This window comes from Cesiribacter andamanensis AMV16, assembly GCF_000348925.1.
GTDB lineage: Bacteria > Bacteroidota > Bacteroidia > Cytophagales > Cyclobacteriaceae > Cesiribacter > Cesiribacter andamanensis.
The window spans coordinates 1-46,398 of record NZ_AODQ01000022.1; the positions used below are offsets into that span (position 1 = coordinate 1).

Here is a 46,398-nt window from a genome sequence, read left to right on the forward strand (position 1 = left end):
GGGTACCCTGCTGGGGGGGATTTTTGCCCTGATCTTTCAGCCACAGATTGTAGCCGAGGTGGCCGGCCTAGCGGATGATCCTTTTCGGGCAGCCTATGTGGCTGTGATGAAAGCCATGTACAGCGATATCAGCATTCCTTCGGACAATGCGGTGGTAAATGACCTGCTGTCGACCGGCGGCATGTCGGGCATGCTCAATACCATCTGGCTGATTGTGTGTGCCATGGTGTTTGGGGGGGTCATGGAAAGTGTGGGTCTGCTGCAGCGCATTACCGAGGGTGTGATCCACTGGGCTACCTCTACCGGTTCGCTTATTGCCTCTACGGCCGCTACCTGTATTTTCTTTAACCTGACGGCCTCCGACCAGTACCTGGCCATAGTGGTGCCCGGCCGCATGTACGCCGATACCTACCGCAAGCGGGGTCTGGCACCCGAAAATCTGAGCCGGACGCTGGAAGACAGCGGAACGGTTACCTCAGTGCTGGTGCCCTGGAATACCTGCGGGGCAACTCAGGCCACGGTGCTGGGGGTGGCAACGCTTACCTATCTGCCCTACTGCTTTTTTAACCTGATCAGTCCGCTAATGACGATCACCTACGGGTATTTGAATATCAAAATCACCCGTATCAAAAACCAAACAGCCGAGAAAACAGATACATTAGTAAATGTTTAAGCAAGAGGTAACCCGAGAGGAGATCAATGAGCTGCCCCTTTTCCGCTATGAGGGAAAGGCCAGGGTAGTAAGCACTGCCGAGGAGCTGAGTGAAGCCCTCCGGGAGCTGCAACAGCATCCGGTCATTGGCTTTGATACCGAAAGCCGCCCTTCCTTCCGCAAAGGGGAGTATTATCCCATATCGCTGGTGCAACTGGCGGTGCCCGGCTGTGTGTACCTGATCCGTACCAATAAAACCGGCTTTACCCCGGGCTTTAAGGCACTTTTTGAAAATCCGGCCATCATCAAGGCGGGTATATCCATTCTGGATGATCTGCGGGAGCTGCAGAAGCTGGCCCATTTTACCCCTACCAATGTAGTAGACCTGAACCAGGTGGCCCAGACGGCCGGTGTTAAGAACATAGGGGTGCGCAGCCTCTCGGCCATTTTCCTGGAGATCCGCATCAGCAAAAGCCAGCAAACCTCTAATTGGGAGCGCGATTCGCTGAGCAGCAGCCAGATTGCCTATGCCGCTACCGATGCCTGGGTATGCCTTCAGCTGTTTGAGAAGCTGGAGCGCTGGGGCTTTTTTGAACCCGAAGAACACCTCTTTCGCATGCCACCGCCGCCCAAGCCCAAGTTCAGGCCCGAAGGCCGGCGCTTTGATTCCTGAAAAGGAGGGAAGCGTGCCAGTTTATTGGGGTGAAAATAATGGGGCTTTAGCCTACTTTCAGCTCTTTTAATTTTTAGCAAAGGATTGGCCTACTCTTTCCCTTCAGGAGCCTGCCCTTGTTTTTGGGTTTATTCCCTTCCTTCCTCCATCACCTGCACACCTCGCAGGTCAGTTGCTTTTTCCAACACTTCGGCATAGCGGCTCTGGCGAATGGCAAGCTGTAGCCGGCAGCGGTCGGTAAATTCCTGCGCCACTACCTGCAACTCATACTCGCTTACCAGCCGCATCACTTCGTTGGTCTGTTCATAGCCAAAGTGTAGCGTAAGGGGGGCTGTTATGAGCTCTTCTACCACCTCACTGGCGGCAAGCGCCTCAGCGGCAGCAGTTTTATAGGCCTGAATAAGGCCGCTTACACCCAGCTTGGTGCCGCCAAAGTAGCGGATCACCACCACCAGCGTATTGGTAAGCTCCAGGGAACGGATCTGGCCCAGGATGGGGTCGCCGGCCGAGTGGTTGGGTTCACCGCCATCATTGGCCCGGTAGCGCTCGGCGCGGGGCCCCAGGATCCAGGCATAGCAGTGGTGGCGGGCATCAAAGTATTCCTTTCGCAGCTCCTCCAGCCGCTGCTTGATGTCTTCTTCGGACCGTACCGGGTAGGCCCGGGCAATAAACTTGCTGCCTTTTTCTTTGTAGAGCCCTTCGCAGGGGCGGGTCAGGGTACGGTAGGTGTCCGGGGCAGGCATTAGCGGAGATGCTTCTTGGCTTCCTGTTTTACGGGATATTCATAGGAGGCCAGCTTGAGGGCCTGCTGCCAGGAGGCTTTGGCCAGCTCTTTCTGCTGGCTGGCTTCATAATAGCGGGCCAGGCCGGCATGGGCCATGCTACGGTAGGTATCGGCCACATAGTTAAGGGGCTCGGCCAGCCGGAGGGCCTGCTGGTAGTGCTGCCGGGCCAGGGGGTAATTGGCCTCCTGTTTTTCCTGCAGCATGCCACTGAAGAGCTCGCCTGCCATGCGGTAGTAGGGATCGGGCTGCTGCAGCAGGTACTGTACATGCGGTGCCGCCTGCTGGTAGCGCCGGGCCGCCACCAGGGTTTCGGCCAGCTGTAGCCGAACAAAGCGGTTGTTGGGATAGGTCTGGTAGAGGTACTGGATGCTCTGCAGGGCTTTTTGGGGCTGATTCTCGTAGTAGAGGTAGATGTGAACCAGAAAGATGGCCGCCTCGGCCCGGGTGAACACATTCTGGCGCACCGATTGCTCCATTTGCTGCAGGCCCAGCTCTTTGTTACCCTCCTGAAACAGCCACATAAAGGGCTTGTAAACCGGGTGCAGCTCCGGATACTTGACCCGGTAATAGTTGTAAACCCCTACAGGGAAATTAAACTCACTGTATTTTTCCCGCAGGCCGAATCCCTGCTTCATATACCCATAGGTAGGCTTGGCTTCGCCAATGGCCGCCATATAATCCCCTTTTTCGGCATGGTAGCGCGTAAGCAGGCTGTGGGCTGTCAGGGTCAGAAAGGTGATGAGTGTATGGTCCTGGCCCCGCTTCAGGTAGCTTTCCGACTGCTGCTTGGTTTGCTGCAGCAGCTGCACAAATTCGCCAAAGCCGGCTGAACCCGTATGCATGGGGGCCTGCTGGTAGTAGATGTTGAGCGCTTTGAGCAGGGGGTATACCGGATGGGTTGCGGGCACCTGCGCTTTGAGGGCCTCCAGCTCCTGTAGGGCCCGGCCATGCTCGGCGCTGTAGATCAAGTGGGTGATCTGCTCTACCCGGTCCAGTGCCGCTTTGTCCTGCAGCAGGCTGTAGGGGGTCTGTGCCTGCACCCAGGGGGGGCAAAGCATCAGCAACACAAGCACCACGGCAGGCAGGTATCTCATACTAAAGCATGCTAAGGATTTCCTGGTAGGAAAGCAAGAATATTGCCAGTACAGCAAGTCCGAGGCCGATTTGATTCACCGGCAGCAATTTTTCTTTATAGAGGAGAATGGCCAGCAGGGCCGAGCCCAGAATAATGCTGATGTTGAGCAGGGGGTAGAAGAAAGCTCCGTTATTATCAAAATCGGCCAGCCCCTTTACAATAAAGTAAATGCTGAAGAAGTTGGGCACCCCCAGGGCAATGCCGCCCAGCAGCTCTTTTTTGCCGGTGGGAATGCGGCGGACCAGTTGCAGGATCAGGCCCAGGAGGGCCGCCACCCCAAAGATCACCAGCGGAAATATAGCTTCCTCCCGCTCGCTCAGGTAGCGGTAACTGGTGTAGTTAATGGTAGTATCGATGATGCCGCTGCACAGAAATACCCCCACAGGCAGCAGAAAGATAAGCCGGTTGCCGGGCAGGGGAGCTTTGCCTTTAAGGCGGGGCTTCCAGGAGCTCATGTAAATGGCCACAAAGGCCAGCCCGATGCCCAGGTAGTTCCACCCATCAAAGGCTTTGCTTTCGATCTGCAGCACAAACAGGCTAAAGATCACCGGCAGGGCCAGCGACATTTTGGCGGCAATGGATGAGACGGTAACGCTCAGGCGCTGGGTGGTGAGCGCCATCATATAGAAAGTACCGATAAACAGCACGCCCAGAAAAAGGGCAAATACCAGCCAGGGGCTATCCAGCGAAACAAGCTGCAGGGCGGCTGTATCCCCCATAAAAACCAGTCCCGTCAGCACACAGACAAAGTAGTTGACCACTATGGCCGGCAAGGTAGCGACCCCAAAGCGCACATAGCCCCTGAAGATCAGGAAAATAGCCACATTAAACAAAATGCCTAAGAGCAGATAGGGCATACAAGGGGAGGGGTTGAAGTAGGGAGCAAAAATAGGGAATTCTACCGTATCTGAATCTGTACAGGTATTATTTCCTATACTCGCTAATAGCGGAGCAATAGACCTCCAGAATCTGCTGGCATACAACCTGACGGGAATACCGCTGTAAGAAATCTTGCCTTATGGTTTCTGATTCATATTCATGAACGGAAGTTAGAAATTGAATTAAAGCCCTTGTCAAGGCTTCACTATCGCCAGCAGGTACTACTATCCCATTATGTTGATGAATGATGCTTTCCGGACCACCGCATGCTGTTGTGATTACCGGTTTGCCACAGGCGATTGCCTCTAATATGACCATAGGTAAATTCTCATGCATGCTGGGCAAGACAAACGCCTGACAAGCGCGCATTTCTTCAGCTACCTGTTCCCTGCTCAAAACGCCAAGCCACTGAATTGTATCTTGAAGTTCGTAGTGTTTAGCAAGTTGTTGATAGGCTTCTTTTTCAGATCCTTCCCCTCCAATTCGAAAGAGCACTTTTATGTTTGCTACTTTCAGACGTCTGATTGCCTCCAGGAGGTAGGGAATGCCCTTTTGAGCTTCTAATCTTCCTAGTGTAAAGAAATGGAAACCGGCAGTTGCCCCTAAATTCTCTACAGGGGTAAAAAAGGACTCATCTGTTAGGTTCGGGATATAGGTTAAATTAGGAATTTTCAGCTGGCTTAGTTTTTCTTTCTGCTGGGGACTTACCATGATATTACAGGAAGAGCAAAGGAGTGGCATTTTAAGCCAAGAATCTATCTTACCTGATTTAGTCAGGTAGCTGGTAAAAGGGAACGGCGACATATGCTCGGTAATCACATAGGGAATGCGATACAGCTTTGATAATTCCATAGCGACCCAACCAGCTGGATGCGAGGTATGAGCATGAATGATTGCGACATCACCATGATTTTTACGAAACGCAAGAAGATGCTCTTTATTAATTTGCACGATACGCTTCATGTTTCCTTTCAGAAATGTGCGGCTCCAAGTAAGGGCGGGCGTATAGTATTCAATGAAATTTGGTGCTAAGGATAACTGTTGAGCGTGGTGTCTATAAAAAGAATAGACCTTTTTTAGATTATGAATATGATCTTTAGCCCATAGAAGAAATTTTTCCTCATTTTGTCCCCAATGGCTAAGCGCAAATGTGTGTTCTGGAAAAATCTTTGCCAAGGCAATGACCTGCTCTTTGGTGAAAATTCCTGCATGAGGATTGCTTTCTGAGGGGTACCAGGAGGGAATGATGAAAATGTTCATGAGTTATGGCCTGTCAGCTATGGCCTGGTTTCAAGGTGCTGTTCTTATTTCTCAATGATAAGCAAATTATGCAGAGCAAAGCGAAGGCTGCTCCAGACAGTTCCTGGTGTCTCTCAATTATTGCTGCTTATAGTTAGGGGTGAAAGAAGACTTGTTAGTATATTTCCAGGGTCATACGACTAGTTTGATCCTATCAATGATTATCTCCCACAAACATAAATTCATCTTTGTTAAAACCCAGAAAACCGCTGGATCTTCCTTGGAAATTGCCCTTTCGGCTATATGTGGTGCGGAAGATGTGCTTACCCCTTTGGATGAGGATGAAGAAAAGGTAAGAAAAGCACTTGGGTACAGGGGGGCGCAAAATTATATCATCCCTTTTTGGCAGTATAAGACCTTGGACTGGGCAAAATTTTTCTATTTCCGTAAAAGGCTTCAATATTACCACCATATGTCGGCCCACCAGATCAAATGGTATCTGGGAGCGGATATCTGGAAAAGCTATTTTACTTTTTGCTTTGAGCGTAATCCCTGGGATAAGGTAATCTCTTATTATTATTGGGAGGAGGGTGACAGGAGAGAAAAAAACATCCAAGACTTTTTGCTAAGCGGGCGGGGGGGGGACATGAGGGGTTTTGATCTATATAGCCAGGGGGGAGTGCCCATTGTAGATAAGGTGTACAAGTATGAGAATATGGAAGATAATCTGAAAGACCTTTCCGATAGGTTAGGACTATGCACAGCTTTACGGCTTCCGGAATATAGAGCGAAGGGCGGGGCTAGGAAGGATAAAAGATCTTACAGGGAAATACTAAGCGCACAGGAAGCAGAACTGATTGCTGCCATTTTTGCTAGGGAGATTAAATATTTTTCATACTATTTTTAGGTTGAGAAGTATGATTCCTGGTGATTGGGCTCTATGTTTTGCGTGTAAAGATCAATTTCAAAAGCCTCCAGTACGTTGAGAATATTTACTATTTGCTGTGGTGTTAACTCTTTTTTCCAGCGGCTTAGCTGACTCATTCTGTCTTTGGCTTTCAGAAAAGCAATAGAAGAAGGACTGGTAGATAGGCTCGGCTTATCAAGAGTAGACAGTAAATTGTCCGGGATTGTTCGCTCTATATAATTAAATAGCTTTTTGAGTTCGACTTCAGGGGATAAGACAAGATTTTCATAACTGATGCTTAGCCATTTTTTTTATTATCGGGATGGTAAATCGTGTTTTTAGTGTTTAGTGCCCAAATAGCAGCCAGGATTTCTTCAGGTTGTTTCAGTTTGCGGAAAATAGCATCATATGCCATAAATACATCATTGTACCTGAACTCAGGTGTATAAAAAATAGGATTATGCATAAACTTTTGCCGGCTAGGATGCTTCATTTGAGATGCAACTACTGCACAGGGGTGACGGGAGAGACAAATTGCCTTAATGTCAAACTTGTCTCTAAGCCAGGGTAAAAGTAAATGGCCGAAATTAAATTTATAAATAAAGGTTTCTGCTTTCCCTAATTGCCTGATATTGGTTTCTCTATAAATATTTAGGTTGGCGATTTCTCTGTTAAAAAGCTTATAGAAGAATTCTTCGGCCTCGGGCCATTCAACATTCTGAGGTATAGGCTGATAATAATAAAAATTTAAAAGTCGAGTCTCTTTAAGTTTTCCATCCTTTGGATCAGGAATACTACCATTGCCCTGAAACAATCCTCTCCAAAGCGGTTCATCTACTAAGGCGGTATTAGGAACGGTTTTTAGAATCTCGGCTAGCCAGGTAGAACCTCCACGAGGATGGGTAAAGAGAGAAATTGTGTTTTTTTGATTAAAGCTTTTTTCTCTACTTTGCTGTTTTGCAAAGGGCTCGATATACACATGCAAGTAAAACCTATCCGAAATCTTTTTTTTAAAAGCCTGATCATAGTTGCACTAAAATTGGTTTCTTTTGGTATTTGTGCATGTTGTAAAAGATTGTCCGATAATACAACAGACCAGTTATGAGCATGTGAAAGATGCTGAAAATACCAATAAGTCTTAATGTTAAGAATATATCATTTGTGTAGAAGTCTGTTATTAAAACTGTTCCTAATAGGAATAGCTTTAGAGCCTGAAATGTTAATACAAGTACCTGCTTGCGATGCACGGTTAATGAAATGCCAAAACAAGCTGTAATTCCCTGACAGAAAGTAATTGGTGAGAGAAATGCTGCGATGGTTCCTGCTTCCTCCCAACCCTCGCCAAGAATAAAACCAAGCAATTCATCGCCCCCCATCCATAAAATGGCTGCATAAGGAAATAAGATCAGTCCATAATACTTGCAGACTTTAAAAACAAGTTGGGGCCGACTAGGAACTGGGGTATGCGCTAATCGCTCCGCAAATATCTGGCCTGCACTCATGCTCAAAGCAGTTAAGGGAAGCATTATAATACTATAGGCCATACTATAAGAGCCCGTAAGGTCGGTGCCATAAAAATAACCTATCCAAAAAATAGGCAGGTGTTGGATGAATAAGCCGAGAAGAAGGCTAGGAAGAGAAAAACCGGGAAAATCTTTAAAGTGATAGGCAAATGAACGTAAGCTTTTTAAAGGAATATAAAATGATTGCCGCTGATAAAATAAGGCTATGCAAAACATGCATACACTACCTAACACAAGTCCATATATAAGCCCATTATGATTTAATGGCAGCGTGTAAAATAATAATGCTCCAGAAAGAATTGTAAGCCGCTGGCATATCAGCGCTATGCTAAACTTCTTATAACTGCGAAAGCGGATGAGCCAATTTTGGACAATTTGCCAATAACCACTACAGGCAACCAGTAGAGGTAGTAGCCAAATGTACGTGAGTGAAAAACCGGTATGCGTACTCCATAACTTCAACAAGGGAGATGAAAGCGCTAGTAGAATACAAATTAGACAAACGGTTACTGCAAGTAATACCTGCGATAACTGGAAAAGCCTCTGAGAATGTAGAGGTCTTTTTGTAATTACGATTCCGGCCTCATAACGTCCACTGGAGGCAATTAAGAGTATTGCTAAAATACTATTTAACAGGGCAAATTCGCCAAACTGTTCAGGAGTATATACCCTAGCCAATAGTATTTGGCTTATTAACGCGATAAGCTGCACGGCAACTCTACCAGATAACAAAATAGCTACATGCTGTAGACTTTTACTCCCTGCATAGGATTTTGCTTTAGATAGAATGGCTACTGCAAGCATGCTTTGTGCCTGTATGGGTAGGGTTTGAGCATAAAAATATAGTATTTAAGGTTAATTAGTAGGATATAGTTCAACTTCGTATAAAATGCTCTCGTATCCCCCCGTCTCTATCATCTGCCTCTGCCACAATCATGCTCCCTATGTGCAGGAAGCCTTGCAGAGCGCGTGGGGGCAGGCCTGGCCCAGCCTGGAGCTGATTGTGGTGGATGATGCCAGTACAGATGGGAGTGTGGAGGTGATACGGGAATGGCTGCAGGACAAACCGGAAGTACAGTTTATCCGGCTGGAGCAGAATGTGGGCAACTGCCGGGCGTTTAACCAGGCACTGGCCCGGGCCAGGGGAGCCTATGTCATAGATCTGGCGGCGGATGATGTGCTGCTGCCCGAGCGGGTGCGGGTAGGGGTGGAGGCGCTGGAAGCTGCCGGTCCGCAGTGGGGGGTACACTTTACGGATGCCTGGTATATTAATGCGCAGGGAAAGGTACTAAAGGCGCACTACAAGCGGGATATACACGGTACTTTACGGCAGCCTGTGCCCCAGGGCTGGGTGTACCGCCAGGTGCTGGAGCGCTATTTCATCTGCACCCCCAGCATGATGATGCGCCGCTCGGTGCTGGAGGCCCTGGGAGGCTATGATGAGCAGCTGGCCTATGAGGATTTTGACTTCTGGGTGCGCTCGGCCCGGCAGTGGCAGTACTGCTACACCGATCAGATCCTGGTAAAAAAGCGGGTGCTGCCTCGCTCCTGGGGCGCCCGCCAGTACCAGGCCGAGTCCCGGCAACTGGCCAGTACCCTGGCCGTCTGCCAAAAGGCAAAAACACTGAACCGGACACCGGAAGAAGACTATGCCCTTGGCAGGCGCCTGCGCTATGAGCTGCGACAGGCCATCCGGCATAAGCACCGGGAGCTGGCAAAGGCATTTTTTCAACTCAAACGCGAGGTATGGCCCGAAAGCTGGCGGGATTGGCTCTATGCCCGTCTGCTGCGATGAGAAAAGCTTGCGGAAAGGGGAAAGCCTGCAAGCCTGGTTCAGGGACAGGTCGTCCAGAAAGAGTATTTCAGAGATGAATAACCTACTGCCGTAGGCACAGAGAACCTGTGGGGACTTTTCGCTAAGAGACTGCCTCTACTCTCAAGCGCAAACAGCTAGCGATGCGTCTCATCTTCCTCCAGCATGCCCAGGTAGCTCGTATAGCGGGAAGGCGCAATCTGGCCGGCTTCTACGGCATCCAGCACGGCACAGCCGGGTTCGTGGGTGTGGCTGCAGTTATGGAAGCGGCACTCGCCCAGCAGGCTGCGCATTTCGGGGAAATAATGGTCCAGGGGGTCCTCATCCATATCGGCCAGGCCCAGTTCCTTAATGCCGGGCGTATCGATTACCCAGGTGCCCTCCCTGACCTTAAACATCTCGGCAAAGGTGGTGGTATGGGTGCCTTTGTTGGCAAAGCTGGAGATCTCGGCCGTTTTCTGCCCGGCCTCCGGCGAAATGGCGTTGAGCAGGGTGCTTTTGCCTACCCCACTATGGCCGGATAGCAGGCTTAATTTACCCTCCAGCAGCTGGCCAAAGGCCTGCAGGCCTTCCGTTTCTTTAGCCGAGATCACCAGGCAGGGGTAGCCCAGAGGCTCATAAATGTCCATGAGTTCCTGCACATAGCCCTTGCCCTTTTCCTTCAGCAGGTCTTTTTTGTTGAACACAATGCAGGCGGGAATGCGGTAGGCCTCGGCCGATACCAGAAAGCGGTCGATAAAGCCCAGCGAGGTGCGGGGCTGGGCAAGGGTGGCAATCAGGACCGCCTGGTCCAGGTTAGCGGCCAGAATATGGGATTTGTACTTGTTGTGAATGCTGCGGCGGATCAGATAGTTCTGCCGGGGCTCGATTTCGGTGATAACGGCCTGCTCCTCACCCCCCGCTTCGGCCAGGGGTTCCAGCTGCACCCAGTCGCCCACGGCCAGGGGGTTGGTGACCTTCAGTTCCTTTACCTTGAACTTGCCCCGCAGCCGGGCCGTCCAGCGCCGGCCGCCTTCATCCTCTACCTCATACCATAGGCCGGTTGATTTGATTACTCTTCCGCGCAGCTGTTCGCTCATAGTAGCTTGTTTAGGTAATGCATGATGTGGGCCGTGGCGCCGGCCTGCTGGCGTACGTAGTCTGCCGAAAGGGCGCCGGCGGCTTTTCGCTTTTCTTCGTCCTCAAACAAAACGCCAAAGCTTGCCAAGAGTTCGGCACTGTTGGCTACGGCAAAGGCGCCCCCCCGGCGAATCAGGTCCCGGGCTTCGGCAAATTTCTGGTAGTTTCGATTGCCAAAAAAGACGGGTATTCCCCAGACTGCCGCTTCCAGTGTATTGTGCAGGCCCTTGCCAAAGCTACCCCCTACGTAGGCCCAGTGCCCCAGGGCATAGAGGGAAGAAAGCAGGCCAATAGTATCGACCAGCAGCACATCGGCGGCGGCAGCCGTGGCCTCGGTAGCGGTGCTATAGCGCAGGCTGTTTACGCCCAGCGTATCTTCGGTATGGCGCAGGCCGCTTTCGCCCAGCTCATGGGGGGCAATGATTACCTTGATGCGTCCCTGGTAGCGCTGCACAAGCGGGGCCAGCACAGTAATATCGGCCGGCCAGCTGCTGCCGACCACCAGTACAGGTTTGTCCTGTGCAAAGGCGCGGGCCAGGGGAATTTCTTTCGTCTGCCGGCTGATACTCAGCACCCGGTCAAAACGGGTATCGCCTGCTACCTGCACATGGGTTACGCCTATGCTACTAAGCAGCTGCTGCGATTCCTCTCCCTGCACAAAGATCTGGCTGAAATAGCCTAACATCTGCCGGTAAAAAGCGCCATGGGACTTAAAGAAAAGCTGATTGTGACGAAAAATAGCGGAGATCAACAGCGTAGGGATCTGGCGCCGGTGCAGCTCCTGCAGGTAGTAGTGCCAGAACTCATACTTGACAAAAACGGCCAGCCGGGGCTGCACAGCATCCAGAAACTGCCGGGCATGGGCAGGGGAGTCCAGCGGCAGGTAAAAGACCCAGTCGGCGCCGGCATACCCCTGGCGCACCTCGTAGCCCGAGGGCGAAAAAAAGGTGAGGAAGATCTTGTGGTCCGGATGCGCCTCCCGTAGCGCTTCTATCAGGGGGCGGCCCTGCTCAAACTCACCCAGCGAGGCGCAGTGAAACCAAACCACCGGGGCAGTATTTCCCTGCAGGCCGGTGCGGATCTGCTCTAACAGGCCCCGGCGCCCGGCTACCATCTGGCGGGCCTTGGGGTGCAGGGGGGCTGCCAGCCGCAGGGCAGCTGCATAGCCGCCAAGGCTAAGCGTATATAGCCACTTCTGAAAGCTCATGGGCCAAAAGTAACGAAAAAAGCCGGCGGATAAAGCCGGCTTTTCAAGTATTACAGAGGATATACTTAGTTGTTGGACAGGTAAGCTGCTACGCCCTGACGGGTGGCGTGCATGGCTTCTTTGCCTTCTTCCCAGTTGGCAGGGCACACTTCGCCATGTGACTCTACGTGGCGCAGGGCATCTACCAGGCGGATCATCTCATCAATGTTGCGGCCCAGGGGCAGGTCATTGATGGTAGCATGGCGCACTACCCCTTCTTTGTCAATCAGGAAGCTGCCGCGGTAGGCAACCGGCTTGCCTTCAAACTGCAGGTAGCCTTCCTCGTCATAGTTCCAGTCGCCGGCCAGTACGCCAAAGTTGTGGGCAATGGTTTTGGCAGCATCGGCCACAATGGGATAGGTAACACCCTGGATGCCGCCCTGCTCTTTGGGCACATTCAACCAGGCCAGGTGCGACTCTTCGGTATCGCAGGAGCAGGCCACTACGGCTACATCGCGCTGCTCAAACTGAGCCAGCTTTTCCTGAAAGGCATGGATCTCGGTGGGGCAAACAAAGGTAAAGTCCTTGGGGTAGAAGTAGAAAACCACGTACTTCTTGCCCAGGTACTGGTTTAATGAAAAGTTGTCTTCAATTTCTTCGCCATTGATCACAGCAGGGGCTGTGAATAAAGGCGCTTTTTTTCCTACTAAAGATGCCATAGTATGTAAATGATTGTAAACTAGTAAGGTATAAATGGCTACCAAACAGCGGCAAATAGCAGGCACTGTCCGGTAAGCGGCTGCAAAATTACGCTACCCCCCTGAGCTATACAAGCATCTGTTCACATAAAGACTACGCTAGCTTAACGTGCGTTGCGGTTAGCTGAGATCTACATCCAGCTGGCGGAGCACCTGCTGGCGGAAGTGCTGGCTCTTTTCCGGTTCAAAATTGTTGTGGGCTACTCCCCGGTCTACGCTCTGCTGCAGGTGCTGAAAGCTGATGGCGGCCCATTCCCCCTCTTTGGCAAACTCAATGGTCCAGTGCACAGCCCTCTCGCTGCCATAGACCTGCAGAAATTCCTCTGCCGACATCTCGCTGTAGTTTCGGAAATTGGTCTGGATGGTGCCTGTAACGCGGCAGCCGGGCAGCAGCTCCTGCTGCATAAAATGGATGAATTTCTGGATCAGCTCCAGCTGTACGGCCGTGCGGCTGCGCAGCAGCATTTCGGATTTGTTAACAACTACCATGGCTATTGGGAATAATAGTTCCTGGCACTAAAGTAGGCTTCTGCGCTCAGGGCCGCACTGATGCATATCAGCTGCAGAAATGATCGTTGTTACCCTCAGTAAAGGGGGGGGTAAGCAAATAGGGCAGGGGGGTAAAAAAAGAAAACCTCTCTTAAAACTAAGAGAGGCTTAATGCTTAATAGATGTTAAACAGGTGTATGAATAAGTGTGTTATGTACCCATATATACCAGATGGCCCGCCGGAGGTAACCCTTAGCAGGGAAGATTTTTTGATATTTTTTACAAACGGGCCTTATTCCCTCAGGATCAATCAATTAAAATGCCAACTTTTTTGATGGATAGAAAAGAATAAGACATGCAGAAGATTAAAGTACTTTTTGTCTGCCTTGGCAATATTTGCCGCTCACCCATGGCCGAGGCCATCTTTCAGCATAAAATTGCAGAACTGGGCCTGGCCGGGCAGTTCGAGGCTGATTCGGCCGGCACCGCCAATTACCATGTAGGCAAGGGGGCCGATCGCCGAACCATTTCTACCGTAGAACGCATGGGCATTCGCATCACCCATACCGCCCGGCAGGTAGCCACCCCCGACCTGACCTACTATGATTACATCCTGGCCATGGATGCCGAAAACAGGGATACTCTCAATACCCTGGCCCGGGCCGACCGGGAGCTGGGCGGGCGCATTTACCTGATGCGCGATTTTGAGCCCGGTGCCCAGCCCCACAATACCGCCAATGAAAAGCAGCCCTATACTAATGTAGACCCTCTTACGGATTCTGTCCATGATCCGCTTACCCCCAACCTAAGCGTGCCCGATCCCTACTATGGGGGTGATGAAGGCTTTGAGGAGGTCTACCACATTCTGGACCGCAGCATAGCCCATTTTATCGATTTTGTGTGCCGCAGGCATTCACTTAGGCCGCATGTTTGAGGACCGCATGCCCTTCTTTGAGCAGGTCCTGTTCAAATCCCTGGGCAGGCACCTGACCATAGACGATATGCAGGTGAAGGGGGGCGGCTGCATCAACCAGACGGTGTACCTGAAGGCCGGCACGGGAAAATACTTTCTGAAATGGAACGAGGGGGCCGACGAGGGTCTCTTTGCTGCTGAAGCCAGGGGGCTGGCCCTGCTAAAGGCCGCCGCTGCCCTGCCGGTGCCCGAGGTGCTGGGGCAGGATACAGCCGTGGGCAAGCCCTATCTGCTGCTGGAGTATCTGGATAGCCGCCCACCCCGCACGGATTACTGGTCCGCGCTGGGCAGGGGCCTGGCTGCACTGCATGGCCATAGCCAGGATCTATGGGGGCTGGACCATGCGAATTTTATTGGCCGCCTGCCCCAAAGCAACAACCCCATGGACGCGTGGGTGGACTTTTTCATTGAGCGCCGGCTGGAGCCCCAACTGGGCCTGGCCTTCTACCAGCAGCAGATTGATAGGGCCTTTATGACGCACTTTCGCACGCTTTATCCCCGCCTGCGGGAACTGCTGGTGGCCGACCGGCCCGCCCTGCTGCACGGCGATCTCTGGAGCGGCAATGTGATGCCGGGTCCCGATGGCCGGGCCTGGATCTTTGACCCGGCGGTCTACTACGGCCACCGGGAAGCAGAGCTGGCCTTTACCACCCTCTTTGGCGGTTTTGAAGAAGGCTTCTATGCTGCCTATACAGAAGCCCGGCCTTTGGAGCCGGGCTATCAGGAACGGTACGATCTCTATAACCTTTACCCCCTGCTGGTGCATGTAAACCTGTTTGGTGCCAGCTACCTCAGTGGGGTACAGCGCATCCTGCGGCGCTTTCTGTAAGGCTTACACAGCCTCCAGCGCCTGCTGCAGGTCCCAGATAATATCATCGGCATTTTCCACTCCAACCGACAGGCGCACCATGGCCGGATTAATGCCCAGCCGGGCCTTGTCTTCGGCCGAAACATCAGCATGCGTCATGGTGGCGGGGTGCTGGGCCAGCGATTCGGTGCTGCCCAGACTTACGGCCAGTTTGATCAGCTTCAGGTGGTTGAGCAGGCTAAAGGCTTCCGCCTCGCCCCCCTGCACATCAAATGAAAGCATGGCGCCCGGCGACAGCAGCTGCTTCTTATAAATGGCATATTGCGGGTCCTGCTCCTGCAGCATGCCAAGGTAATACACCCGGGCTACTTTAGGATGCTGGGCCAGGTAGCGGGCTACCTGCTGAGCGTTGGCGGCCTGCTGTTCCATGCGTACCTTCAGGGTTTCCAGGGAGCGCATCAGCAGCCAGGCGGTCCAGGGGCCGGCCATGCTGCCCAAAAAGGTGCGCAGTACTTTTACCCGCCCGATCAGCTCTTTGCTGCCCAGGCAGGCACCTGCAACCACATCGCTATGGCCGCCTATGTATTTAGTGGCACTGTACAGCACCAGGTCGGCGCCGTGCTTGAGGGGGTGTTGCCAGAGGGGGCCCATGTAGGTGTTGTCTACCGCTACATAGGCCTTGTGCTCACCCCGGCTGAAGTGGCGCGCAATGTTGGCGCATACCTCAATGTCAAAAAGGGCGTTGGTGGGGTTGGCAGGGGTCTCCAGATACACCATGGCCAGTTTATCGCCTTTGCCGGTGGCTTCTACCTTGCGGATCACCTCCTGCTCGGATTCATGGGCATAAAAGGGCAGGATCTCTACCCCCATGCGGGTAAGCACATGCTTGATGAAGTGGTCGGAGCCGCCGTAAAGCGGAGCGCTGAAGAGCAGCAGGTTGCCCGGGCGCAAAAACTCCATCAGGGTGGTGCTGATGGCCGACATGCCGCTTTCAAAAACCGCACAGGCTTCGGCCCGGTCCCAGAGGGTCAGGCGGTCTTCCAGAATCTCCAGGTCAGGATTGTTCAGCCGGCTGTAGATCAGGCCGGGTACTTCGCCGGGCAGTTTCTCCCGCTGCCCGTAGGCCAGTTGGAAAAAGGCTTTGCCGTCTTCGGCCTTTTTAAAGACAAAGGTAGAGGTTTGAAAAATGGGGCATTTCAGGGAGCCTTCGGACAGTTCCGGCTTGTAGCCGTATGACATCATGAGGCTTTCAGGTTGTAAGGGGCGGTTTTCCATAGGGCAGAGGATTTAGTACTGCTAGATAGAAAATATTCCAGTAGTGGGGTGAGATTTAGATAAATAATCTATTATTGGAATTTATAACAGAAAATAGATCTGTAAATTCAAGATTCTATTCCCATGGCGCAGAATAATTTACCAAAAGGCCGCCCCCTGGATGAGCTGGATGTGCAGATCCTGCAGTTGCTGCAGCGCAACGCCCGGCTCACCAACCGGGAAATTGCCCTGCAGCTGGGCCTGTCGGTTACCCCTACCTATGAGCGCATACGCCGCCTGGAGCGGCTGGGCTACATACAGGGCTATGTGGCCCTGCTGGACCCGCGGCGCATCGGGCAGGCGCTTACCGTTATGGCCACCATCCGGCTAAAGGAGCACTCCCGGGAATATCTGGAGCAGTTTGTAGAACAGGTGCAGAAGCTGCCCGAGGTGATGGAATGCTACTATGTGGCCGGTGATTTTGATTACATCCTGAAGGTAGCCGTATCCGATATGGATGCCTACCAGCAGTTTCTGGTCAAAAAGCTGGCCGGGCTGGAGAACATTGGGCAGGTGCAAAGCCATTTTATCATGATGGATATCAAAAAATCTACCGCCTACCCCCTTGACGCACTTTTGTGAGGGAAGCCTGCAGCGGCTGCTGCAGGCTGTCAATTTTAGGCCATCCGGAACCTTCCCAGCAAGAATTTACCTCTTATGGTAGTAGGCCTGCCGGCGAACAAGAAGGCTGAAACCGGGTTTTAGTCAACTTTCCCTGTTCCGGCAAGCTTTTTGTTTGTACCATTGGGCCTGTCATTTCGTTCTTACACCTGCAATCAGTACCTTAAAAAAAGCTTCGGCAGCCCGCAGAAGCTTCTATTTGTTTGTTTCGCTATATGACTAAAAAACACCTCTTTTCCCCTGCTGTTGCTTTTGGGGATGCTGCTGTGGGGCCCTGTAGAGGCTCAGCGCGCCAGAAATTTTGTACTGCACGATACCACCAGCCAGGCACCCCATAACTGGTTTAACCTGGATCCGGAAACCGACCGCATTCCCGGTGTAAGTACCGAGCGGGCCTACCGGGAGCTGCTCAGCGGCAAAACACCTACCGAGGTGATTGTGGCGGTGATCGACTCCGGCATTGATGTGGAGCATGAAGACCTGCAGGGTCGCATCTGGGTGAACCCCGGCGAGATAGCCGGCAATGGCCTGGATGATGACGGCAATGGCTATGTGGATGATGTACATGGATGGAACTTCATAGGCGGCCCTAATGGGGAGCATGTGGATTTTGATACCTATGAAGTAACCCGGCTCTACAAAGTGCTGCATGCCAAATACGAGGGCAAGACGGTTGCCCAGGCCGATAACAAGCATGAATTTGCCCTCTACCAGAAAGTAAAGGAAGAATTTGAGGCCGAGCGGGAACAGTGGGAGTCACAGGCGGTTGCTTTCCGCCCCTTCTATGAGCAGTATGCGGCGGCCCGCTCCCAGCTGCAGGCCGCCCTGGGCAAAGAAGAGATCACCCTGCAGGACCTGGAGCAGTTTGATCCCCAGACCGACGAGCTAAAGCTGGCCCGCGGCATTGTGGGCTTCGCCTATACCAATGATCTGGATGATGCGCAGATCGAGGAGTTCCATAGCTACATTACCCGCTTTCTGGACTACAACCTCAATCCCAATTTTGATCCGCGCCACATTGTGGGCGATGACTACAGCAACAAGCAGGAGCGCTTCTATGGCAACGGGCTGGTAGAAGGCCCCGATGCCGAGCATGGCACCCACGTAGCCGGCATCATTGCCGCCCGCCGGGATAATGCCCTGGGCATGGCCGGCATAGCTGCACCTGTAAAGATCATGGTGCTGCGGGCCGTGCCCAATGGCGATGAGCGGGATAAGGATATTGCCAATGCCATCCGCTATGCGGTAGATAATGGTGCGCGCATCATCAACATGAGTTTTGGCAAGGCCTACTCGCCTGATAAGGCCCTGGTGGATGAAGCCGTACGTTATGCCGCTGCAAAAGGGGTGCTGCTGGTACATGCTGCCGGCAACGACAGCAAAAACATAGACCAGGGCGATAACTTCCCCACCAAGCGTTTTCTGGGCAGCAAAAAATCAGCCGAAAACTGGCTGGAGGTAGGGGCCTCAGCCTGGGGCAGCGGTACCACCTTTGTAGGCGATTTCTCCAACTACGGACGTAAAACCGTGGATGTATTTGCTCCTGGGGTAGACCTGTATTCTACCGTACCCGGCTCGGAATACCGCAGCATGAGCGGTACCAGCATGGCGGCTCCGGTGGTAAGTGGGGTAGCTGCCCTGCTTATGGCCTACTATCCCGAGCTCAGCGCCAGCCAGGTAAAGGATATCCTCAAGCAATCGGCTGTGCGCTATACCAAAGGCAGAGTAAACCTGCCCGGCGAAGAGCCCGAAAGCAAAAGAGGACAGACCCGCTTTAAAAAGCTCTCCAACACGGGCGGTGTGGTTAATGCCTACTATGCCCTGCAGCTGGCACAGAAACAAAGTAAAAGACAATAAGAAACTCCCTGTGGAGGATGTCGCAAGGCCAGTGCTCTTCAAGAGCGCTGGCCTTTTTTTTAGGGGGTAGGAGTAGCCAGCAGGCTAGCGGGTGAGGGGGTGTGGCAGGCTGGCGATCAGCTGCTGCAGCTGTTGGGGCGGATGGGCTTATCCAGCAGGCCCAGGATGGGATAGCTGGCAGCTTTCTTGATTTCTTTTTCTCCTATATGCGCACTGATGATCACAAATTGAGCCTGCTGCAGGGATACGTTTCCCTCCTGCTGCCGGGCCAGCAGCTGATCCAGTATGGCAAAGCCCCCAAGGCCGGGCATGTCTAAGTCCAGCAATACCAGATCGGTGCCGGCCTGCTGCACATGCGGAGAGCCTGGCTGGTACCTGCTTTCCAGGGCGGCAAGGCCCAGGTAGCTGTCATGGAAGAGCTGTACATCGGAGGCGATTTCCAGCTGTTCCAGGAGTCGTTTGCTAACCAGGCCTATGATCTGGTCGTCATCAATAAAAAGTATAGTTCTAATGCGTTGGGCCATACAGGAAGCTGGTTAAAGGGTATACGGCAAAGTATGTAGCGGCTCAGAGAGCAGCCGGTTGTGTGGCTACAGCAATGCTGTACTATCTTGATGCTCTGTCTCTAACTGCTTAGCCAGGAGAAAGGTTATTGACTGGCGAAGGTACCCCTATCTTGAAAAGCAGTTTTCGGGCAGCTGAGCGCCTAATGGGGAGGCGCCAGGTGGCTGGGCGTAGGGGCTGCAGCGTCCCTGCCCCTGCTTTTGGGATTGGCAGCGGGCAGGCGATCGGGAGCGGCAGCTAAGGGGGGCTGAGCATGCAGGGTTATGCTTTTCAGCACTTCCTGTACTTTGGTACGGGTAAGGGGCTTAACCAGGTAGCCGAGCACCTTTTTTTCATTGGCCCTGCGCAGGTCTGGCAGGTGCATGGAGCTGGTGAGTAAAATGGTGCGTTCGCTGGCAATCCGCTCGCAGCCGCTCAGGTTTGTAGCTTCTTCCAGTAGCTCAAACCCATTCAGGTCGGGCAGGTTCAGGTCCAGAAAAATGAGGTCGGGTAGGGAAGGGGGTTCCCCTTCAGCGGAGGCCTTTCGCAGATAGTGAAGCGCTTCTTCACCGCTGGTACAGCAAATGATCTGCTTAGCTACCTGCATTTCTTCCAGCAGTAGTTTGTTCAGCCAGCTGCAAATCTGATCATCATCTATCAGTAGAATACGTCTCTTTTGTGTCATGCCCCACCTTTTTTGTCATCCCTGCTTTGCTTGCACCGCACCAGCCCTGTGGTTGGGGCGGGTGTTCATTTTTTGTACGGGAGATTGGCTAAAAAGTCAACAATCCCATGCCGCTTTTACGGGGCTTGAGCAGAAAAAACCGCGGGTGATCAACGCTAAGGGTGGGGCTGGCTCAGATAAAACAGGGCGATTGCAGAATTTCCAGCAGTTCTTCTTCCAGCAGGGGCTTGGTCAGATAGCCGGCCAGCACATGGCGGGTAGCTTCGTCCTGGTCTTTCTGGCTGGTGGAACTGGAGAGTATGGCTACTCCCAGCTTTTCTTTGTTGATGGCCTGCAAGACGCGCAGCTCCTGCAAAAACTCAAAACCATTCATCTCCGGCATATTAATGTCCAGCAGGATAAGCGTAGAGCGGGTCTTGTTTTCGGGAGATCGGGTCTTGCGCAGATAGTCCAGTGCCGCCTCGCCGCTGCAGAGCTCTACAATGGCCCCCTCATACCCCATGCCCTCTATTAGTTTGGCATTGAGGTAACAGGTGATGGGGTCATCGTCTACCAGAATGATCGTATCTACTTTTTCAAATGCCATGACGACAGATTTGCCCGATGTGGCCGGAGAGTTGGCACAGCTGGCAGAAAAATTGTTTCCTTCCGCTAGTAAAACGCCTGCGGACGACCGCTAGTTTGTACGCTTTGCAAATTAATATGTGGCCCTGAAAAAATGCGGGAATCTGGCTGATTTTTTGGCCGCAGGGCACTGGTATACAGGACTTCTCTGCCTAGTCATCGATCACATCAAAGCGAAATCCTATGGGTGATTGCTCTTTTTTACCGCTTGAAGTGCTGGGGGCAGTGGAGAGAAAACGCTCCAGCTCCTGCTCATAAAAATTCTTGAGCGACGTAAACAGGTAGGAAAAAAACTCAGAGAAATTATAGCCCTCTTCCTTTTCCAGGATGATAAACTCCCGCTCGTTGGGAATGGATAGCAAGAAGTGACTGGGCAGCTTTTTGATGCAGATCTCAAAGCTCATGCTTTCCTTCAGCTGCTCATCGGCCTCGGAACAAACGGTAATGGAAAAGCGGATGTGCCAGAAGGTATCCTTTTGCATGTCCATGGCCTCCAGCATATTGTCGGTGGTTTCCTTGGAGTCTTCCTTAGACCTGAGCTGCAGCCGGTCGGGCGGAATGTTGAATTCCTGCTTTAGCTGCTCCATCAGGTTTATGGCAAAATGGTAGCACAGCTCCTTGTAGGTCTTAAAGTCCGACAGGTTCTTGGCGTAAGCTTTGCAGAGTTCTTCGTACTTGGTCATATCTCTAAACTGGGCACCGGGCCCGGGGCCGGAGGTGCAGATAGTGCTTATCTATATAGTGCAGTAAGCCGGTATTTGTTTCATGATCGCACCACAATCTGGTAGGTGTGGCGGGTTCGCTGCTCCAGCAAAATCTCCTTATCCCGGCTCATCTCGGCTATGGTCTCTTCGGTATAATTCTTGATGGTCAGCAGGCTTAGGCCGGTATTAAAGCGGATATCATACTCGCTGGAGAGGCTGTTGATCAGCGCTTCGTTCTTGCTGGTATTGCCATCAATGCAGATGGAAACAGAAATGGCCGAGTTTTGCATCACATTGATCTTGATGTGCATGAGGTCCAGCAGGTAAAAAATGCTGCTCATGTTGCGCTCGGTAATAAAGGAAAAGTCCCGGATGTTAAAGGTGATCAGGGTCTGGTCCTGCTTAAAGATAATGGCCGGGGCAGGGGGCACCACCTGACTCTGGTGAATGCGAGTGCCGGGCTCATCGGGATGTTTGAAGGAGCGCACCAGCAGGGGAATCTGCTGGTTGGCCAGCGGTTTTATGGTTTTGGGGTGGATCACCGAGGCGCCAAAGTAGGTCATTTCGGCGGCATCATAATAGCTTAGCTCCGGGTACAGCACCGTGCTGGCCAGGCGCTTGGGGTCGGCATTGAGTACGCCGGGCACATCTTTCCAGATGGTGACCGAGGCAGCATTGAGCGAAGCGGCAAAGATGGCGGCCGAAAAATCAGAGCCCTCCCGGCCCAGGGTAGTGGTGTGGCCGTCGGAGCTTTTGCCTATGAAACCCTGGGTGATCACAATTTCCCCCTCCAGGATGGGGGCCAGGTCCCGGTTGATGCGGCTGCTGGTGAGGGGCCAGTTGATCTGCGCCTCGCGGTGCAGGTTGTTGGTGCTGATGTAGCTGCGCGCATCCACCCAGCGGCTGGCGGCCCCCTGCTGGGCCAGGTAGGCCTGCACAATGCCGGACGAGATCAGCTCGCCATGGGCCACTACCTCATCATACACCTGGTTGTACTCCTGGCGGCGGGCTTTCTGCAGGGCGCGGGTAAGAGACTGAAAGCGCTGGGCCAGAAAAAAGTGCACCTCATGGTGAATGTCCTCAAAAAGGCCCTTTACAATCTGCAGGTGGTACTCGTACAGCTCGTTGATCTTCTCGGCATAGGACTGGTGCTCTACACTAAGCTGCAGCAGCACCTCCAGGGCATTGGTGGTTTTGCCCATGGCCGATACCACCACCAGCAGGGGCTCATCACTATGGGATTGTATGATGCGGACTACATTTTTTACCCCTTCGGCATCTTTTACCGAAGCGCCTCCAAACTTAAAAACTTTCATGTGTTGCTGTTCTAAACGCTGCGGAGCGCAATATGCAGGATTCCTTTCGTTTATGGCACCCCTGGCAGGCAGATTTTCTGTTTTAAACTATCGGGCAGCTTGCAAAGTTTATGGGGTATCTTCACCGTAAGGTGGAACTTCCGGCCCAAACGTGCGTATAAAATTTTACGCAATCGATTGCGGAGATTTGCACCATTTGTACGACCTTTACGAAAAATAACGTTAGAGGCATTTTTTCTTGTCCCGAACCCAAAATCTTTAAATTCCTATTTTTTATGACAAAGGAAAATCTTGGCTTACCTGTTGGTACTACATTAGATCGCTTTATTAAGCGCAAACAAGATGATTTTCCCTATGCTACCGGAGAGCTCTCCCAACTACTGCGTGATATAGCCCTTGCCGGAAAAATTATAAACCGGGAGATCACCCGCTGTGGCCTGATCAACCTGGCCGGTGCCTTTGGCGCCACCAATGTACAGGGCGAAGAACAGCAAAAGCTGGATGTGGTTGCCAATATCCGGTTCATCCGGGCGCTGCGCAACGGGGGAGAGGTGTGTGCCATTATCTCAGAAGAAGATGAAGGCATCATCGACCTGGAAAACCCCAACGGCAAGTATGTAGTGGCCATGGACCCCCTGGATGGTTCCTCTAACATTGATGTGAATGTATCCATCGGCACCATCTTCTCCATCTACCGCCGCAAGTCGGCCCCGGGCGGGCCTATCACAGATGAGGATGTGCTGCAGAAGGGCTCCGAGCAGGTGGCAGCGGGCTATCTGCTCTACGGCACCAGCAGCATCCTGGTCTATACCACCGGCTACGGGGTAAACGGCTTTACCTATGAGCCTTCGCTGGGCGAATTCTTCCTGTCGCACCAGAGCCTTAAATCGCCCGAAGATGGCAAGATCTATTCGGTAAATGAAGGCAGCTACAACACCTTTGAGCCGGCCGTAAAGGAGTACATCGAGTATTGCAAAAGCCGGGAGTTCAGCGGCCGCTACATTGGGTCGCTGGTAGCCGATTTTCACCGCAACCTGATGAAGGGCGGTATTTACTTTTATCCGGCCAGTGCCAAGGCGCCCAATGGCAAGCTGCGCCTGGTATACGAATGCAACGCCCTGGCCTTTATAGCCGAGCAGGCCGGCGGAGCGGCTACCGATGGCCACCAGCGCATTCTGGACATTACCCCTACCAAGCTGCACCAGCGTACCCCTTTGTTTATCGGGTCTAAAAAAATGGTAGAGCAGGCCGGACACTTCTTTAAGCAGGCCACCGAGCATCATCAGCCGGCTGCTGCTGTCACTAGTTTGTAGAAGCGTTTTTTGATATTGTTTTAGGTTGTAAATTAGAAAGGCTGCCCCATGCTTGAGGCAGCCTTTTTTTATGCAGTAGAAGCGGTAGCGCTTATTTTTCGTCTTTGGCCTTGGCCTTTGCTTTTGGCTTTTTCTCCGCCTTGGGAGCGGTCTCTTTTTTATCGGCTTTTTCATCAGCGGCAGTTGCCTGCTCACCGGCCTGCTCTTCTGTGGCGGTGGCGCCTTCCTGCAGCACTTCGGGGGCGTGCTGCAGCAGTATGCCGTACCAGCCTACCAGCTTCTTGATGTCCGATACGTATACCCGCTCCCTATCAAAGGTGGGCAGAATGTGCTGCAAAAAGGAGCGCAGCTCTTCCGAAGAAGAATTACCATCCACGCCCGGATCGTCGCCAAATTCTTTATAGATCGCCTGTAGTACATTTTCCAGGGGCTCGGTGCCTTCGGCTGTGGTGGTGTAGATCGATATTTCTTTAAGAACGGATACGCGCTGGTTGGCGCTGATCACCAGGCGGGTATTCTTGCCATCGATCGATTCTACTATTACGCCGCTGCGGGTGGGCTTTACAATGCGGTAGAGGCCGCCTTTTCCGGCAATTGATGCAATTTCTCGTAATTCCATACCTATTCTTTTCCAGTTGATTTTTTAAGCAAGTTTAAAAAGGTGCGCTAATTTATGGCTTATTCCTGTATTCTTGGTTCAGGTTTTGAATAAATTCAAGGATTTCCTCCCGGCCCCGGCCGCTTTCGGAGGAGGTGACAAAATAGGGGGGGAGCTCGGCCCAGTGTTTAAGCATGGTACGCTTATAGGCGGCTACCTGCTGATCGGCCTTGGTGGCCGAGAGTTTATCAGCTTTAGTAAAGACCATCACAAAAGGCAGGCCATTTTTGCCCACCCACTGCATAAACTCCAGGTCAATTTTCTGGGGCTCCAGCCGCACATCCAACAACACAAACAGGCATACCAGATTCTGGCGCTGTTCCAGATAATCTTTTATCATTTTTGTCCAGCTGCTGCGCTGGGTTTTGCTTACCTTCGCAAAACCGTAGCCGGGCAAATCCACCAGGTACCAGCTCTGCTGGATCACAAAATGGTTGATGAGCTGGGTTTTGCCCGGCGTGCCCGAGGTTTTGGCCAGCTTGCGCTGGCCTACCAGCATGTTGATGAGCGACGATTTTCCTACATTGGAGCGGCCTATGAAGGCATACTCCGGAAGATCGGCCGGCGGGCAGCTCTTCACCGTGCTGTTGCTTACTAAAAATTGAGCGTTCAGTGCTTGCATATAGCTGCAAGGTACGATTTCCTGCGCCCAGCGCCAAGCCCCGAGCCCTGCTTTGGGCCTGTACCGATAGGGGGTAATCTAAACTGTTTTGTGCTAAAAATGCAAAAAAGGCCAGGGTCTTACATAGCCTAAAGGACTGCAGAACAAATGGTTTTGGATTATTTAAGGAAAGAGCGCTAACTTACTCTCTCATTTTCTGGACGTATGGAAGGAATATCCCTAATCCAATGATAAAGAATTATATAGGTCGTATGCTGCTGATGGTGCTGTGCCTCGGCAGTGCAGGGGTTGCTCAGGGGCAAATGGCTACCAGCAGGGCAGATAGCATCAGCCAGGCGGCAGAGTACTATGAGCTGGCGCAGGAAATCTTAAAAAGTACCAAAGTAGTTACACAGGCCCGGGAATACTTTGAAATTGCCGCTAACCTGGATCCTGGCCATGTGGAAGCCAACTACATGACGGGACTTACCTACCAGCAGACCATCAACAAAGACCGGTCGGCCAGGTATTTTCTGCGTGTGTACCAGAAAGATCCCAACTACCGCTACGACCTGCTCTACTCCATTGGCCGGGGGTTTCAGTATGGACAGAAGTTTGAAGAAGCCCTGAACTACTACAACCAGTACAAGCAAAAGACCCTCTCGGATGTCAACTACCGCGGCAAAGACAAAATTCAGCTGCGCGATGTAGAACGCCGCATCGAGGAGTGTAAGAACGGTCTGGAATACGCCAAAAACCCCAAGCACTACGCCATTGTAAACGTATCGGCCAAAGTAAACTCCATCTGGCCCGATTACGGTCCGGTACTGAACGAAGATGAAACCATTCTGATCTTTACCTCCCGCCGCCAGGAAGATAACCTCAACGAAAACGTAGACTCGGATAACTTCTATTTTGAAGATATCTTCTATTCCGAAAAAGTGAATGGCGAGTGGACCGCCGCCAAAAACATCAAGGAGCCGGTAAACGACATGTACCACAACAGCAACCTGTCGCTATCGGCCGATGGTAATACGCTGTATGTATACCGGTATGACAACGGAGGGGATATCTTCTACTCCACCAAAGAAAAAGACGGCAGCTGGTCCATGCCCCAGCCCCTAAGCGAGTACATCAACTCCAGCTTTGCCGAAAAATCCGTATCCGTATCCAAAGACGGCAGCCTGATGTTCTACAGCAGTGACCGCCCCGGCGGACTAGGCGGGCTGGACATTTACATGAGCCGCAAAGATGCCAAAGGCAAGTGGAGCCGCTCCGAAAACCTGGGCCCCATCATCAATACCGAATTTGACGACGAGAGCCCTTTTATCCACTATGATGGCAAAACGCTCTACTTTAGTAGCCGGGGCCGCAAGGGCATGGGCGGGTATGATATCTACAAAAGCGTGTATGACAGCACGGCCAAACAGTGGACCGAGCCCATTAACCTGGGCTACCCCATCAACACCCCCGATGAAGACGTATTCTTTGTAGCCACCAAAGACGGCAAGAGAGGCTATTACGCCTCGGTACGCGATGATGGACAGGGCTATACCGATATCTACATGGTGAACTTCTTCCCTGATGGTGAGCCGCAGCCAGAGCCTGTGATTGCCCAAAAAGAGCCGGCAAAAGAAGAACCGAAGAAAGAAGAGCCCCAGCCGGCCAAACCTGAGCCAACGCTGGTAGCTGAGGTAAAGGAAACGCCAACCCCTGTTCCTCCCAAGAAAGAAGAGCCCGTGCTGCAGCCGGTTACCCTGATCATTCGCCTGACGGATGATGAAACCAACCAGCCGCTGGATGCTACGGTAAATCTGCGCCGCCAGTCCGATAACCAGCTGGCCGGCAAATCCAATACCGCTCCGGGTGAGTACCGCTTTACCACCACCCAGAAACAGGCCACTCAGATGATGCTGAGCATCGAAAAAGACGGCTACCTGTTTAAGAACTTCAAGGTAACCCTGCCGGCTGCTACCGCTCAGCCACAGGAAATTGTGCGCACCGTAGAGCTCAACAGGCTGAAGGTGGGCGTATCATCCGTACTGCGCAACATCTACTTTGATTTTGATAAAGCAACCTTTATGAAGGAGTCCTATGACGAGCTCAACAAACTGGAGCGCCTGCTGAACGAAAACCCCGACATGGTAATTGAAATCTCCGGCCATACCGATAATGTTGGGGGTAAGGAGTACAACCGGGTACTATCTCAGCGCCGGGCCCAGGCGGTGGTGGACTATGTGGTGCAAAAAGGCATCAGCAAAGCCCGCATTAGCGCCAAAGGTTATGGAGAGGAGCGCCCCATTGCCTCTAATGATGATGACAAGGAAGGCCGGGCCCTTAACCGCCGTGTAGAGTTTAAAGTGTTGCGCAGGGGTGGGTCGGTTGCCAACCAATAAGATAAGTACAAAGCTTTCTGCAAGAAAAACGGGGAATTAAAGCCCCGTTTTTTATTTTTGAGGGCTGCTGCGGCAGGGGCAGCCCATTCACAACTTATTGCAGCCTGCGGTAGTAGAAGTACCTATGACAGTTTTACCCTATAAAGATCAGAACAAAGGCAAAAAAGAGCAGGTAGCGAATATGTTTGACAACATAAGCCCCCGCTATGACCTGCTCAACCACCTGCTTAGCCTGGGCATTGATGTGCTGTGGCGCAAAAAAGCCATTCGCCTGCTGCGTAAGCGCCAGCCCCGGCCCGATCATATTCTGGATGTAGCCACTGGCACCGGCGATTTTGCCCTGGAAGCCCTCTCGCTGAAGCCCCGCAAAATTACCGGCATTGATATTTCGGCCGGTATGCTGGAGGTAGGCCGGCAGAAAATGCTAAAGCGCGGCCTGGCCGACAAAATAGAGATGAAGCAGGCCGATTCTGAAAACCTGCCCTTTGAAGATAATATGTTTGATGCGGTGATCGTTGCTTTTGGTGTACGCAATTTTGAAGATCTCAAAAAGGGATTGAAGGAGATGAACAGGGTAATGAAGCCCGGCGCCGCCGTGGCCATTCTGGAATTTTCCCGCCCCCGCAGCTTTCCCTTTCAGCAGATCTACAACTTCTATTTTCAGCAGGTGCTGCCCCGGGTAGGGCGCCTGATCTCCAAAGACAGCTCGGCTTATACCTATCTGCCGGAGTCGGTACAGGCCTTTCCGGATGGCAGGGACTTTCTGAAGATACTGGAAGAAACAGGTTATAAAAACACAGCATGGAAACCACTCACCTTTGGCATAAGCGCCATTTATCTGGCCTCAAAATAAGCCTGCTCTCACTGCTGCTGGCACTTGCCTGTTTGCCCGCCCGGGCACAGGTAGAGACCAGGGGCAGCCAGGAAAACCTGGCCGGATACGATGATCGGTTTTTAACCTATGGCTTTACCCTGGGGGGGCACACATCAACCCTGCGGCCAAAGTTTTCTGAGGCATTTGCTGATCCTTCCTTTAGCGATACGCTCAACATCATTCCCGGGGTGCCCTTTGGTTTTTCCATAGGCTTTCTGGCCAACTTTCGGCTGGCCCAATACCTGGATTTTCGGGTGATGCCCAAAGTAGCCTTTTACGACTATACCCTGAAGTTTGAGACCCGCCAGCAGGAAGCCACCACCCGCGATGCCCTGGCCGATTTTACCACCATTGATATTCCGCTTTCGCTCAAGTATAAATCGCAGCGCCGGGGCAACCACCGCATGTTTATAACCGGCGGCATGACCCCCATCATTGACGTAACGGGTAAAAAACAGCGCGAGGAAAATACCGAAGGAGGCCTGCGCCTTACGGGCAACAACCTGACAGCCGATGTAGGCATTGGCGCCGACTTTTATTTTCCGCTCTTTAAATTCTCACCCGAGATCCGCTACTCCTATGGGGTGCGCGATGTGCTGCAAAATAAGGAAAACCAGCTGGGCAGGGCCTTTGACAGGCTGGGCACCCACATCATAGGGGTGTACCTGGTCTTTAACTAAGCTACCACTTGGCAACGCTTTACAGAATCGCTTCCCCCCTGGGAGCGATTTTTTTGTTTTTAGTGCTACCTTCTTTTGCTGAACCTCCTTAGCTTGCCGGTATGAACAATGCAACAACCACTGTACTCATTACCGGAGCCACCTCCGGCATAGGCCAGGCCACTGCCCGTCTGCTGGGCAGCCAGGGCTACCGGCTGGTGCTATGCGGGCGCCGCCAGGAGCGCCTTGCCGAGCTGCAGGAAGAACTATCCCCCCTGTGCCCGGTGCATACCCTGCAGTTTGACGTGCGCGACCGAGCGGCGGTTGAAGCGGCCCTGAATAGCCTGCCCCCGGATTTTGCCACCCTGGATGTACTGATTAACAATGCCGGCAATGCCCATGGCCTGGATACCCTGCAGGAGGGTAATCCTGATGACTGGGATGCCATGCTGGATGGCAATGTGAAAGGGTTGCTGTACGTAAGCAAGGCGGTGCTGCCCCAGATGGTGGCGCGTCGCAGGGGGCATGTGATCAACATTGGCTCCATAGCCGGCAAAGAGGTCTATCCGAAAGGAAATGTTTACTGCGCCTCCAAGCATGCGGTGGATGCCATCAGCAAAGGGATGCTCATGGACCTGAACCCCTATGGGGTAAAGGTAAGTGCCATTAATCCTGGCCTGGTAGAGACTGAATTCTCTCAGGTACGCTTTAAGGGAGATGATGCGCGGGCTGCCCAGGTCTACAGTGGTCTGCACCCCCTAAGGCCGGAAGATGTGGCGGCGGTGATCCTGTTTGTGCTGCAGTGCCCCCCGCATGTAAACATCAGCGACCTGGTACTGCTGCCCACCGATCAGGCAAGTGCAGCGGTGGTGAGAAGGGGGTAAATAAGACCCGCTGTGGGGTTTAGAACGCTAAATATATTTCCGGAGCTACAATGCGTTTATTTGGGTAATATTTAGTATTTTTAAAGGTCTGCGACCAAATGAGCAGCATAGGCACATGAGCATGTTGGTGTACAAAGTGTACGAGCTGTACCAAGCGCTTGAGGATGACGGCCTTAGCCTGTTCTATTTGGGCGATGTGAGCGATAACATCACCGAAAAGCTTATTGCCTTAAACGATCGCAGAATTACCGAGCAGCCTGGCAGCGGCAGATCGGGCCGCAAAATTGCCTTCCTGATCGCCGAGTGTTTTCAGAATGTGATCCGCCATCAGGAGCAGCCTTCCCTGAAGAAGGGGGAGAAGAAGCCGGACTCCAGCATGTTTATGGTGCGCCACCACCGCCAGAGCCAGTATTCCATAGCATCGGTAAACCTGGTGCGCAACCAGCGGGTAGCCCCCCTGCAGGCCAAACTTGGTAACCTCAGCCGCCTGGATGGGGTGGAGCTGCGCAAGATGTACCTGGATCTGCTGCCCGGCGGTGAGTATTCCGATAAGGGAGGTGCAGGCTTGGGGCTAATTGAAATGGCCCGCCGCTCCGGCCAGCAGTTTCAGTATGATTTTGTGTCCCGCACCGATGCCTTTTCCCAGTTCTTTTTTCAGCTGCACATGCAGGAGGAGGGGGCTGGCAGCGCTCAGGTCCTGCCCATCAGCAGCACCCAGAAGTTGTATGAAAGCCTGCAGCAGGAGGGAATCCTCTTATTGTACAAGAGCGATTTTTCGCAAAAAGCGATGATGCCGGTGCTGGAGATGATTGAATTTAATTTGCGGCAGCAACGCTCGGAGCTTTTTCGGCAAAAAGCCATCCTCTACGTGCTGGTTGAGCTGTTTCAGAACATCATGAAACACGGGGCCGAGTGGCACGGACGCCAGGAGGGGGTGCTTTGCATTTGCAAACAAGACGATCATCACTTACTTTGTGCAGGCAATTTCATTGCACAGGATAAAATACCCCAGCTGCGGCAGCATTTGCTGCAGATCAATGCCCTGGATAAGGGGGGGCTGCAGCAACTCTACAAGCAGGAGCTGCGCAATACCAATGCCACCCTTAAAGGGGGTGCCGGCCTGGGCCTGATTGAAACAGGCCGCTATAGTACCGGATCATTCGATTTTAGTTTTGTGACCGTTAACGATCACTATTCGTTTTTCACCCTGAGTACCACCATCTGACCCTACGTACGCTATGCTAAAGCCACTCTACCTGGAGCAGAAATCCGATACGCCCGCCATTAAACTGGAGCCGGGCGGACAGCTCTCCATTACCGGACGTAGCCTGCCCGAAAATGCCGAGCAGTTCTACCGCCCCATTCTGGAATGGATAGAGCGCTACCGGGATCAGGAAGCCAATGCCGAAACCCGGCTGACCATAGAGCTGGAATACTTTAACTCAAGCTCCGTAAAGCAGATTCTTACCCTGCTGCTGGTGCTGGAGGAGCTGCACCGCCAACCCGGCAAGCAGGTGCAGATCGTATGGAGCTATAACCAGGATGATGAGCTGATGGAAATGAAGGGTCGGGAGATGGAAAGCATCGTAGACCTTCCCTTTGTAATGGAGGCCTTTTCATTGTAAGAAGCGAAGCTGGCGACCACTGTGAGCCCTTGCTCAGAAGGCAGAGTACCGCACCTGGTCTAGGGCAGGCGAATGCCCATGAGCAGAATATCATCGGTCTGGCGTATGCTGCCCTGCCAGTTTTTAAAAGTGTATAGGCCTGGTGTTTCTGTTCTTCAGCCGGCAGGTGCTGCAGGCTCAGGATCATATCTTTAAAGCGGCGGGTATTGAATTTCTGATCGGTTTCTTCCCCAAACTGATCCATAAATCCATCGGTAAACAGGTACAGCATGCTGCCCGGGGCATAGGCAATGGCCTTGTTGGTAAAGCTGCGTGTGCGCCCGCTGCGCAGAATTTTCCCCCCTATTGAATTAATATCGGCCTGTAGCACCTGCAGATGTTGCTCCTGTACCAGGTAGGCCGGGTTCATGGCAGCAGCAAACGTAATGCTATGCTTTTCGGGCTCAATGTAGCAGACCGAAATGTCCATGCCATCCTGCAAAATATCCCCTTCTTTTTCTCCCTGCAGCGTCTGCTGAACGGCCTTATTGAGCCGGTCCAGGATCTGGGCAGGGTCTGTAATGCTTTGTTCCGCCACAATCTCCCGCAACAGCCGGTGGCCGATCAGCGACATGAAGGCACCCGGTACCCCATGGCCGGTGCAGTCGGCCACTGCCACCACATAGCCCCTGGCATGGGGGTGGAAGAAGTAAAAATCACCACTGACAATATCCCGCGGTTCAGAGAGCACAAAGGAATCGCAGAGGTAGGTCTTCAGCGTACGTTCTCCTACCAATATGCTTTGCTGAATGCGCTGGGCATAGCTGATGCTGTCGGTGATCTGTTGGTTCTTTTGCTCCAGCAGCAGGCTGGTGCGCTGTTTATTGCGGTAAAAGAAATAGACCAGGATGGAAAAGAGCGTAAGCACCACCAGCAGCAGAATCAGGAGCAGCAGGGAGTTTTGCTGAGCCCGCAGGGTTTCTTCCTGGGTTTTGATCAGGAGGCGGGCATTCTGGATCTCCTGCTCGGCAGCCAGTATCTGGGCTTCCCGCTTTAGGAGTACCAGGCTGTCTTCTTTGGTCTGCTGGCGCAGCTTGTCCATGGCAAGCTGTTCCCGCGCCCGGCTCAGGGCCTCTTCTTTTGTACTCAGGAGGCTGGTATCAGAAATATCGCGTCCAAGGGCTGGCCCCAGGTAGGGGTCACTGGAGAGGGCTGATCGGGGGGAGGGCTGGGGCTCGCGCAGGCTGTCGGCCAGAGGGGTTCTGGCTTGCGGCGGAGTACCTGCACCACGGGCCGTACTGGCTTGCCCCGGACCCGAGGCTGCTTCAGGAGCATAGGCATCTATACGTTCGCTGTTGCGGCTAATGGCCCGCTCCATCAGCTCTATGCCGGCATCGGCCCCATCGGCGCCCTGCTGCACCGGGCCACTGCGGCTATCGATGCGGGCCAGGTTAAACTGGCGTTTGGAGGGGTTATAGTGCAGGCGGCCCAGGGTACGGTTCAGGTCGGGGTCGGCCCCCTTCTTAAAGCTGTTCAGTACAAATTCTGCGCCCAAGAAGCGGTAGCCGCCTTGCTGAATTTCTTTGGGGAAGGCCCTGGTATCCACCAGCAGGGTAATAACGTTGTAGCCCGGCTTGGAAATGGCCAGGGTATAGAGCTGATTAAACTCCAGGCTGAGGGTATAGGTGCCCTTCTCATCGGTAAAGCGCTCTTCCAGCACATCCCCGTTCAACTCCAGGCTCAGGGTTGCGCCCTCCAGGGTACCTTCAAAAAAGGGAGGCTTGCTTTTTTTCAAAAAGCCCCGGCTGGCCTCATACTCATAGCCATGCACCGTGCCCTCCAGCACAAACTGCCTGCTCTGGCTCAGGGCCATAAAGCCCGGCAACAGAAAGAAAAAGAGGAGTGTATAGCGATACATGGTATGCGAATCTATCTAAAAATATCAAGCTAACGAAGGTAGGCCGGTGGCACGTGCTTTTTTTTGCATTATTGCAGTAAGCAGCTGTATGCATCTCTTTCTAACTGCCTGAGTAAGTGAAGGAAGCACCTGATGCCTGTGGCATTTCATCCGGCTTATAGGGAGGCCACCTTTAGCAGGGTAGGGGTGTGCAGGCTGTGGGCTCCCTCAAACTGGTGGTTTTGCAGGGTATCGCCTGTAAGCTGCTGCAGATAGCGGGTTTGTTCGGCCAGTTTTTCCTTGTCCAGATAGGGATCCTGCAGCCCCCATACCTGGTGCAACTGTACCCCCTTTAACGAGGCGCCTGAAAGCTCCATGGGCAGGTCGGGCGGGAACACCCCTGCCCAGAGCACCAGTTTTCTAAAGGCCAGGGGGGTGTGCATGGCCCAGCGGCTGATGGTAGCCACCCCCTGTGAAAAGCCCAGCAGGGTAATCTCGGGAGCCAGGTGTAGCTGGCTGTGGGCCGCTACGGCATCCAGGTACTGCAGGTAGTTTTGGATATCGCTGAGGCGGTCTTCCCTGGTCATCCAGGAGGCGCCTACCCGCCCGCTGCTCTGCTGCAGATAAAAGCGGGAGAGTCCTTCCGGTGCGACTATATGATAGCCCGCATCGGCCAGGGGTTGAAAGTGGCGGATAAAGTAGGAGGCCAGCTGTCCGTAGCCATGGCAGACCAGCCAGGCGGGCTGGCCAGGGGTACCCAGTGAAAAATAGCGGGCCTGGAAAGAAAAGGTAAGGGTGTGCTGCATGCCTGAAAATAAAAAAGGCAGGGAATAAGCCTGCCTCTTAAGGGGTAGTATGGATCCTTGTACCTATCTGCGGAAGCCCAGTACGCTGCCGCCACAGAAGGCATTTGAATCTTTAAAGGTAAAGGTTATGTAATAGATGCCTGTAGAGTTACAGTTGTATACAACTCCTTTAAAAAGCTTGCCATTTGCCTGATTGGTGGTTACCTGACGACGATTAGAGTCATACAGGCTCACAATGATGCCATCGGGTGCTTCACCCGTGGTGCAAATGTTGATGGCATATTCGGTGCCTTTGGCGAATACATAGGAGTATTCGATCTTGTTCTTAGCCCCCTTTTCGCCATCAATGGGAAAGCTTTTCACAAAGTTAAAGCCGTCGCTCATCTGGGTAATGCAGTTATCAGCCATATCGGAGGCACTGCATTGGGCGAAGGCAGTGTTGGCTGCCAACACAAAAATAGCCAGAAAGCCAAACGTTGCGAAAATCCTTTTCATATTCAATTAGTTAATGATTTTGGTACGAATTGCTTGAGTAGTTTCGGTGATCTCTTTGAGGTTTTCAGCGGTGATCTTTACCTCGCTGGTACTATTGTCCTTTACAACAAGCATGCCATTTACTTCCACAAAGGTAGGCTCTGCATAGGTGTGGATAATTTGTACCTTTTCGTAGGCATTGGCCAGCGGCTGAAACGTCTCCATGTAGTGCGCCATGTTGGGATTGCTTTCGCTGTAGAAGCTCAGCAGCAGCATAATGTTGTCCAGGATCATCTTCTGCTCGCCAATACGCTCAATAAGTACGGCATTATCCGGGTTGGCCTTGGCCACTTCTGCGGTAATGTGCAGGGCCTCCAGCCAGCCGCCGGTCAGGATCAGGATGCTAAGGTTGGCCCGGTTCTGGTCCTGCAGATAGCCGTTTATGTTGTTGAAGTTCTTGGTAGTCAGGTACAACAGTGAATCCAGGTTGCTGCTGTTGGTGGCCAGCCGCTTAATGGTGCCAAAATCAAAGAACTGCCCAATGCTCAGCTCATCGGCCAGCTGCTTGATGGAGTTCAGGTAAAAGATGGCATCCTGGTTTTGCTCATAGATGTTGGTATAGCCCAGGTCGGTACCATATACCCCCAGGTTTACCGCCTTCTGATAGCTGGTGTTGTACTGGCTCACCGCTTTGGGATTGTTCAGGATGGCCGGGTTGTAGCGGGTACCTGATTCTTTGAGCAGCACCGAAATCTCCAGCGGAGAAGGGATCTGTTGCAAAATATCGTGAATAACTTCTTTCGATATTTGGGGCTGGGCCAGCTTGGTATCAGCCAGGGCTGCTTCATACGATTCTGCATCGGCATTTTTGCCGCTGCCGCATGACCACAAAGCCAGCAACATCAAGGAAAACAGCGATAATTTTTTCATGATGGACAATGCGAATTGTAACAAATTTATGCTTTCCGATTTTATTATCCAGTAGGATGTACCTTATATGTACAATTTTATGAAAATGGAGGATTACCGGCTGAAAAGGGCCAATAGTCTGCGAATGCCTTCTGCAAAGAGCAGTAGGTACAAACCTGCGCTCATGAGCCAGATTACCACAATATTGAACCAGAAGGTATCATAAAACTGTCCAAAAAAGTGCTTTTGGGGGGCAAAGAAGTGGGCCCGGTAATCCAGTGCATGTTTTGGATTATTCGGTACATGATAGATGGGGTCAATTAGCTGTACCAGCTCTCCGTTCTGCTCCAGGATACGGTCTTCCGTTCCCACATTCCGCACAAGGTCATCCATGGCATCGTTGAAGTACCGGTTCTTGTACCCGTTTACTGTAAACCCTTCTTCCTTTTCCTGACGCAGTAGTACCAGCTTCTCCAGCTTCATTTCGGCCAGCTGGTATTCATCTATGTAATGCAGCCGTATTTCGCTGAAGTATTGCTCCAGCGCTTTGATGTGCTCTGCTGTAAGCGTTGCCGGGCTCAGCTCCTGCAGGGGCAGGCTAGCCAGACTCAGTTTTACAGGCTCTTTGAGTAGCTCGGCCTTTAGTAAGGCAAACTTTTTGCCAACCTCCTGCTGCACGCTGTCGGAGCCGGATTCCCGGTTGGCCTCTACAAAGCGCAGGGCCTCCTTGAGCTTATCTACCCAGTAGTTCGATTTAAAATCGGCCATGCGGGCATCGGCCTCCAGGGGGTAGCTGTAGCGCGAGAAGTCATTGTTCTTAAACTGGTAGGTAGCCATGGCCTCGTAGGCCCAGCGAGAGGCCATCATGTCGGCCACAATGGGTACCTTGCCCCGGTTGCTGATGCTGTTGTTGAGCTTATCAAAGGGAAAGAGCAGGCCGCTCAGGATCATCTGCGGGATCAGCAGCAGCGGGATAAGGATGTAGACTGTAACAGCCGAATTAAAGGCCGAGCTAATGTTAAGGCCCAGCACGTTGGCAAAGCAGCTTACTGAAAAGAGCACCAGCCAGAAGGGGAGCATCATGCCCTCAATGCCCAGCACCAGGTTGCCGATCAGTACAAAGCAAAAGGTCTGGATGGCCGATAGGGTAAAGAGAATGGCCAGCTTGCTCATCAGGTAGCTGTTCCAGCTCAGGTTCAGAAAGCTTTCGCGCTTCAGGATCTTGCGGTCCCGGATAATCTCCTCGGCACTTACGGTAAGGCCCATAAAGAGCGCCACCACAATGGCCATCATCAAAAAGGCCGGGATGTTCTCGTTAAAGCGATACACATAGGCCTCGCCCGTATGGTAGCGGATAATAAAGGAGAGGATAAGCGCCAGCAGGGGGGCCTCCAGCAGGTTGATCAGCAGGTACTGCTTGTTGTTGATCTTGGCCAGGGTGTCCCGGATGGTAAACACCATGGCCTGCATCAGGCGGGAGGGGATACTAAGGGTGCTGTGCGGGGCCTCGGGCACATCGGCCACCTTCTCCAGCTTAAATTTGCTCTGGAACTGCTCGTGCCACTGGGGCGGGCTTACCTTGCGTTTGTTGGTCAGCTGGCCGTATTCGTCTACCACGCGCGCCTCAATGATGTTGAAGATCTGCTCGGGGTTTACGTTGCTGCAGGTAGGGCACTGGCCGCGGTCGCCATCTACCTGGTTGGTGGCTTTTTTAAAGTAGGTAACCGCTGCCACCGGGTTGCCATAGAATACCGGGAAGCCGCCGGTATCCATGATGTACATCTTGTCAAACATCTTGTAGATGTCGGACGAGGGCTGGTGGATCACCACAAAGATGAGCTTGCCCTTGAGCGAAAGCTCTTTTAGCAGGTCAATTACATTCTCTGAATCGCGGGAGGAGAGGCCCGAGGTGGGCTCGTCCACAAAGAGTACGGCCGGCTCCCGGATCAGCTCCAGGGCAATGTTGAGGCGCTTGCGCTGGCCGCCGCTGATGGTCTTGTCCAGCACCGAGCCCACACGCAGGTCTTTGCGCTGCTCCAGGCCCAGGCTTTCCAGCATCTGAATTACCCGCTTGTGCAGCTCTTCCTTGCTCATGCCGGCAAAGCAAAGCTTGGCGTTGTAGTAGAGGTTTTCGTAAACGGTCAGCTCCTCAATCAGCAGGTCGTCCTGCGCCACGTAGCCAATTACCCCCTGCAGCTTGTCTTTTTCGGTGGTCAGGTCCAGGCCGTTGATCAGGATCTGGCCGCCGCTGGGCTTTTCAATGCCGGCCAGCACGTTGAGCAGGGTAGTTTTGCCCGCCCCGCTGGCGCCCATAATGCCAATGAGGTTGCCCGGGCCTTCGCTGATGTTGATGTCCCGCAGACCAATGTCGCCATTGGGAAAGCGGAATTCCAGCTCAATAGCATTAAAGGAAAGCTTGGCCTGCACCGCCTCCAGGTTAAACTGGCTGGTGATGTCGCTGTAGTAAAGCGCCGCCCCCTTGGGGGTTTTGATGGTGCTGCCGTGGGAGTAGAGGTAAACCTGCTCGGGCTTCATGATAAAGCCGTTGAGCACCAGTTCCTCATGGCCCAGGTATTTCACAAAGTACATGTCCACACTCTGCACCTTCATGAAGATCAGCTCTCCGGTCAGTTCTGTGTATACATGTTTTTTCAGGTCAATATCGCCCTCGGCGGTACTAATGCCTGATTCGGCCAGGATTTCTTCCAGCCCGTTGCCCACCACCAGAATGTCTTCAAAGTTGAGCGAGGCGCTGTTGGCCGCCAGCACAAAACTTTCAATCAGCTTGTACTCCTGCCGGTTAAAGCGGAATACGGTGGAAACGGTGTCGATGATCTCCATGCGCTGGGGCGTAAAGTTCTTGTCGGAAGCCACCAGCTCCAGGATCTTGATCAGCACCACCACCCGCTGTTTCTGGGTAAGGGTCTTGTTGATTTTTTTGCAAATGGCCAGGGTCTTTACCGAATCCCGCACCGAGGTAAGCTTGCGAACTTTTTTCTTGCTCTCCTCTTCTTCGCCCGTCCCCTCTTCGGATTCTTCCTCCTGGTTGTAGCCCACGAACTTATCGTAAAGCTCCAGGTATTCCCGCACAGAGTCCTGGTCCAGCTCCTGCTGAAAGAAGCGGATCACAAAGTTCCGTTCTACTTCCGTAGCGCCGCCATCCTGTTTGGTGATGATGGCAAATAATTGGGTAAGGGCCTTTAATATTTCCTCACTCATGTTGCAAAATAATCAGAGGTGTAGGGTTTCACCGGGGTCGGGTAGGACCCCCTATGGGGATCCGGCTGCCTGCCGGACCCCCTAGAGCCTGTCTAAACTTTATCCTTTAGTTTTTTTATGCGCATTTCTTCCTCATTCTGCAGCTATTTCTCTACCCGTACCTTTGGGTATGTGTTTCGAAATGAGCTGCGGACGGCTTGTCTTGACTGAGAAAGAAATGCACTATAAAAAAATCTAAAAACAAAATTTAGACAGGCTCTTAGTAGGTTTTAAATTCGAAGGGCACTTCTACCAGCTCAGAGAATTCCTCGCCGGCTTCCTGCATGTCTTCATCATCCTCGTGGTAGTACCAGTGTACGGTTACCCCCTCGATCTCTTCCAGCTGCGACAGCAGGTCCAGGATCAGTTTAGAGGAAGCCGTGTTAAAGTACTCCAGCTTGAAAACGAAGTCGGTAGAGCTGTTGGCTTCTTCCTTATAGGCCTCCAGCCAGTCCAGCACGGGCTGGTAAAACTCGGCGGAGTCTTCGGGCAGCGAGCGGCCCGATACCTCAAAGATGCCGTTGTTCTTGTCCAGTATGATTTTCGGAGTATCCTCCGTTCCTTCCAGATTTATAATTTGCATGACTGTATCTTGATTAATAAGGGTTGAGGTGACTATTCTTTGGCAATTTTGGTGCGGAGAGAGAAGAACGAGTATTGGTCATCCAAACGCTCAAAATCATATTCCAGCGGGTTGCCCGATTTGCGGGCCATGTCTACAAAGCCAAGACCGGCGCCGCCTTTTTCAGACAGGCTGGTGCTTTTGATGATGTCTTTGTAGAGCTGCTTCAGCCCCTCCTTGTCCAGGCCATTGATCTGGTCCAGCTTGGAGCGCAGATTGTCCACATCCTCATTTTTGATGGGGTTGCCTGAGGTAATGATGTAGGCATTGTCCTGCTTGCCGATCATAAAGATAGCGGTAGGCTTCTGTTCACTTTGTTTGCTGAAGTCGTCGCTGTGCTTTACGATGTTCTGCAGGCACTCTACCATCACATTGAAAACCTTGCGCTTAATGCCGGATTCCTCGCCCATGGAGTCCATGTTCCGCTCGGCCATGGCCAGTACGGACTTGGTGATCTCCTGGGTAAACTCACCCTCGTACACGAGGATCAGATTCCGGGCCAGCATAGTTTTATGCAGTTCATAGATGTATTTCATAGCACTTAACAGGAAATTGTGTTGTACTAACTGCGGGTTTAGGGCAGCAAAATAAAACTGGGTTAATAATTATATTTTTTAAAATCGGATGCCTATCAGCAGCATGTCGTCGGTCTGCTTGTGTTCGCCCTTCCACTGTTCCCAGCGTTCGTCAAACACCATCATCTGCACGCGCATGCTATTGTCTTTTTGCTCATTGATCATGTCGCGCAGGCGCTTGGGACCAAATTTGCGGTTGTCCTCACCCCCGAACTGGTCCGGGAAACCATCGGAGCAGAAATATACTGCATCGCCGGCCGCCAGGCTAAGTTTGGTGTTGGTAAAGTTGGTCTGGTTCTTGAATTTACCGCCGCCAATGGGGAAACGGTCTCCCTTGATCTCCTGCAGCTCGCCCCCCTGCAGGTAGTAGAGCGGGCGGTGGGCGCCGGCATACTCCAGGGTGCGTTTTTTCAGGTTGATCTTACAGAGCGAGATGTCCATGCCGTCTTTGGTTTTGGAATCTTCCTCGTCCTGGCGCAGGGTTTGGGTTACGCCCGCATCCAGTGCGTCCAGGATTTCGCCCGGATCGGTGATCTTGCGGCTGCGTACAATATCATTGAGCAGGAAGTAGCCGATCAGCGAGATCAGCGCGCCCGGTACCCCATGGCCGGTACAGTCTACCGCCGCCAGGAAGATATCGTCGCCCACCTGCATAAACCAGGGGAAGTCGCCGCTTACCACATCGCGCGGTTTGTAGAGAATGAAGGAATCGGGCAGCAGGCGGCGAATCAGCTGGTTGTCCGGCAGAATGGCCCCCTGTATGCGCTGGGCATAGTTGATGGAGTCGTTGATCTTCTTGTTCTTGGCCTGGATCTCCATCTCAATGAGCTTGCGGTCGGTAATATCATGCGATACCACCAGTACCGATTCCAGCTCCTGGTAATCGTTGAATTCCGGGATGGCATTTACCTGCATCACGCGCTCGCCCAGCTGCTGGGTAGGGAACTCCATTTCGGTTGATACCTTGGAGTTGCTCAGGCGCACATCACGCAGAATCTCCACCAGCTGGTTTACGATCTTGTCGTGGAAGCCTACCTCGGTCAGGCTCTTGTTCACCAGCTCTTCGGGATGGTTGCCGGTATAGGCCTGAATAATGGGGTTGATGTAGAAGAACTCGTTCTTGTTGTTGAGGCGCGTAATAAGGTCGGGCGAGTTTTCCGACAGGGCCTGCATCTGGGAGCGCATGCGTTGCTCCTGCTCGGCACGGCGGCGTTCGGTAATGTCGCGGGTGTTGACCAGAATGCCCTGAATGGCCGGGTCGTTCAGCAGGTTGTTGCCGGTAGCTTCCAGCCAGATGCTGTTGCCATCTTTGGCCTTGAACTGGAACTGTACCGTTACATGCTCGTGCGGATTGTCCAGCAGCTGGCGGAACATGCCCTCCACGCTTTCCTGGTTCTCGGCATGCACGTATACAATGTCGCGCTTGCCCATCATCTCGTCCTGGCTGTAGCCCAAAATGCGCTCTACCGAAGGGGAGATGTAGCGTACGGTGCCGTCTTTTTCGTAAATGGTGATTACCTCGGAGGCGTTTTCCAGCAGCAGCTGCATGCGCTTCTGGGTCTTGTTCACCTCATCGATCTGTTCTTCCAGGCGGTGGTTGGTGCGCTTAAGCTCCTCCTGGGTGGCTTCCATCTCCTCGGCATTCTGGCGCAGTACCTCCTGCTGCATCTGCAGCTCCCGGCTCATTTTCTGCGATTCGTCCAGCAGGCGGTGCGTACGCTCGTTTACCTTGATGTTGAAGACCGTACGGGCGGTAATAAGGCTGATCTCCTCCACAAACTTTACATGCTTGGGGGTGAATTTGCCAAAGCCGGCAAACTCCAGTACGCCGTATACCTGCTCGTTGGTGATCAGGGGCACAATCAGCAGGCAGTCGGGGCGCTGCTCGCCCAGAAGGCCTGAGGTGATGCTGAGGTAGTTGTAGGGAATTTCGGTGCGCAGCAGGGTATCCTGCTCAATGGCGGCCTGGCCCACCAGCCCTTCGGCAAAGCGGTAGCGGCCTTTCAGGTATTTCTTTTTATTGTAGGCGTAGCTGGCCTTCAGTTCAATGAAGGGGTTGTGCTGGTCATCATCATTCACTACATAGAACGCGCCCTGTATGGCGCCCACCTTGCGGGTTACATAGGCAATTACGGCATCGCCCAGCTCCTCCAGGTTGTTGTGGATCCGCAGAATTTCGCCAATCTCGGCTACCCCGGTCACAATCCAGTTGCGGTCTTTATCACGGGCCTCGGCCTCCTGAATGCTATCGCGCATGCTGATCAGGGCGGTGCCCAGTGTGTCCTGTTCGCTCAGGGGCTGAAACTCGGCATCAAAGTGGCCTTCACCGATCTTGTGGGCAAAGCTGGCGGTGTTTTTGAGGGATTTGACCACCCCATCAATGGTTACGGCCATTTCGCCGATCTCGTCATTGCTGCGTACGGAAATGCTTTCGGGCAGTACGCCCCGGCCCAGCAGTTGCAGGCTGGCTTTCAGGTTGAGCAGGGGGTTGATCAGAATGCGGGAGAAGATGATGGCGATCATCATGCAGATGAGCAGAATGGCGCCACCGGCCAGCATAAAGTTGGTGAGCAGGCTGTTGGACAGGCTGTTGATCTCGGCAGTGTCGATCTTGGTTACCAGGCCCCAGCCGGTTTCGGCAATATGGCCGCGGATGGCCAGGGTTTCCTGTGCCCGGTAATCGGTATCGATATCGGAGCCCCATTTACCCTTAAAGGCCTCCTGTGTGGCAATTTCGGTATGCTGACCCAGGCTGATGCTGTGCATAAGGGGTAGTAGCTCAGGCTGGTTGCGCAGCGGGCTGGCAAAGACCAGCTGAGTGCCGGCTCCCTGCTGTACCAGCAGGCTCTCACCGCTGTTGCCAAGGCTGGTGGTATCGGCCAGAATGGTGTAAATAGGCGCCATGTTCAGCTGCGCCAGTACAATGGCAACTGCCTGACCACTGGAGTTTTTAAGTGGGAGTGCCGCATGCATAAACCAGGCGTCGCCCACAGGGTATACATTGCTGTAGAAGAGTTCGCTGCCGGCTTTATCCAGCGTGCGTCCGTCGGCATCGCTAAAGGGGGTGCCAATGCTCAGCTGGAACAGCTCGGGCTGGGTGGCATGCAGAATGCGGCCCTCCCGGTCCATGACCAGCAGGTTCCCATAGCCCCACACCTCCTGCAGCGCATCCAGTACCGGGGCCAGCTTTTCGCCGGCCAGGCTGGTGGCATAGTCGGCGGTAGAATCGGCCGCTTCGGTGTAGAGGTCCAGGGCAGTACGTACCTCGGCCTGCTGGCCGATGCTGACCAGGTGCGTGGCTACCCCTTGCAGCTCCTGGCTGATCTTATCGGCCTTGAATTTGTTTACGGCCCCTAAATTCTCCTGGTAGCGGTCCCGCAGCGACACAGTGGTAAAGCGGTAGGTAATAAAGCTGACCGCTACAACGCTCAGCAATACTACTACCAGTACCAGCAGGGTTATTTTATTTCCTATGCTAAATTTCCTGATCATACACCCATTAATTTATTGCGCTTCGTATTGCTTGCTTATCGTTTTACCGGTTCGTTCACCAGGGCAGCTTCTTCATTCACTTTGGCGGCCTGCTGGCTGCTTTCTTCCAGCACCTTGGCCATGATCTCAAAGGATTGTTTCACCAGAGCTTCTTCCCGCTTCTGCAGGGGGGTAAAGGAGGCGATCTCTACTACGGCCGCCACCTTATCGCCCGTCATGATTGGCACCAGCAGCAGGTGCTTGGGCGAGGCGCTGCCCAGGCCGCTGAGTACTTTCAGGTAGCCTTCGGGCACCGAGGCCAGGTTTACCAGCTGGCCTTCTTTAGCCACCTGTCCGGGCAGGCCCTCGCCCCACTCGTAGCGCAGCAGTTCACTATCAGGCTTCATCAGGGCATAACCGGCCCGCAGTTCCAGGCTGCGCTGGTTCTGCTGCACTACAGATACATACACGGCTCCCTGGCTGGCACCCAGCTGGTTGCATACTACACGCAGGGCTTTTTCAAGCTTGGTATCGGCAAACTCCATTCCGGAAGCTGCTTTGCGGATGGCCGCCAGCAGCTCTTCGCTCATGGCACTAACGTCATGCGTTTCGGTATCACTTTCCTCCAGCTTGGCGGTGCTGAGCTGCTTGTCTTCACTTTTCTCCACATACACCACATTTACCTCCCGATTACGAAAGTAGAGCATCAGGCCGATGAGCGAAGAAAGCCCCATGGCCAGGGTAGTGCCTACAATAAGCAAAAGGCCGTTGTGCACAGGCCGGATCTCGCGGATAGCGCCCAGGTCTATGGAAACGGAGGCCGTCATGAGCCTGTCGGGCAGTTCCAGCAGGTACCAGGCACAGACAAATACCCCCAGTACATAGAGAACAGCAGCACTTACGGCGAATAGTTTGGTTAGCTTATTCATGCCTTATATCACTTGTAGTGTTTATCTAATTCATTCAAAAACCGGATGATCTCATCCACCTTCAGCACATGGTCGATCTGGGTTTGCTCCAGCGCGGCCGTGGGCATGGTATCAATCATGCACTCGGCAGGGTCCTGTACAATGGTAAGGCCGCCCCGCTCTTTGATCCGCTTCATGCCCTGGGCGCCATCGCGGTTGGCGCCGGAGAGCAGGATGCCCACCAGCTTGTCTTTATAGACATAGGCGGCCGAATCGAGCGTAATGTCGATGGAGGGCCGCGAGTTGTTCACCATCTCTTCGGTAGAGAGCGAAAAGGAATTGCCCAGCTCCAGGCAGAGGTGGTAGTTGGCTGGCGCCAGGTATACCCCCCCTTTTTTGATCCCTTCTTTATCATACGGCTCTATCACCGGCTTTTTGCTTTTGATCGACAGGGCTTCGGTAAAGCCATTGCGCACATGCTTGAGCCGGTGCAGGCACATGATGATGGGCAGGGTAAAATCTTCCGGAATACTGGACAGTATGCGGGTAATGCCCTGGAAACTTCCGGCAGATCCACCAATGACGATGGCTTTGTATCGGTTATGTAGACTAAATTTCGTCATAACGTACGCGCTGTCCGGAGCACCCTAGTCTTTTATCTTTTTATAGATTTTTTCCTCGTTGTTTACCACAATGAACTTATTGGCAATCTCGCACCAGATCAGCGATTCCTTGGAGCCAATGGCCAGGTAGCCGTATTTGAACAAGCTCTCGTGCAGGCGCTTGAGCACTTCGTTCTGCAGTGTCTGGTTAAAATAGATCATCACATTGCGGCACAGCACCAGGTCAAATTTATTGAAGACCGGCCCGTTTACCAGGTTGTGCTGGCGCCAGGATACATTGGCCACCAGCGACTTATCCATATAGGCTTTGCCGTCGCGTACGGTATAGTAATCGCTTAAGCTGCCATTGCCCTGGTAGCGGATGTAGTTCTTTTCATTCAGCTCCATATTCTTGAGCGAATACACCCCTGACTTGGCCTTCTCCAGAATGGCCGTATCAATATCGGTGGCAATGATCTTGGATTTTTCCAGCAGCCCCATTTCCTTGAGCATCACCGCCATGCTGAACACCTCTTCGCCGCTGCTGCAGCCCGCATGCCAGATGCTGATGGTATCGGCATTGAGCAGGATGTTGGGGATAATATGATCGCGCGCTACCCGCCAGAAGGAGGGATCGCGGAACATCTCGGTCACATTGACGGTGATCTCCGAGACAAAGTCGTGGAAAAAGCTACGGTCATTCTGCAGCCGGGTAATGAGCTCGGCTACGGAATTTAGTTTAAATACATCCAGAACTCGCTGAATACGCCGCTTGAATGACGACATGGCGTAATTCGTAAAGTCGTAGTTGTAGGTATCTTTTACGACCTGGGTAAGGTTTCTTAATTCTGCTATCTCGATATCGCGCATACTTCCTCGCCGTTTCAGTGCGTGTGCCGTAAGTTTTTAGAAGCACTTGCCCTGGATTTTTCAGCCTTTCTTTCTTTTACTATAGGGGATGGCCCTTTTTTAAGTTCTATAGCCAGGCGGCAAAAGCTTTTTTGATGCTCATTACGCCCCACTACGGGTGACGCACCTCTCAAGAGGTGCAATGCCTATCCCGAAAGCGCTTAATTCTTTGATAATATTAACAAATAAATCCCTGTGGCCGGAGGGGCTGTAATAAATAGGGGTAAACTCACCTTTTTCCTGTACTTAACCTATGTAAGATTGAAAGGAGTGAATAAAAAAACCGCTGTAGGCGCTTCATCTACGCGGTTTTAAAAAGGGAAGAAGTGGCCCCAATTGTATTTAGAAAGGGGTGAGCCGGCAGAGACAAGACCC

The 46,398-nt window shown here is 52.7% G+C and carries 43 protein-coding genes and 1 pseudogene; 15 read left to right on the plus strand and 29 right to left on the minus strand.

The window, feature by feature from the left end; all coding sequences use genetic code 11:
• Together ADICEAN_RS05930 and ADICEAN_RS05935 are read left to right on the plus strand one after the other, a co-directional pair.
• Positions 1-673: Na+/H+ antiporter NhaC family protein (locus ADICEAN_RS05930; protein WP_040396364.1), on the plus strand; the 673-nt coding region annotated here is incomplete at its 5' end.
• The gene (locus ADICEAN_RS05935; protein WP_009194647.1) at positions 666-1,325 is read left to right on the plus strand and encodes a 3'-5' exonuclease; all 660 of its coding nucleotides are present in this window, start codon (positions 666-668) and stop codon (positions 1,323-1,325) included. The genes ADICEAN_RS05930 and ADICEAN_RS05935, both read left to right, overlap by 8 nt.
• A 128-nt stretch (positions 1,326-1,453) precedes the next feature.
• On the opposite strand, the gene ADICEAN_RS05940 is transcribed toward ADICEAN_RS05935, so the two are convergent.
• The 4 genes from ADICEAN_RS05940 to ADICEAN_RS05955 all read right to left on the minus strand — a co-directional run bounded on the left by ADICEAN_RS05940 (position 1,454) and on the right by ADICEAN_RS05955 (position 5,384).
• Entirely contained in the window at positions 1,454-2,068 is a 615-nt protein-coding gene (locus ADICEAN_RS05940) for an IMPACT family protein (protein WP_009194648.1), read from the minus strand.
• Entirely contained in the window at positions 2,068-3,204 is a 1,137-nt protein-coding gene (locus ADICEAN_RS05945; RefSeq protein ID WP_009194649.1) for a tetratricopeptide repeat protein, read from the minus strand. Before ADICEAN_RS05945 ends, ADICEAN_RS05940 begins: the two co-directional genes overlap by 1 nt.
• Position 3,205: 1 nt before the next feature.
• On the minus strand, positions 3,206-4,102 hold the full coding sequence (locus ADICEAN_RS05950) for a hypothetical protein (RefSeq protein ID WP_009194650.1): 897 nt from the start codon (positions 4,100-4,102) through the stop codon (positions 3,206-3,208).
• Between the two features lie 67 nt (positions 4,103-4,169).
• A complete protein-coding gene (locus ADICEAN_RS05955) occupies positions 4,170-5,384 on the minus strand; it encodes a glycosyltransferase (RefSeq protein WP_009194651.1) in 1,215 nt (404 codons plus the stop codon).
• Positions 5,385-5,580: 196 nt separating this feature from the next.
• Between ADICEAN_RS05955 and ADICEAN_RS05960 the strand changes: the two genes are divergently transcribed.
• Positions 5,581-6,270 carry a sulfotransferase family protein gene (locus ADICEAN_RS05960; RefSeq protein ID WP_009194652.1) on the plus strand — a complete coding sequence of 230 codons (690 nt, stop codon included), beginning with the start codon at positions 5,581-5,583 and terminating at the stop codon, positions 6,268-6,270.
• 298 nt (positions 6,271-6,568) lie between these two features.
• Here the strand turns inward: ADICEAN_RS05960 and ADICEAN_RS05965 are convergent, their stop codons facing one another.
• Entirely contained in the window at positions 6,569-7,249 is a 681-nt protein-coding gene (locus ADICEAN_RS05965) for a sulfotransferase family protein (RefSeq protein ID WP_009194654.1), read from the minus strand.
• Positions 7,250-7,292: 43 nt separating this feature from the next.
• Positions 7,293-8,597, minus strand: a complete 1,305-nt coding sequence (locus ADICEAN_RS05970) for a lipopolysaccharide biosynthesis protein (protein WP_009194655.1) — start codon at positions 8,595-8,597, stop codon at positions 7,293-7,295.
• A gap of 85 nt (positions 8,598-8,682) precedes the next feature.
• Here ADICEAN_RS05970 and ADICEAN_RS05975 point away from each other — a divergent pair, with 85 nt between their 5' ends.
• The gene (locus tag ADICEAN_RS05975; RefSeq protein ID WP_009194656.1) at positions 8,683-9,588 is read left to right on the plus strand and encodes a glycosyltransferase family 2 protein; all 906 of its coding nucleotides are present in this window, start codon (positions 8,683-8,685) and stop codon (positions 9,586-9,588) included.
• 155 nt (positions 9,589-9,743) lie between these two features.
• On the opposite strand, the gene rsgA is transcribed toward ADICEAN_RS05975, so the two are convergent.
• From rsgA to ADICEAN_RS05995, 4 genes are all read right to left on the minus strand, one after another.
• The gene (rsgA, locus tag ADICEAN_RS05980; RefSeq protein ID WP_009194657.1) at positions 9,744-10,685 is read right to left on the minus strand and encodes a ribosome small subunit-dependent GTPase A; all 942 of its coding nucleotides are present in this window, start codon (positions 10,683-10,685) and stop codon (positions 9,744-9,746) included.
• Complete coding sequence (locus ADICEAN_RS05985) at positions 10,682-11,932, minus strand: 3-deoxy-D-manno-octulosonic acid transferase (RefSeq protein ID WP_009194658.1); 1,251 nt, start codon at positions 11,930-11,932, stop codon at positions 10,682-10,684. The genes rsgA and ADICEAN_RS05985 overlap by 4 nt, the downstream gene beginning before the upstream one ends.
• Before the next feature lie 65 nt (positions 11,933-11,997).
• Positions 11,998-12,630 (minus strand): peroxiredoxin, encoded by a 633-nt coding sequence (locus ADICEAN_RS05990; protein WP_009194659.1) that lies wholly within the window; start codon positions 12,628-12,630, stop codon positions 11,998-12,000.
• A gap of 159 nt (positions 12,631-12,789) precedes the next feature.
• A complete protein-coding gene (locus ADICEAN_RS05995; RefSeq protein WP_009194660.1) occupies positions 12,790-13,158 on the minus strand; it encodes a hypothetical protein in 369 nt (122 codons plus the stop codon).
• A 355-nt stretch (positions 13,159-13,513) separates the two neighbouring features.
• On the opposite strand from ADICEAN_RS05995, the gene ADICEAN_RS06000 reads away from it, so the two are divergent.
• Together ADICEAN_RS06000 and ADICEAN_RS06005 are read left to right on the plus strand one after the other, a co-directional pair.
• On the plus strand, positions 13,514-14,092 hold the full coding sequence (locus ADICEAN_RS06000) for a low molecular weight protein-tyrosine-phosphatase (protein ID WP_009194661.1): 579 nt from the start codon (positions 13,514-13,516) through the stop codon (positions 14,090-14,092).
• Positions 14,085-14,960 carry a fructosamine kinase family protein gene (locus ADICEAN_RS06005; protein ID WP_009194662.1) on the plus strand — a complete coding sequence of 292 codons (876 nt, stop codon included), beginning with the start codon at positions 14,085-14,087 and terminating at the stop codon, positions 14,958-14,960. Before ADICEAN_RS06000 ends, ADICEAN_RS06005 begins: the two co-directional genes overlap by 8 nt.
• Before the next feature lie 3 nt (positions 14,961-14,963).
• Here ADICEAN_RS06005 and ADICEAN_RS06010 read toward each other — a convergent pair whose 3' ends face one another.
• Positions 14,964-16,214, minus strand: a complete 1,251-nt coding sequence (locus tag ADICEAN_RS06010) for a cystathionine gamma-synthase family protein (RefSeq protein ID WP_009194663.1) — start codon at positions 16,212-16,214, stop codon at positions 14,964-14,966.
• 123 nt (positions 16,215-16,337) lie between these two features.
• On the opposite strand from ADICEAN_RS06010, the gene ADICEAN_RS06015 reads away from it, so the two are divergent.
• Together ADICEAN_RS06015 and ADICEAN_RS06020 are read left to right on the plus strand one after the other, a co-directional pair.
• Positions 16,338-16,835 carry an Lrp/AsnC family transcriptional regulator gene (locus tag ADICEAN_RS06015; protein ID WP_009194664.1) on the plus strand — a complete coding sequence of 166 codons (498 nt, stop codon included), beginning with the start codon at positions 16,338-16,340 and terminating at the stop codon, positions 16,833-16,835.
• Between the two features lie 297 nt (positions 16,836-17,132).
• Positions 17,133-18,731: a S8 family peptidase gene (locus ADICEAN_RS06020; protein WP_009194665.1), complete on the plus strand. Its 1,599-nt coding sequence runs from the start codon at positions 17,133-17,135 to the stop codon at positions 18,729-18,731.
• A gap of 116 nt (positions 18,732-18,847) precedes the next feature.
• On the opposite strand, the gene ADICEAN_RS06025 is transcribed toward ADICEAN_RS06020, so the two are convergent.
• The 5 genes from ADICEAN_RS06025 to ADICEAN_RS06045 form a co-directional block, all read right to left on the minus strand.
• Complete coding sequence (locus tag ADICEAN_RS06025) at positions 18,848-19,255, minus strand: response regulator (protein ID WP_009194666.1); 408 nt, start codon at positions 19,253-19,255, stop codon at positions 18,848-18,850.
• 182 nt (positions 19,256-19,437) lie between these two features.
• A complete protein-coding gene (locus tag ADICEAN_RS06030; RefSeq protein ID WP_009194667.1) occupies positions 19,438-19,959 on the minus strand; it encodes a response regulator in 522 nt (173 codons plus the stop codon).
• Between the two features lie 172 nt (positions 19,960-20,131).
• Complete coding sequence (locus ADICEAN_RS06035; protein WP_009194668.1) at positions 20,132-20,545, minus strand: response regulator; 414 nt, start codon at positions 20,543-20,545, stop codon at positions 20,132-20,134.
• Positions 20,546-20,735: 190 nt separating this feature from the next.
• Positions 20,736-21,266 (minus strand): hypothetical protein, encoded by a 531-nt coding sequence (locus tag ADICEAN_RS06040; RefSeq protein ID WP_009194669.1) that lies wholly within the window; start codon positions 21,264-21,266, stop codon positions 20,736-20,738.
• A gap of 80 nt (positions 21,267-21,346) precedes the next feature.
• Entirely contained in the window at positions 21,347-22,603 is a 1,257-nt protein-coding gene (locus tag ADICEAN_RS06045; RefSeq protein WP_009194670.1) for an aspartate kinase, read from the minus strand.
• Positions 22,604-22,878: 275 nt separating this feature from the next.
• On the opposite strand from ADICEAN_RS06045, the gene fbp reads away from it, so the two are divergent.
• Positions 22,879-23,916 carry a class 1 fructose-bisphosphatase gene (gene fbp, locus ADICEAN_RS06050; protein WP_009194671.1) on the plus strand — a complete coding sequence of 346 codons (1,038 nt, stop codon included), beginning with the start codon at positions 22,879-22,881 and terminating at the stop codon, positions 23,914-23,916.
• A gap of 91 nt (positions 23,917-24,007) precedes the next feature.
• Here fbp and ADICEAN_RS06055 read toward each other — a convergent pair whose 3' ends face one another.
• Both ADICEAN_RS06055 and yihA read right to left on the minus strand, forming a co-directional pair.
• Positions 24,008-24,535 (minus strand): DUF5606 family protein, encoded by a 528-nt coding sequence (locus ADICEAN_RS06055; RefSeq protein WP_009194672.1) that lies wholly within the window; start codon positions 24,533-24,535, stop codon positions 24,008-24,010.
• 52 nt (positions 24,536-24,587) lie between these two features.
• Positions 24,588-25,196, minus strand: coding sequence for a ribosome biogenesis GTP-binding protein YihA/YsxC (yihA, locus tag ADICEAN_RS06060; RefSeq protein WP_009194673.1), 609 nt, complete (start codon positions 25,194-25,196; stop codon positions 24,588-24,590).
• A gap of 227 nt (positions 25,197-25,423) precedes the next feature.
• Here yihA and ADICEAN_RS06065 point away from each other — a divergent pair, with 227 nt between their 5' ends.
• From ADICEAN_RS06065 to ADICEAN_RS21810, 6 genes are all read left to right on the plus strand, one after another.
• A complete protein-coding gene (locus ADICEAN_RS06065) occupies positions 25,424-27,571 on the plus strand; it encodes an OmpA family protein (RefSeq protein ID WP_152426329.1) in 2,148 nt (715 codons plus the stop codon).
• A gap of 124 nt (positions 27,572-27,695) precedes the next feature.
• Positions 27,696-28,424, plus strand: a complete 729-nt coding sequence (gene ubiE / locus ADICEAN_RS06070) for a bifunctional demethylmenaquinone methyltransferase/2-methoxy-6-polyprenyl-1,4-benzoquinol methylase UbiE (RefSeq protein WP_009194675.1) — start codon at positions 27,696-27,698, stop codon at positions 28,422-28,424.
• The gene (gene porT / locus ADICEAN_RS06075) at positions 28,373-29,125 is read left to right on the plus strand and encodes a type IX secretion/gliding motility protein PorT/SprT (RefSeq protein WP_009194676.1); all 753 of its coding nucleotides are present in this window, start codon (positions 28,373-28,375) and stop codon (positions 29,123-29,125) included. The genes ubiE and porT overlap by 52 nt, the downstream gene beginning before the upstream one ends.
• Before the next feature lie 101 nt (positions 29,126-29,226).
• A complete protein-coding gene (locus ADICEAN_RS06080) occupies positions 29,227-29,988 on the plus strand; it encodes an SDR family NAD(P)-dependent oxidoreductase (RefSeq protein WP_009194677.1) in 762 nt (253 codons plus the stop codon).
• A 121-nt stretch (positions 29,989-30,109) separates the two neighbouring features.
• Positions 30,110-31,213 carry a SiaB family protein kinase gene (locus ADICEAN_RS06085; protein ID WP_152426330.1) on the plus strand — a complete coding sequence of 368 codons (1,104 nt, stop codon included), beginning with the start codon at positions 30,110-30,112 and terminating at the stop codon, positions 31,211-31,213.
• 13 nt (positions 31,214-31,226) lie between these two features.
• Positions 31,227-31,613, plus strand: coding sequence for a DUF1987 domain-containing protein (locus tag ADICEAN_RS21810; RefSeq protein WP_009194679.1), 387 nt, complete (start codon positions 31,227-31,229; stop codon positions 31,611-31,613).
• Positions 31,614-31,743: 130 nt separating this feature from the next.
• Here the strand turns inward: ADICEAN_RS21810 and ADICEAN_RS23685 are convergent.
• From ADICEAN_RS23685 to ADICEAN_RS06140, 11 genes and pseudogenes are all read right to left on the minus strand, one after another.
• A pseudogene (locus tag ADICEAN_RS23685) lies at positions 31,744-33,510 on the minus strand (PP2C family protein-serine/threonine phosphatase); the annotation flags it as partial.
• A 155-nt stretch (positions 33,511-33,665) separates the two neighbouring features.
• Complete coding sequence (locus ADICEAN_RS06095; protein ID WP_009194681.1) at positions 33,666-34,295, minus strand: alpha/beta hydrolase; 630 nt, start codon at positions 34,293-34,295, stop codon at positions 33,666-33,668.
• Positions 34,296-34,358: 63 nt separating this feature from the next.
• On the minus strand, positions 34,359-34,790 hold the full coding sequence (locus ADICEAN_RS06100; RefSeq protein WP_009194682.1) for a hypothetical protein: 432 nt from the start codon (positions 34,788-34,790) through the stop codon (positions 34,359-34,361).
• Positions 34,791-34,796: 6 nt separating this feature from the next.
• Positions 34,797-35,699, minus strand: coding sequence for a hypothetical protein (locus tag ADICEAN_RS06105; RefSeq protein WP_009194683.1), 903 nt, complete (start codon positions 35,697-35,699; stop codon positions 34,797-34,799).
• Positions 35,700-35,792: 93 nt separating this feature from the next.
• The gene (locus ADICEAN_RS06110; RefSeq protein WP_009194684.1) at positions 35,793-38,897 is read right to left on the minus strand and encodes an ATP-binding cassette domain-containing protein; all 3,105 of its coding nucleotides are present in this window, start codon (positions 38,895-38,897) and stop codon (positions 35,793-35,795) included.
• A gap of 259 nt (positions 38,898-39,156) precedes the next feature.
• On the minus strand, positions 39,157-39,519 hold the full coding sequence (locus ADICEAN_RS06115; RefSeq protein WP_009194685.1) for a DUF1987 domain-containing protein: 363 nt from the start codon (positions 39,517-39,519) through the stop codon (positions 39,157-39,159).
• A gap of 32 nt (positions 39,520-39,551) precedes the next feature.
• Positions 39,552-40,094 (minus strand): SiaB family protein kinase, encoded by a 543-nt coding sequence (locus ADICEAN_RS06120; RefSeq protein ID WP_009194686.1) that lies wholly within the window; start codon positions 40,092-40,094, stop codon positions 39,552-39,554.
• Between the two features lie 78 nt (positions 40,095-40,172).
• A complete protein-coding gene (locus ADICEAN_RS06125; protein WP_009194687.1) occupies positions 40,173-43,625 on the minus strand; it encodes a PAS domain S-box protein in 3,453 nt (1,150 codons plus the stop codon).
• A gap of 35 nt (positions 43,626-43,660) precedes the next feature.
• On the minus strand, positions 43,661-44,533 hold the full coding sequence (locus tag ADICEAN_RS06130; protein WP_009194688.1) for a GAF domain-containing protein: 873 nt from the start codon (positions 44,531-44,533) through the stop codon (positions 43,661-43,663).
• Between the two features lie 8 nt (positions 44,534-44,541).
• Complete coding sequence (locus tag ADICEAN_RS06135) at positions 44,542-45,135, minus strand: chemotaxis protein CheB (RefSeq protein ID WP_009194689.1); 594 nt, start codon at positions 45,133-45,135, stop codon at positions 44,542-44,544.
• A 24-nt stretch (positions 45,136-45,159) separates the two neighbouring features.
• On the minus strand, positions 45,160-45,984 hold the full coding sequence (locus tag ADICEAN_RS06140) for a CheR family methyltransferase (RefSeq protein WP_009194690.1): 825 nt from the start codon (positions 45,982-45,984) through the stop codon (positions 45,160-45,162).
• Positions 45,985-46,398 lie beyond the last annotated feature (414 nt).

Excerpts from the sequence above, each read along its gene's own strand:
- ADICEAN_RS05935 (WP_009194647.1), top strand. The coding sequence starts at position 666 with ATGTTTAAGCAAGAGGTAACCCGAGAGGAGATCAATGAGCTGCCCCTT.
- ADICEAN_RS05940 (WP_009194648.1), bottom strand. The coding sequence starts at position 2,068 with ATGCCTGCCCCGGACACCTACCGTACCCTGACCCGCCCCTGCGAAGGG.
- ADICEAN_RS05945 (WP_009194649.1), bottom strand. The coding sequence starts at position 3,204 with ATGAGATACCTGCCTGCCGTGGTGCTTGTGTTGCTGATGCTTTGCCCC.
- ADICEAN_RS05950 (WP_009194650.1), bottom strand. The coding sequence starts at position 4,102 with ATGCCCTATCTGCTCTTAGGCATTTTGTTTAATGTGGCTATTTTCCTG.
- ADICEAN_RS05955 (WP_009194651.1), bottom strand. The coding sequence starts at position 5,384 with ATGAACATTTTCATCATTCCCTCCTGGTACCCCTCAGAAAGCAATCCT.
- ADICEAN_RS05960 (WP_009194652.1), top strand. The coding sequence starts at position 5,581 with ATGATTATCTCCCACAAACATAAATTCATCTTTGTTAAAACCCAGAAA.
- ADICEAN_RS05970 (WP_009194655.1), bottom strand. The coding sequence starts at position 8,597 with ATGCTTGCAGTAGCCATTCTATCTAAAGCAAAATCCTATGCAGGGAGT.
- ADICEAN_RS05975 (WP_009194656.1), top strand. The coding sequence starts at position 8,683 with ATGCTCTCGTATCCCCCCGTCTCTATCATCTGCCTCTGCCACAATCAT.
- rsgA (WP_009194657.1), bottom strand. The coding sequence starts at position 10,685 with ATGAGCGAACAGCTGCGCGGAAGAGTAATCAAATCAACCGGCCTATGG.
- ADICEAN_RS05985 (WP_009194658.1), bottom strand. The coding sequence starts at position 11,932 with ATGAGCTTTCAGAAGTGGCTATATACGCTTAGCCTTGGCGGCTATGCA.
- ADICEAN_RS05990 (WP_009194659.1), bottom strand. The coding sequence starts at position 12,630 with ATGGCATCTTTAGTAGGAAAAAAAGCGCCTTTATTCACAGCCCCTGCT.
- ADICEAN_RS05995 (WP_009194660.1), bottom strand. The coding sequence starts at position 13,158 with ATGGTAGTTGTTAACAAATCCGAAATGCTGCTGCGCAGCCGCACGGCC.
- ADICEAN_RS06000 (WP_009194661.1), top strand. The coding sequence starts at position 13,514 with ATGCAGAAGATTAAAGTACTTTTTGTCTGCCTTGGCAATATTTGCCGC.
- ADICEAN_RS06005 (WP_009194662.1), top strand. The coding sequence starts at position 14,085 with ATGTTTGAGGACCGCATGCCCTTCTTTGAGCAGGTCCTGTTCAAATCC.
- ADICEAN_RS06010 (WP_009194663.1), bottom strand. The coding sequence starts at position 16,214 with ATGGAAAACCGCCCCTTACAACCTGAAAGCCTCATGATGTCATACGGC.
- ADICEAN_RS06015 (WP_009194664.1), top strand. The coding sequence starts at position 16,338 with ATGGCGCAGAATAATTTACCAAAAGGCCGCCCCCTGGATGAGCTGGAT.
- ADICEAN_RS06020 (WP_009194665.1), top strand. The coding sequence starts at position 17,133 with ATGCTGCTGTGGGGCCCTGTAGAGGCTCAGCGCGCCAGAAATTTTGTA.
- ADICEAN_RS06025 (WP_009194666.1), bottom strand. The coding sequence starts at position 19,255 with ATGGCCCAACGCATTAGAACTATACTTTTTATTGATGACGACCAGATC.
- ADICEAN_RS06030 (WP_009194667.1), bottom strand. The coding sequence starts at position 19,959 with ATGACACAAAAGAGACGTATTCTACTGATAGATGATGATCAGATTTGC.
- ADICEAN_RS06035 (WP_009194668.1), bottom strand. The coding sequence starts at position 20,545 with ATGGCATTTGAAAAAGTAGATACGATCATTCTGGTAGACGATGACCCC.
- ADICEAN_RS06040 (WP_009194669.1), bottom strand. The coding sequence starts at position 21,266 with ATGACCAAGTACGAAGAACTCTGCAAAGCTTACGCCAAGAACCTGTCG.
- ADICEAN_RS06045 (WP_009194670.1), bottom strand. The coding sequence starts at position 22,603 with ATGAAAGTTTTTAAGTTTGGAGGCGCTTCGGTAAAAGATGCCGAAGGG.
- fbp (WP_009194671.1), top strand. The coding sequence starts at position 22,879 with ATGACAAAGGAAAATCTTGGCTTACCTGTTGGTACTACATTAGATCGC.
- ADICEAN_RS06055 (WP_009194672.1), bottom strand. The coding sequence starts at position 24,535 with ATGGAATTACGAGAAATTGCATCAATTGCCGGAAAAGGCGGCCTCTAC.
- yihA (WP_009194673.1), bottom strand. The coding sequence starts at position 25,196 with ATGCAAGCACTGAACGCTCAATTTTTAGTAAGCAACAGCACGGTGAAG.
- ADICEAN_RS06065 (WP_152426329.1), top strand. The coding sequence starts at position 25,424 with ATGATAAAGAATTATATAGGTCGTATGCTGCTGATGGTGCTGTGCCTC.
- ubiE (WP_009194675.1), top strand. The coding sequence starts at position 27,696 with ATGACAGTTTTACCCTATAAAGATCAGAACAAAGGCAAAAAAGAGCAG.
- porT (WP_009194676.1), top strand. The coding sequence starts at position 28,373 with ATGGAAACCACTCACCTTTGGCATAAGCGCCATTTATCTGGCCTCAAA.
- ADICEAN_RS06080 (WP_009194677.1), top strand. The coding sequence starts at position 29,227 with ATGAACAATGCAACAACCACTGTACTCATTACCGGAGCCACCTCCGGC.
- ADICEAN_RS06085 (WP_152426330.1), top strand. The coding sequence starts at position 30,110 with ATGTTGGTGTACAAAGTGTACGAGCTGTACCAAGCGCTTGAGGATGAC.
- ADICEAN_RS21810 (WP_009194679.1), top strand. The coding sequence starts at position 31,227 with ATGCTAAAGCCACTCTACCTGGAGCAGAAATCCGATACGCCCGCCATT.
- ADICEAN_RS06095 (WP_009194681.1), bottom strand. The coding sequence starts at position 34,295 with ATGCAGCACACCCTTACCTTTTCTTTCCAGGCCCGCTATTTTTCACTG.
- ADICEAN_RS06100 (WP_009194682.1), bottom strand. The coding sequence starts at position 34,790 with ATGAAAAGGATTTTCGCAACGTTTGGCTTTCTGGCTATTTTTGTGTTG.
- ADICEAN_RS06105 (WP_009194683.1), bottom strand. The coding sequence starts at position 35,699 with ATGAAAAAATTATCGCTGTTTTCCTTGATGTTGCTGGCTTTGTGGTCA.
- ADICEAN_RS06110 (WP_009194684.1), bottom strand. The coding sequence starts at position 38,897 with ATGAGTGAGGAAATATTAAAGGCCCTTACCCAATTATTTGCCATCATC.
- ADICEAN_RS06115 (WP_009194685.1), bottom strand. The coding sequence starts at position 39,519 with ATGCAAATTATAAATCTGGAAGGAACGGAGGATACTCCGAAAATCATA.
- ADICEAN_RS06120 (WP_009194686.1), bottom strand. The coding sequence starts at position 40,094 with ATGAAATACATCTATGAACTGCATAAAACTATGCTGGCCCGGAATCTG.
- ADICEAN_RS06125 (WP_009194687.1), bottom strand. The coding sequence starts at position 43,625 with ATGATCAGGAAATTTAGCATAGGAAATAAAATAACCCTGCTGGTACTG.
- ADICEAN_RS06130 (WP_009194688.1), bottom strand. The coding sequence starts at position 44,533 with ATGAATAAGCTAACCAAACTATTCGCCGTAAGTGCTGCTGTTCTCTAT.
- ADICEAN_RS06135 (WP_009194689.1), bottom strand. The coding sequence starts at position 45,135 with ATGACGAAATTTAGTCTACATAACCGATACAAAGCCATCGTCATTGGT.
- ADICEAN_RS06140 (WP_009194690.1), bottom strand. The coding sequence starts at position 45,984 with ATGCGCGATATCGAGATAGCAGAATTAAGAAACCTTACCCAGGTCGTA.